60 protein-coding genes and 4 tRNA genes (2 of these 64 only partly in view) are annotated in these 54,436 nt (G+C 67.5%); 21 read left to right on the top strand and 43 right to left on the bottom strand.

Annotated elements, in window-relative coordinates; genetic code table 11:
- The 9 genes from AC0L6G_RS03670 to AC0L6G_RS03630 all read left to right on the top strand — a co-directional run.
- Positions 1-43 carry the 3' end of a sugar transferase gene (locus AC0L6G_RS03670; protein WP_293825008.1) on the top strand. Its footprint begins 632 nt before the window's first position, so only the last 43 of its 675 coding nucleotides appear in the window; its start codon lies beyond the left edge, outside the window; the stop codon is at positions 41-43.
- Positions 40-990, top strand: a complete 951-nt coding sequence (locus AC0L6G_RS03665; protein WP_293825006.1) for a glycosyltransferase family 2 protein — start codon at positions 40-42, stop codon at positions 988-990. The genes AC0L6G_RS03670 and AC0L6G_RS03665 overlap by 4 nt, the downstream gene beginning before the upstream one ends.
- A complete protein-coding gene (locus AC0L6G_RS03660) occupies positions 987-1,949 on the top strand; it encodes a glycosyltransferase family 2 protein (RefSeq protein ID WP_293825004.1) in 963 nt (320 codons plus the stop codon). The genes AC0L6G_RS03665 and AC0L6G_RS03660 overlap by 4 nt, the downstream gene beginning before the upstream one ends.
- A 123-nt stretch (positions 1,950-2,072) precedes the next feature.
- Positions 2,073-2,828 (top strand): transaldolase, encoded by a 756-nt coding sequence (locus tag AC0L6G_RS03655; protein WP_293825002.1) that lies wholly within the window; start codon positions 2,073-2,075, stop codon positions 2,826-2,828.
- 2 nt (positions 2,829-2,830) lie between these two features.
- A complete protein-coding gene (locus AC0L6G_RS03650; RefSeq protein WP_293825000.1) occupies positions 2,831-3,388 on the top strand; it encodes a D-glycero-alpha-D-manno-heptose-1,7-bisphosphate 7-phosphatase in 558 nt (185 codons plus the stop codon).
- 4 nt (positions 3,389-3,392) lie between these two features.
- On the top strand, positions 3,393-4,007 hold the full coding sequence (locus AC0L6G_RS03645; protein WP_293824998.1) for an SIS domain-containing protein: 615 nt from the start codon (positions 3,393-3,395) through the stop codon (positions 4,005-4,007).
- Between the two features lie 10 nt (positions 4,008-4,017).
- Positions 4,018-5,025 (top strand): GHMP family kinase ATP-binding protein, encoded by a 1,008-nt coding sequence (locus tag AC0L6G_RS03640; RefSeq protein WP_293824996.1) that lies wholly within the window; start codon positions 4,018-4,020, stop codon positions 5,023-5,025.
- Positions 5,025-6,083, top strand: a complete 1,059-nt coding sequence (locus AC0L6G_RS03635) for a GHMP family kinase ATP-binding protein (RefSeq protein ID WP_293824994.1) — start codon at positions 5,025-5,027, stop codon at positions 6,081-6,083. Before AC0L6G_RS03640 ends, AC0L6G_RS03635 begins: the two co-directional genes overlap by 1 nt.
- Entirely contained in the window at positions 6,080-6,781 is a 702-nt protein-coding gene (locus tag AC0L6G_RS03630; RefSeq protein ID WP_293824993.1) for a sugar phosphate nucleotidyltransferase, read from the top strand. Before AC0L6G_RS03635 ends, AC0L6G_RS03630 begins: the two co-directional genes overlap by 4 nt.
- Here AC0L6G_RS03630 and AC0L6G_RS03625 read toward each other — a convergent pair.
- The 12 genes from AC0L6G_RS03625 to AC0L6G_RS03570 all read right to left on the bottom strand — a co-directional run bounded on the left by AC0L6G_RS03625 (position 6,778) and on the right by AC0L6G_RS03570 (position 17,873).
- Entirely contained in the window at positions 6,778-10,179 is a 3,402-nt protein-coding gene (locus AC0L6G_RS03625; RefSeq protein ID WP_473252881.1) for an error-prone DNA polymerase, read from the bottom strand. The genes AC0L6G_RS03630 and AC0L6G_RS03625 overlap by 4 nt on opposite strands.
- The gene (locus AC0L6G_RS03620; RefSeq protein ID WP_473253209.1) at positions 10,176-11,624 is read right to left on the bottom strand and encodes a Y-family DNA polymerase; all 1,449 of its coding nucleotides are present in this window, start codon (positions 11,622-11,624) and stop codon (positions 10,176-10,178) included. The genes AC0L6G_RS03625 and AC0L6G_RS03620 overlap by 4 nt, the downstream gene beginning before the upstream one ends.
- A gap of 49 nt (positions 11,625-11,673) precedes the next feature.
- Positions 11,674-12,381, bottom strand: a complete 708-nt coding sequence (locus AC0L6G_RS03615) for an ImuA family protein (RefSeq protein ID WP_473252880.1) — start codon at positions 12,379-12,381, stop codon at positions 11,674-11,676.
- A 174-nt stretch (positions 12,382-12,555) separates the two neighbouring features.
- Positions 12,556-13,512, bottom strand: coding sequence for an oxygen-dependent tRNA uridine(34) hydroxylase TrhO (gene trhO, locus AC0L6G_RS03610; RefSeq protein WP_293824989.1), 957 nt, complete (start codon positions 13,510-13,512; stop codon positions 12,556-12,558).
- A gap of 30 nt (positions 13,513-13,542) precedes the next feature.
- A tRNA-Arg gene (locus tag AC0L6G_RS03605) sits at positions 13,543-13,619 on the bottom strand.
- 19 nt (positions 13,620-13,638) lie between these two features.
- Positions 13,639-13,944 (bottom strand): ETC complex I subunit, encoded by a 306-nt coding sequence (locus AC0L6G_RS03600; protein WP_291537433.1) that lies wholly within the window; start codon positions 13,942-13,944, stop codon positions 13,639-13,641.
- A 76-nt stretch (positions 13,945-14,020) separates the two neighbouring features.
- Positions 14,021-14,097 (bottom strand) — tRNA-Pro (locus AC0L6G_RS03595).
- 45 nt (positions 14,098-14,142) lie between these two features.
- Positions 14,143-14,622, bottom strand: a complete 480-nt coding sequence (locus AC0L6G_RS03590; protein ID WP_293824988.1) for a DUF192 domain-containing protein — start codon at positions 14,620-14,622, stop codon at positions 14,143-14,145.
- 24 nt (positions 14,623-14,646) lie between these two features.
- The gene (locus AC0L6G_RS03585) at positions 14,647-15,162 is read right to left on the bottom strand and encodes a cold-shock protein (protein WP_291537499.1); all 516 of its coding nucleotides are present in this window, start codon (positions 15,160-15,162) and stop codon (positions 14,647-14,649) included.
- A gap of 248 nt (positions 15,163-15,410) precedes the next feature.
- Positions 15,411-15,485 (bottom strand) — tRNA-Glu (locus tag AC0L6G_RS03580).
- A gap of 76 nt (positions 15,486-15,561) precedes the next feature.
- Positions 15,562-17,373 carry a single-stranded-DNA-specific exonuclease RecJ gene (gene recJ, locus AC0L6G_RS03575; protein WP_473252879.1) on the bottom strand — a complete coding sequence of 604 codons (1,812 nt, stop codon included), beginning with the start codon at positions 17,371-17,373 and terminating at the stop codon, positions 15,562-15,564.
- Between the two features lie 50 nt (positions 17,374-17,423).
- Positions 17,424-17,873, bottom strand: coding sequence for a hypothetical protein (locus AC0L6G_RS03570; protein WP_291537437.1), 450 nt, complete (start codon positions 17,871-17,873; stop codon positions 17,424-17,426).
- 84 nt (positions 17,874-17,957) lie between these two features.
- Here AC0L6G_RS03570 and phaC point away from each other — a divergent pair, with 84 nt between their 5' ends.
- Positions 17,958-19,889: a class I poly(R)-hydroxyalkanoic acid synthase gene (gene phaC / locus AC0L6G_RS03565; protein ID WP_293824984.1), complete on the top strand. Its 1,932-nt coding sequence runs from the start codon at positions 17,958-17,960 to the stop codon at positions 19,887-19,889.
- Positions 19,886-20,263, top strand: a complete 378-nt coding sequence (locus tag AC0L6G_RS03560) for a hypothetical protein (RefSeq protein WP_473252878.1) — start codon at positions 19,886-19,888, stop codon at positions 20,261-20,263. The genes phaC and AC0L6G_RS03560 overlap by 4 nt, the downstream gene beginning before the upstream one ends.
- Positions 20,264-20,297: 34 nt before the next feature.
- Here the strand turns inward: AC0L6G_RS03560 and argC are convergent, their stop codons facing one another.
- From argC to rplM, 3 genes are all read right to left on the bottom strand, one after another.
- The gene (gene argC / locus AC0L6G_RS03555) at positions 20,298-21,233 is read right to left on the bottom strand and encodes an N-acetyl-gamma-glutamyl-phosphate reductase (RefSeq protein ID WP_293824982.1); all 936 of its coding nucleotides are present in this window, start codon (positions 21,231-21,233) and stop codon (positions 20,298-20,300) included.
- A gap of 76 nt (positions 21,234-21,309) precedes the next feature.
- A complete protein-coding gene (rpsI, locus tag AC0L6G_RS03550; RefSeq protein ID WP_293824980.1) occupies positions 21,310-21,804 on the bottom strand; it encodes a 30S ribosomal protein S9 in 495 nt (164 codons plus the stop codon).
- Positions 21,805-21,806: 2 nt separating this feature from the next.
- Positions 21,807-22,283 (bottom strand): 50S ribosomal protein L13, encoded by a 477-nt coding sequence (gene rplM, locus AC0L6G_RS03545; RefSeq protein WP_054765955.1) that lies wholly within the window; start codon positions 22,281-22,283, stop codon positions 21,807-21,809.
- 262 nt (positions 22,284-22,545) lie between these two features.
- Between rplM and AC0L6G_RS03540 the strand changes: the two genes are divergently transcribed.
- The gene (locus AC0L6G_RS03540) at positions 22,546-23,943 is read left to right on the top strand and encodes an alkaline phosphatase PhoX (protein ID WP_293824976.1); all 1,398 of its coding nucleotides are present in this window, start codon (positions 22,546-22,548) and stop codon (positions 23,941-23,943) included.
- On the opposite strand, the gene AC0L6G_RS03535 is transcribed toward AC0L6G_RS03540, so the two are convergent.
- On the bottom strand, positions 23,912-25,012 hold the full coding sequence (locus AC0L6G_RS03535) for a COX15/CtaA family protein (RefSeq protein WP_293824973.1): 1,101 nt from the start codon (positions 25,010-25,012) through the stop codon (positions 23,912-23,914). The two genes, AC0L6G_RS03540 and AC0L6G_RS03535, sit on opposite strands and share 32 nt — an antisense overlap.
- Before the next feature lie 135 nt (positions 25,013-25,147).
- Between AC0L6G_RS03535 and AC0L6G_RS03530 the strand changes: the two genes are divergently transcribed.
- From AC0L6G_RS03530 to AC0L6G_RS03520, 3 genes are all read left to right on the top strand, one after another.
- The gene (locus AC0L6G_RS03530) at positions 25,148-25,399 is read left to right on the top strand and encodes a transglycosylase (RefSeq protein ID WP_293824971.1); all 252 of its coding nucleotides are present in this window, start codon (positions 25,148-25,150) and stop codon (positions 25,397-25,399) included.
- Positions 25,399-25,611, top strand: a complete 213-nt coding sequence (locus tag AC0L6G_RS03525; protein WP_293824968.1) for a DUF2842 domain-containing protein — start codon at positions 25,399-25,401, stop codon at positions 25,609-25,611. The genes AC0L6G_RS03530 and AC0L6G_RS03525 overlap by 1 nt, the downstream gene beginning before the upstream one ends.
- Positions 25,612-25,768: 157 nt before the next feature.
- Positions 25,769-26,317, top strand: coding sequence for a hypothetical protein (locus AC0L6G_RS03520; RefSeq protein WP_293824966.1), 549 nt, complete (start codon positions 25,769-25,771; stop codon positions 26,315-26,317).
- 349 nt (positions 26,318-26,666) lie between these two features.
- Here AC0L6G_RS03520 and AC0L6G_RS03515 read toward each other — a convergent pair.
- The 7 genes from AC0L6G_RS03515 to AC0L6G_RS03485 form a co-directional block, all read right to left on the bottom strand.
- Positions 26,667-26,743, bottom strand: a tRNA-Pro gene (locus tag AC0L6G_RS03515).
- Positions 26,744-26,802: 59 nt separating this feature from the next.
- Positions 26,803-27,207, bottom strand: coding sequence for a MerR family transcriptional regulator (locus tag AC0L6G_RS03510; protein WP_293824964.1), 405 nt, complete (start codon positions 27,205-27,207; stop codon positions 26,803-26,805).
- A 5-nt stretch (positions 27,208-27,212) separates the two neighbouring features.
- Positions 27,213-27,521, bottom strand: a complete 309-nt coding sequence (locus tag AC0L6G_RS03505; protein ID WP_087119525.1) for an integration host factor subunit alpha — start codon at positions 27,519-27,521, stop codon at positions 27,213-27,215.
- Positions 27,522-27,597: 76 nt separating this feature from the next.
- The gene (locus tag AC0L6G_RS03500; protein ID WP_293824962.1) at positions 27,598-28,575 is read right to left on the bottom strand and encodes a beta-ketoacyl-ACP synthase III; all 978 of its coding nucleotides are present in this window, start codon (positions 28,573-28,575) and stop codon (positions 27,598-27,600) included.
- On the bottom strand, positions 28,572-29,645 hold the full coding sequence (gene plsX, locus AC0L6G_RS03495; protein ID WP_293824960.1) for a phosphate acyltransferase PlsX: 1,074 nt from the start codon (positions 29,643-29,645) through the stop codon (positions 28,572-28,574). Before plsX ends, AC0L6G_RS03500 begins: the two co-directional genes overlap by 4 nt.
- A 116-nt stretch (positions 29,646-29,761) precedes the next feature.
- Positions 29,762-30,274: a YceD family protein gene (locus AC0L6G_RS03490; RefSeq protein WP_293824959.1), complete on the bottom strand. Its 513-nt coding sequence runs from the start codon at positions 30,272-30,274 to the stop codon at positions 29,762-29,764.
- An 11-nt stretch (positions 30,275-30,285) separates the two neighbouring features.
- The gene (locus AC0L6G_RS03485; RefSeq protein WP_293824957.1) at positions 30,286-30,810 is read right to left on the bottom strand and encodes a ubiquinol-cytochrome C chaperone family protein; all 525 of its coding nucleotides are present in this window, start codon (positions 30,808-30,810) and stop codon (positions 30,286-30,288) included.
- Between the two features lie 91 nt (positions 30,811-30,901).
- Between AC0L6G_RS03485 and AC0L6G_RS03480 the strand changes: the two genes are divergently transcribed.
- Entirely contained in the window at positions 30,902-31,381 is a 480-nt protein-coding gene (locus AC0L6G_RS03480) for an outer membrane protein assembly factor BamE (RefSeq protein ID WP_291537458.1), read from the top strand.
- 75 nt (positions 31,382-31,456) lie between these two features.
- Here the strand turns inward: AC0L6G_RS03480 and AC0L6G_RS03475 are convergent, their stop codons facing one another.
- The 14 genes from AC0L6G_RS03475 to AC0L6G_RS03410 all read right to left on the bottom strand — a co-directional run bounded on the left by AC0L6G_RS03475 (position 31,457) and on the right by AC0L6G_RS03410 (position 43,270).
- Positions 31,457-33,604: a sodium-translocating pyrophosphatase gene (locus AC0L6G_RS03475; protein ID WP_293824955.1), complete on the bottom strand. Its 2,148-nt coding sequence runs from the start codon at positions 33,602-33,604 to the stop codon at positions 31,457-31,459.
- A gap of 180 nt (positions 33,605-33,784) precedes the next feature.
- Complete coding sequence (locus AC0L6G_RS03470) at positions 33,785-34,213, bottom strand: hypothetical protein (protein ID WP_293824953.1); 429 nt, start codon at positions 34,211-34,213, stop codon at positions 33,785-33,787.
- Positions 34,214-34,255: 42 nt separating this feature from the next.
- Complete coding sequence (thiL, locus tag AC0L6G_RS03465; protein ID WP_293824951.1) at positions 34,256-35,245, bottom strand: thiamine-phosphate kinase; 990 nt, start codon at positions 35,243-35,245, stop codon at positions 34,256-34,258.
- Positions 35,245-35,769: a transcription antitermination factor NusB gene (gene nusB / locus AC0L6G_RS03460; RefSeq protein WP_293824949.1), complete on the bottom strand. Its 525-nt coding sequence runs from the start codon at positions 35,767-35,769 to the stop codon at positions 35,245-35,247. Before nusB ends, thiL begins: the two co-directional genes overlap by 1 nt.
- Complete coding sequence (gene ribH / locus AC0L6G_RS03455; protein ID WP_291537467.1) at positions 35,766-36,227, bottom strand: 6,7-dimethyl-8-ribityllumazine synthase; 462 nt, start codon at positions 36,225-36,227, stop codon at positions 35,766-35,768. Before ribH ends, nusB begins: the two co-directional genes overlap by 4 nt.
- Positions 36,224-37,360, bottom strand: a complete 1,137-nt coding sequence (ribB, locus tag AC0L6G_RS03450; RefSeq protein ID WP_293824946.1) for a 3,4-dihydroxy-2-butanone-4-phosphate synthase — start codon at positions 37,358-37,360, stop codon at positions 36,224-36,226. Before ribB ends, ribH begins: the two co-directional genes overlap by 4 nt.
- Entirely contained in the window at positions 37,357-37,947 is a 591-nt protein-coding gene (locus AC0L6G_RS03445; RefSeq protein WP_293824944.1) for a riboflavin synthase, read from the bottom strand. Before AC0L6G_RS03445 ends, ribB begins: the two co-directional genes overlap by 4 nt.
- Positions 37,948-38,026: 79 nt before the next feature.
- Complete coding sequence (locus AC0L6G_RS03440; RefSeq protein ID WP_293824942.1) at positions 38,027-38,647, bottom strand: RibD family protein; 621 nt, start codon at positions 38,645-38,647, stop codon at positions 38,027-38,029.
- Positions 38,647-39,117, bottom strand: a complete 471-nt coding sequence (gene nrdR, locus AC0L6G_RS03435) for a transcriptional regulator NrdR (RefSeq protein WP_293824940.1) — start codon at positions 39,115-39,117, stop codon at positions 38,647-38,649. The genes AC0L6G_RS03440 and nrdR overlap by 1 nt, the downstream gene beginning before the upstream one ends.
- Before the next feature lie 7 nt (positions 39,118-39,124).
- Positions 39,125-40,408: a serine hydroxymethyltransferase gene (glyA, locus tag AC0L6G_RS03430; protein WP_293824938.1), complete on the bottom strand. Its 1,284-nt coding sequence runs from the start codon at positions 40,406-40,408 to the stop codon at positions 39,125-39,127.
- A 77-nt stretch (positions 40,409-40,485) separates the two neighbouring features.
- Entirely contained in the window at positions 40,486-40,875 is a 390-nt protein-coding gene (locus tag AC0L6G_RS03425) for a hypothetical protein (RefSeq protein ID WP_293824936.1), read from the bottom strand.
- Between the two features lie 49 nt (positions 40,876-40,924).
- Positions 40,925-41,113 carry a DUF6898 family protein gene (locus AC0L6G_RS03420; RefSeq protein ID WP_293824934.1) on the bottom strand — a complete coding sequence of 63 codons (189 nt, stop codon included), beginning with the start codon at positions 41,111-41,113 and terminating at the stop codon, positions 40,925-40,927.
- Positions 41,110-42,336: a 5-aminolevulinate synthase gene (gene hemA / locus AC0L6G_RS03415; protein ID WP_293824932.1), complete on the bottom strand. Its 1,227-nt coding sequence runs from the start codon at positions 42,334-42,336 to the stop codon at positions 41,110-41,112. The genes AC0L6G_RS03420 and hemA overlap by 4 nt, the downstream gene beginning before the upstream one ends.
- 130 nt (positions 42,337-42,466) lie before the next feature.
- Complete coding sequence (locus AC0L6G_RS03410) at positions 42,467-43,270, bottom strand: class I SAM-dependent methyltransferase (protein ID WP_293824930.1); 804 nt, start codon at positions 43,268-43,270, stop codon at positions 42,467-42,469.
- 146 nt (positions 43,271-43,416) lie between these two features.
- Here AC0L6G_RS03410 and hemB point away from each other — a divergent pair, with 146 nt between their 5' ends.
- Together hemB and AC0L6G_RS03400 are read left to right on the top strand one after the other, a co-directional pair.
- Positions 43,417-44,418, top strand: a complete 1,002-nt coding sequence (gene hemB / locus AC0L6G_RS03405; RefSeq protein WP_473252874.1) for a porphobilinogen synthase — start codon at positions 43,417-43,419, stop codon at positions 44,416-44,418.
- Positions 44,415-44,906 (top strand): GNAT family N-acetyltransferase, encoded by a 492-nt coding sequence (locus AC0L6G_RS03400; RefSeq protein WP_293824928.1) that lies wholly within the window; start codon positions 44,415-44,417, stop codon positions 44,904-44,906. Before hemB ends, AC0L6G_RS03400 begins: the two co-directional genes overlap by 4 nt.
- A 4-nt stretch (positions 44,907-44,910) precedes the next feature.
- Here AC0L6G_RS03400 and AC0L6G_RS03395 read toward each other — a convergent pair whose 3' ends face one another.
- Entirely contained in the window at positions 44,911-45,771 is an 861-nt protein-coding gene (locus AC0L6G_RS03395; protein ID WP_473252873.1) for an NAD(P)-dependent oxidoreductase, read from the bottom strand.
- A gap of 118 nt (positions 45,772-45,889) precedes the next feature.
- On the opposite strand from AC0L6G_RS03395, the gene AC0L6G_RS03390 reads away from it, so the two are divergent.
- Together AC0L6G_RS03390 and AC0L6G_RS03385 are read left to right on the top strand one after the other, a co-directional pair.
- Positions 45,890-46,786 (top strand): flagellar motor protein MotB, encoded by an 897-nt coding sequence (locus AC0L6G_RS03390; protein ID WP_473252872.1) that lies wholly within the window; start codon positions 45,890-45,892, stop codon positions 46,784-46,786.
- 109 nt (positions 46,787-46,895) lie between these two features.
- A complete protein-coding gene (locus AC0L6G_RS03385) occupies positions 46,896-47,633 on the top strand; it encodes an arginyltransferase (RefSeq protein ID WP_473252871.1) in 738 nt (245 codons plus the stop codon).
- A gap of 18 nt (positions 47,634-47,651) precedes the next feature.
- Here the strand turns inward: AC0L6G_RS03385 and parC are convergent, their stop codons facing one another.
- From parC to AC0L6G_RS03370, 3 genes are all read right to left on the bottom strand, one after another.
- A complete protein-coding gene (gene parC / locus AC0L6G_RS03380; protein ID WP_473252870.1) occupies positions 47,652-49,865 on the bottom strand; it encodes a DNA topoisomerase IV subunit A in 2,214 nt (737 codons plus the stop codon).
- A 114-nt stretch (positions 49,866-49,979) separates the two neighbouring features.
- Positions 49,980-50,711: a DNA repair protein RecO gene (gene recO, locus AC0L6G_RS03375; protein ID WP_473252869.1), complete on the bottom strand. Its 732-nt coding sequence runs from the start codon at positions 50,709-50,711 to the stop codon at positions 49,980-49,982.
- Positions 50,712-50,794: 83 nt separating this feature from the next.
- Positions 50,795-51,406: a flavodoxin family protein gene (locus AC0L6G_RS03370; RefSeq protein WP_291537494.1), complete on the bottom strand. Its 612-nt coding sequence runs from the start codon at positions 51,404-51,406 to the stop codon at positions 50,795-50,797.
- A 174-nt stretch (positions 51,407-51,580) separates the two neighbouring features.
- Here AC0L6G_RS03370 and AC0L6G_RS03365 point away from each other — a divergent pair, with 174 nt between their 5' ends.
- The gene (locus tag AC0L6G_RS03365; RefSeq protein ID WP_293824919.1) at positions 51,581-53,095 is read left to right on the top strand and encodes an acetyl-CoA hydrolase/transferase family protein; all 1,515 of its coding nucleotides are present in this window, start codon (positions 51,581-51,583) and stop codon (positions 53,093-53,095) included.
- Here the strand turns inward: AC0L6G_RS03365 and AC0L6G_RS03360 are convergent.
- Positions 53,092-54,336, bottom strand: coding sequence for a serine hydrolase domain-containing protein (locus AC0L6G_RS03360; RefSeq protein ID WP_473252868.1), 1,245 nt, complete (start codon positions 54,334-54,336; stop codon positions 53,092-53,094). The genes AC0L6G_RS03365 and AC0L6G_RS03360 overlap by 4 nt on opposite strands.
- Positions 54,337-54,342: 6 nt before the next feature.
- Positions 54,343-54,436 carry the 3' portion of a GTPase Era gene (gene era / locus AC0L6G_RS03355; RefSeq protein WP_293824917.1) on the bottom strand. 854 nt of this gene lie beyond the right edge of the window, so 94 of the gene's 948 nt are visible here — the last part of the coding sequence; its start codon lies off the right edge, out of view; its stop codon occupies positions 54,343-54,345.

The following is a 54,436-nucleotide window of genomic DNA, read 5'->3' as shown; positions in this document are numbered from 1 at the left end:
GGTCCGCACGGCCGGAGTGGTGCTGCGGGGAACCGGCGCATGAGCGCGGACATCAGCGTCGTCATCCTGAGCTATGACCGCGTCCACCTGCTGGAGCGGACGCTGCGCGGCTGCGCGACCCAGGGCGGCGACTGGGGCGCGTTCGAGGTCATCGTGGTGGACAACCATCCCGACCAGCTGGCGCGCGGCCTTGTCGAACGGCTGGCGGCCGAGACCGGCGTCGCCATGACCTATCTGGCCGATCCGCGCCGCAACATCTCCATCGTCAGGAACAAGGGCATCGCCGCCGCCCAAGGCCGCTACGTCGCCTTCATCGACGACGACGAAGAGCCGCAGCCCGGCTGGCTGGCGGCGCTGACCGCCTGCCTGGACCGCACCGGGGCTGACGCCGCCTTCGGGCCCAAGCTGCCGGAGTTCGAGGGCGGCCGCGCCCCAGACTGGGACCCCGACGGCTGGCGTTACACGCTGGACTTCAAGATGCCGGCGGACGAGCCGATCGCCATGTTCGGGCGCCTGCGCAGACGCGGCAAGGGCCTGGGCAGCGGCAACGCCGCCTTTCGCGTCTCGACCTGCCTGGACGGGCCGGAGCCGTTCAGCGTCGCCTTCGGCAACGCCAATGGCGAAGACACGCAACTGCTGTTCCGCCTGGCCATGGCGGGTCGGCGCTTCGTCTGGTGCCCCGAGGCCGTGGTGCGCGAATTCATCGAGACCAGCCGGGCCAGGCCCGATTATATGATCACCCGCATGAAGCGCGGCTCGCAGCACTATGCCGTGTGTCGGATAGACACCAGCGACAACAAGCTCCTGACCACCATCAAAGTCGGGCTGCTGGGCCTGGCGCAGACGGCGGTGCACGCCGGGCTCTATGTCGCGACCGGCGAATTCTTGGACCGGAAACACCGCTACGATCACCGGATCGGCATGGCTAAAGGCTTGGGCAAACTGACCTGGCGCGCGCCCATCGGCTTCATCGAGGAGACGGCGGCGTGAGCGAGGCGGCGCCCGATCTGACGCTGGCCATCCTGACCTATGACCGGCCCCGGGGGCTGGAGGCGACCCTGCGATCCTGCCTGGCGCAGCGGAACACGCTGGGACTGACGATGGAGATCGTCGTGGTCGACAACCATCCGGCCGGGGCGGGCGGCGAGGTGGTCGAGGCTCTGTCCCCGGCGTCGCCCTGGCCCATCCGCTATGTCTCGGACCTGGCGCGCAACATGGCGACGTTGCGCAATCGCGGCTTCATGGAGGCGCGCGGACGTTGGCTGGCGGTGATCGACGACGACGAGACGGCCGATGCCGACTGGACCGACGCCCTGGCCGGCGCCTTGAAGGCCACGGGCGCCGACATTGCCGTAGGGCCGCGTTTCGCCGTGTTCGAGGAGGGCGCCCCGCCCGCCTATGATCCCGAAGGGCGCCAGTTCGTGCGCGATCTGGGCTTGCCCGACCTGTCGGAGATCGCGCTGACCGGGCCGTCGGGTCGCCCGCGTTACGGCCTGGGCACCGGGAACTCCATCTTCGACCTGAAGCGGTGCTTTCCCGACGGGCGGTCCGCCATGCGCGAGGCGTTCGGCGATGCGGGGGGCGAGGACGCCGAGCTGTTCGTGCGCCTGCATCGCCAGGGACGCCGCATCGTCTGGGCGGCCAGGGCGCGCGTCACCGAGACGGTGTTCCGAAATCGGACGGCGATCCCCTATCGGCTGCTTCGCACCCGTCGCGAAACACAACACTATGTCTCGATCTACATCGACGGGGCGCGTCACCCGGCCCTTGCGAGGGTGGAGCTTTTCGTCAAAGGGTTAATCCAGACGGCGCTTGGCGGCGTTCTGTCGTGGCTGACGCTGGAGCATCGCTCGACCTCGCGCCTTAGGTGGAGGCTGTTGATCCAGCACGGTTTAGGCAAGCTGACATGGCGTCGCCCTGTCGGCTTCATCGACGAGGCGTCCGCTTGATGACGACGACCGGCCTTAACCCTTTGCGTTAAGGGGCCGTCGCCCCGCCCCCGCTAGTATCCGCATAACGGCACGCATCTTGGACTATGCGGGGCCGAACCGTCATCGCCGAAGGACTTTCTCATGCTGACCCAGGTCGACCGACCCATCGTCTCGAAGGCGGCGCCGAAGCCGCCGATCGGGGGCCTGAAGCTTTATGGGGACGGCGCCAGCCTGGCCGACTTCTCGCGCCTTCACGCGCAGGGGATGGTGACGGGATTCACCACCAATCCGACGCTGATGTTCAAGGCGGGGATCGCCGACTATGCCGATTTCGCGCGCCAGCTGATCGCCCTGATCCCCGACATGCCGCTGTCGTTCGAGGTCTTCTCGGACGATTTCGCGGAGATGGAGCGTCAGGCGCGCCTGATCGCCGCCTGGGGCGACAATGTCTATGTGAAGATACCGATCACCAACACCCAGGGCCAGTCCAGCCTGCCGATGGCCCGCGCGCTGGCGGCGGACGGGGTGAAGCTGAACATCACCGCCATGCTGACGCTGGAGCAGGTGGCCGAAGCGGTCGACATCCTGGCCGACGACACGCCCGCCATCCTGTCGGTCTTCGCGGGCCGGATCGCGGACACCGGCGTCGACCCCGTGCCGGTCATGCGGGCCGCGGTCGCCATGGCGGCGCGCAAGCCCCAGGCCGAGGTTCTGTGGGCCTCGACGCGCGAGGTGCTGAACGTTTTTCAGGCGGCCGAATGCGGGTGCCACATCATCACCGCCACCCCCGACATCCTGAAGAAGCTGGACATGGCGGGCAAGGATCTGACCGATCTTTCGCTGGAGACCGTGGCCATGTTCCGCGCAGATGCGGTGGCGGCGGGTTTCAAGCTGTAATCATGGCTGGACGGCCCGCCATCTTCCTGGACCGCGACGGCGTGCTGAACGACGTCGTCTGGCGCGACGGCAAGCCGGCCTCGCCGCGAACCGTTGGCGAACTTCGGATCGCGGAAGGGGCCGCGCAGACCGTACAGGCGTTGCGGACGGCCGGCTATCTGACCTTTGTCGTGACCAATCAGCCCGACGTCCGGCGCGGGAAAATGACTGGCGAGGCGCTGGACGCCATTCACGCCGCCCTGGTCCAGGCTGTGCCGGTCGATGCGGTGCAGGCCTGCCTGCACGACGATGCCGACCAGTGTAGTTGCCGCAAGCCAAAGGCCGGGATGCTGCTGGACCTGGCCGCGCGCTGGAATGTCGATCTGTCGCAAAGCTGGATGGTCGGCGACATGGATCGCGACATCGTCTGCGGACGCGCAGCCGGGGTGCGGACCGTGCTTCTGGATCGTCCCTACAACGGCCGGTCCGGCGCCGACGTGATCGCCGCCGACCTGAGTCAGGCGACCGCCCTTATTCTTCAAACCACGCCGGCCGCGCCGGCGCCCGTACTTCAGGACTGAATTCATGTTCGTCGATCATTTCTTCGCCGCCGCCGAAAAGGCCATGGCCGCCATCGACCGCCAGGCCGTCGAAGCCATGGCCCAGCGCCTGGCCGAGGTGCGCGAGCGCGGCGGACGTCTGTTCCTGATCGGCGTCGGGGGCAGCGCGGGCCACGCCAGCCACGCCACCAACGACTTCCGCAAGATCTGCGGTTTCGAGGCCTATTGTCCGACCGACAACGTTTCGGAACTGACCGCCCGCATCAATGACGAGGGCTGGGAAGGCACGCTGTCGACCTGGCTGGAGACCAGCCGGCTGAAGGCCGAGGACGGTCTGTTGGTCTTCTCGGTCGGCGGCGGCAGCGTCGAACCGCCCGTCAGCGTCAACATCGTGCGCGCCATCCAACTGGCCAAGGCGCGCGGCGCCATGGTCACGGGAATCGTCGGTCGCGACGGCGGCTATACGGCCCAGGCCGCCGACGCCTGCGTGATCGTGCCGACCGTCGATCCGCAACTGATCACGCCCCTGGTCGAGGGGCTGGCCGCCGTGGTCTGGCACCTGCTGGTCTCCCACCCTGCTCTGGCGCTGCACAAGGGACACTGGGAACAGATCGCGCCCGTCGCCGCTTCGGCCGCCTGAGCCGCAGCCCATGATCACCACCCGCACCCCGCTGCGCGTCACTCTGGGCGGCGGCGGCACCGACCTGGAAAGCTATTACCGCAACGACGGGGGCTTCATCTTCGCCATGGCGCTGGACAAATACATCCGCGTCGTCGCGCACCGCCCCGCCTTCGACGACCGTGTCGTCGTCTATGGGCCGCAGCCCGAGGTGTCGCCGCGCGCGACCGAGGTTCAGCATGAACTGGTCCGCGCGGCCCTGATGGCCCACGGCTTCGACGACCGGCTGGAGACCGCGTCCCTGGCCGATATCGCGGGCGGGACGGGCCTGGGGTCGTCGTCCAGCTTCCTGGTCGGCTTCCTGAACGCCCTGCATGGAATGAAGGGAGACACGCCATCGCCCCAGGCCCTAGCCGAGGAGGCGTGCGACCTGGAAATCCGCGTCCTGAACAAGGGCATCGGCAAGCAAGACCAATATATGGCGTCCTTCGGCGGCCTGACGACCCTGGACATCGCGCCGGATGGCCGAGTGGCGGTCAATCGGGTCGATCTGGACGCGGAGGTCGAGGCGGCCTTCATCGAACACACCCACATCTACTACACCGGCCTGCGCCGGGACGCCGCCTTGGTTCTGGCGGATCAGAACGCCGCCATGCTGTCCGAGGCCGCCCCGCGCCGCGAGACGGTCAGCGACAGCCTGGGCTTCATCAAGGATCTGGGCTACCGTATCCGCGACGCCTGGGTCTCCGGCGATCTGGACGGCTGGGGCCGGATGCTGGACGAGCACTGGGCCCAGAAAAAGAGGCTGTCGGGCAAGATCAGCTGGTCGGCCGTCGACGATCTCTACGACCATGTGAAGCGCGACCTGGGCGTGACCGGCGGCAAGGTGATCGGCGCCGGGGGCGGGGGGTTCCTGATGCTGTTCCAGCCCGGCGACGGCGTCGCGCTGGAGGCCTATATGGCCAGCCAGAACATGCCGCGCCTGCGATACGGCGTCGATCGCGCCGGCTCCCGTCAAATGGTGGAAACGCCCCGGTGATGGTGCGGGCGGGCCAGGTCCCGAACTGGGGCGTGCGCGCGCGCGCGCCGCTGCGGCTGGGCCTGGCCGGCGGCGGCACGGATCTGTCGCCCTATTGCGATCAGTTCGGCGGGGCCGTGCTGAACGCCACCATCGACCGCTTCGCCTTCGCTCACATCGACGCCCATCCCGAGGGACGGTTGGCCTTTCGCGCGCGCGACATCGGGGTCGAGGAGGTGATGGACCCGGTTCTGCCGCCGACTCATGGGGGCGAACTGGCGCTGCACCGCGCCGTCTACCGCCATGTCGCGGAGCAATGGCTGGACGGGGCGACGCCGGCGCTGACGGTGTCCACCACCTCCGATGCGCCGGCCGGCTCCGGTCTGGGATCGTCTTCGGCCCTGGTGGTGGCCCTGGTCGAGGCGTTCCGGGTGGCGCTGGACCTGCCGCTTGGCCCCTATGACGTGGCCCGCCTGGCCTATCGGGTCGAGCGGGTGGAGCTGGGATTGGCCGGCGGGCGTCAAGACCAGTATGCGGCGGCGTTCGGCGGCGTGAACTTTATCGAGTTTCTGGCCGAGGAGCGGGTGGTGGTGAACCCGTTGCGGGTGCGCCGCGCCTATCTGAACGAGTTGGAATCGTCGCTGGTGGTCTGTTTCACCGGCCAGTCGCGGCGCTCCGAAACCATCATCAATGCGCAGGTGAGGGGGCTGACCGAACTGGACGCCTCGGTGCTGGACGGCATGCACCGGCTGAAGCAGGACGCCATGGCGATGAAGGAGGCCGTTCTGGAAGGCGACATCCGCCGCGTGGCGCGGGTGCTGATGCGTTCGTGGGAGGCCAAGAAGATGACGGCGGCCGGCATCGCCACGCCAAAGGTCGATGCGCTGTTCGACCTGGCCCTGGGCGAGGGAGCCTGGGGCGGCAAGGTGTCAGGCGCGGGCGGCGGCGGCTTTCTGATGTTCTGCACCGATCCAGAGAACCGCTATCGCCTGACCGCCGCCTTGAACGAGGCGGGCGGGGCCGCCAGCGCGGTGAAATTCACTTTGGACGGGGCCGAAGCCTGGAGCGTGCCGCGATGAGCGCCGGCCAAGCGGTGTTTCTGGTCGGCGGCCGCGGCTCGCGCCTCGGCGAACTGACGGCCGAGACGCCCAAGCCTCTGCTGCCCGTGGCGGGGCGGCCCTTCATCGAGCATCTGCTGGACAAGGCGGTGCGCGAGGGTTTCGACGACCTGATTCTGTCGGCCGGTTATCGCCACGAGGCGTTGGAGGGCTATGTCGGCCGTTGGCGCGGCGCGGCGCTGCGGCTGTCCGTCGAGCCGGAACCCCTGGATACGGCCGGCGCCGTGGCCCACGCGCTGCCCCTGCTGGACGATCAGTTTCTTCTGGTTAACGGCGACACCTGGTTCGATTTCGACTGGCGCGGTCTGGGTCTGTCCGAAGGACTTTCCGGCATGGTCGCGGCGCGCGAGGTTTCGCCTGCCGATCGCTACGAAACGCTCGACGTCGAAGGCGGCCGCGTCGTCGCCATCCGGCCGCGCGCCGCGCTGGTCTCGGGCGTCATCAACGGGGGCGTCTATCGGTTCAGGCGCGATGTCTTCGCCGGCGTCCACGGCCGCGTCTCGCTGGAAAAGGACACCCTGCCGCGCCTGTGCGCCAGGGGCGTGCTCGGCGCCGAAATCAAGGACGGCGACTTCGTCGACATCGGTTTGCCGCACAGCCTGGCGGCGGCCGAGCAGGTGGCGGGCTTGGCCAGGCCATCTCAGCCATGGGTTCGCTAATGGAAGTCGCGCGATCCGGGCAGGATGCGCGCATCGCGCGGATGGCGATGGGGCGGCAGACGCGGAAGCTGCGGATTCGCCACGACGTCGGCGCGGGCCAACTGCACCTGGGTTTCATGCTCCTCTGACAGACGCGACAGTTCGTCCGAGCGGTCGATGACGTGGCGGACGACGAGATGGACCACGTTCTCGGGACTTTTCTCGACCACGCCTTCGACCTGCATCAGGCGGGCGGCCATGACCTCTCGACGGAACTGCTCGAACAGGCGCGCCCACAGGACGACATTGACGACGCCGGTCTCGTCTTCCAGCGTGACGAAGATGGCGTTGCCCTTGCCTGGCCGCTGGCGGACCAGGACGACGCCCGCGACCCGCACCAGGGAGCCGCCGCCACGGGCCTCGGCCTCGGCGCAGCTCAGCACGTTTTCGGCGGCGAAGACCGGGCGCAGCAACTGCATCGGATGGGCCTTCAGCGACAGGCGCGTGGTCTGGTAGTCGGCGGCGACGTGTTCGCCCAGCGGCATCGGCGGCAGGCGGGCGTCCGGCTCGGCGCCCAGTTCGCGGGCCCCGTGCTGAAGCGCCTCGGCGGCGGCGAACAGGGGCAGGGGATCGTCATCGGGCAGGCGACGGACCGCCCACAACGCCTCGCGCCGGTCCAGGCCCAGGGACCGGAAGGCGTCGGCGTCGGCCAGCTTCCGCATCGCCGCGCCGGGCAGGGCGGCTCGCCGGGCCAGGGTCTCGGGATCGGTGAAGGGACCCTCGGCGCGGGCGGCCGACAAGGCGCGGCTCCAGTCTTCCTTGAACCCGTCGATCTGACGCAGGCCCAGCCGCAGGATCGGCGTCTCCTCGGGCCCCTCCAGGGTGTTGTCCCAGTCGCTGTGCGAGACGTCGATGGGGCAGACCTCGACCCCGCCGATCTCCTGCACTTCCCGCACGATCTGGGCCGGGGCGTAAAAGCCCATCGGCTGGCTGTTCAGCAGGGCGCAGGCGAAGGCGGCCGGATGGCGCTTCTTCAGATAGGCGGAGATGTAGACCAGCTTGGCGAAGGACACGGCGTGGCTCTCGGGAAAGCCGTAGGAGCCGAAACCCTTTATCTGTTCGAAGCAGCGCCGCGCGAAGTCGGGATCATAGCCGCGCGCGATCATGTTGGAGACCATCAGCCCCTCGTATTTCATCAGATCGCCGTCGCCCTTGAAGGTGCCCATGGCCCTGCGAAGGCCGTTGGCCTGTTCGGGGGTGAAGCGCGCGGCGACCATGGCGATCTTCATCGCCTGCTCCTGAAACAGGGGCACGCCCAGGGTCTTACTGACGATGGCCTCCAATTCGTCCTGGGGATGGTCGGAACCGGGGCGGGGATAGTTCACCTCTTCCGCGCCGCTGCGCCGCCGCAGATAGGGATGCACCATGTCGCCCTGGATCGGGCCGGGACGGACGATCGCGACCTGGATGGCCAGGTCGTAGAAATTCCTGGGCTTCAGGCGCGGCAGCATGTTGATCTGGGCGCGGCTCTCGACCTGGAAGACGCCGATGGAGTGACCCTTCTGGAGCATGGCGTAGACATCGGGCTGCGCGTCCGGGACGGTGTGAAGCAGATAGGTCCGCTTCTGGTGCGCCTGGATCAGGTCGAAGGCCTTCCTGATGCAGGTCAGCATGCCCAAGGCTAGAATATCGACCTTCATCAGCCGAAGCGCGTCGATGTCGTCCTTGTCCCATTCGATGAAGGTGCGGTCCGGCATGGCGGCGTTGCCGATGGGGACCAGCTCGTCCAGCCGGTCCTGGGTCAGGACGAAGCCGCCGACGTGCTGGGACAGGTGCCGGGGAAAGCCCAGCAGGCGCGAGGCCATGGCGACGGCGCGGCCGACCATCGGATTGGCGGCGTCTAACCCGGCCTGCTCGACGTGCCGATCGCCGATCTCGGTCCCCCAACTGCCCCAGTGGCTGGAGGCCAGACGGGCGGTGATGTCCTCGGTCAGGCCCAGCGCCTTGCCCACGTCGCGGATGGCGCTGCGTGGGCGATAGCGGATGACGGTGGCGGCGATGCCGGCGCGATGACGGCCGTATTTCTCGTAGAGATACTGGATGATCTCCTCGCGCCGCTCGTGCTCGAAATCGACGTCGATGTCGGGCGGCTCGCCCCGACTCGCGGACAGGAACCGCTCGAACAGCAGGTCGTGCTTGGCCGGATCGACCGAGGTGACGCCGAGCACATAGCAGACGGCGGAATTGGCCGCCGAGCCGCGGCCCTGGCACAGGATGCCGCGGGTGTTGGCCTCCTGGACGATGTCATGGATGGTCAGGAAATAGGGGGCGTAATCGACGTGCCTGATGAAATCCAACTCCTTGCGAAGGGTCGCTCGGACGCTGTCGGGAACGCCTTCGGGATAGTAGACGTCGGCGTTGCGCCACGTCAGGTGCTCCAGCCATTCTTGAGAGGTCTTGCCGGGCGGCGTCGGCTCCTGCGGATAGTTGTAGGTCAGGTCCTCGAGGTCGAACATCACCCGCGACAGGAAGGCGGTCGTCTCCGTCACGGCCTCGGGCGCGTCCTTGAACAGGCGCGTCATTTCGCCGGCGGGCTTCAGCCAGCGTTCGCCGTTGGCCTCCAGCCGGCGCCCGGCCGCCTCGATGGTCACGCCTTCGCGGATGCAGGTCAGGACATCCTGCAGATCGCGCTCGCCCGACAGGTGGTAGAGGACGTCGTTGACGGCCAGCAGGGGGACGCGGACCCGCGCCGCCAGGGTCTTCAGCCGCGCCAGCCGTCGCCGGTCGTCGCCGCGCCTGAGCATGGAGGCCGCCAGCCACACCGCCCCCGGCGCCGCCTCGGCCACGCGCGCCAGTCTGTCGTCCAGCCCCGCCAGCCGATCCGGCGGCATGACGATCAGCAGCAGGTCCGTCGGATCGGCCAACAGGTCGGCAAGGCCGATCTCGCATTCGCCCTTCTTGGCCCGGCGATTGCCCAGGGTCAGCAGGCGCGTCAGCCGGCCCCAGCCGGCCCGCGTCTCGGGATAGGCCAGGATGTCCGGCGTCCCGTCGTTGAAGGCCAGGCGCGCGCCGACGATCAGGCGGAAATCGGCCGCCCGGCGCCGGATCGCCTCGGCGACGGCTAGATCGTTCAGCGGATCGTCGACGAAGGCGACCTCGCCCGGACTGCCGCCGTCGCGCAGCTTTTCCGGCGGGGCCAAGCCGTCGCGGCGCAGGTCGTTCAGTGCGCTCCAGGCCCGCACCACCCCGGCGACGGTGTTGCGGTCGGCCAGCCCCATTCCGGCATGGCCGCGCAGCAGGGCGGTCAGGACCAGCGCCTTGGGATGCGACGCGCCGCGCAGGAAGGAGAAGTTGCTGGTCACGGCCAGTTCGGCGTAGTCCCCCTGAGGGTTTAGAAGCCGTGGGTCCAGCGGGCTCATGCGAACAGGCCGTGGATGAACCAGCGCGGCTCGTCCGTCTCGCCGTACAGACCCTGGCGGAACAGCCAGAAGCGGCGGCCCGTGCGATCCTCGACGCGATAATAGTCGCGGGTGCGCTGGTCAGGCGCGCGCCACCATTCGCCGCCGATCCGTTCGGGGCCTTCGGAACGGACCACCTCGTGCAGCACCCGGCGCCAGCGAAAGCGCATCGGCGAGCCGTCGGGAACCTCGGCCATCGTCTCGACCGGCTGGGGTGGATGGAACATCTGCAATGGGCGCAGGGGAGGGGCGTCGGGATCGGGCGCGGGCCAGTCTTCGGGCCTGTCTTCGGCCCAGTCTTCGGCCCTGTCGCTTTCAGGCTTGGCGGCCCCGGCGGGAACCAGCCGCTGGGCGCGTTCGGGGATGTGGGACTCCTGGGGGGCGAACCTCAGCACCGCTTCCGGCCCCAGCCGCGCGGTCAGCCGGTCGATCAGGCGGCCGAAATCCTCCTCGTTCGGCCGGTCGCCGTGCGGGCCGCCCACCAGGCCACCTTGGACGGGCGCCAGGGCCTCGGCCGCCGTCACCGCCATCCGCATCTGGTCGAAGCCGAAACCGGGATCCAAAGGATGAGCCAGGGCCGCCAACCGTTCGCGGAACAGGCGCAGGACGACGCCTGCGTCGCGTGTCGGCCGCCCCGCGCGCACGACGATCCGCCGCACCTTCCCATCCACGCGATAGAAGCCGGCCTCGAAGGCGCGGGCGCCCTGGCCGACCTGGTCCAGCCGGTCGGCGGTCTCGGCTAGCAGGTCCGACAGGACGCGCTCGACATCCTCGGGTGCAGACAGAGGCTCCAAGAAGACGCGATCGACGACGATGAGCGGCGGCGGCCGGTGCGGGGTGATGCGCACGTCCTCGTCGCCCAGCACCCGCGCCAAGCGCGCGGAAAAGTCGGCGCCGAAACGGGCGGCCAGGGGTGCGCGGGGCCGGTCGTCCAGATCGGCCAGCCGTTTCAGTCCCGCACGGCGCAGGGCCTGTTCGGCCTTTAGCGGCAGTTCCAGCGCGGCGACCGGAAGGCGGCGCGCGGCGGCGCGGTCCTGTCCTGGCGCGAACCGGCCGCCAGGGCCGAAACGGGCCAGGGCGCGGGCGCATTGCGGCGTCCCGGCCAAGGCGAGGCGGATTTGCAGCCCCGCGTCCGCAGCCCGCGCCTGAACCCGGCGCATCAGCCCCGTCTCGCCGCCGAACAGATGGGCGCAGCCGGTCACGTCCAGCATCAGGCCGTGCGGCGGATCCGGCGCGATCATGGGGGTGAAACGGCCGAAATCCTCCAGCGCGGCCGTCAGCAGGGCGTCGTCGCGTATCGGCCTGTGGACGACGGTGCGCAGGGTCGGCGTCCGGGCCTGGGCGTCGGCCAGGGTCATGCCAGGCGTCAGCCCCAGCCGCCGCGCCGCCGGATCGACAGCCGCCAGCCGCAGCGCCCCGCCGATCTTCTCGACCAGGGCGACGGGCGGCCCGTCTTCAGGCGCGGCGTCTGAAAGCGTCGTCCGACGCCCCAGCGCCTCTCGCGCCAGCCGGTCGCTGGGCAGCCAGGGAAACCACGCCGCCAGATAGCGGCGCGGCCTCTGCGTTCCGATCGACGAACATGCGTCGCTCACAATCCCACTCCATGATCCAGGTTCGGGGCGCGACCCCGCCGCGATGACGCAGCAGGGTCGTGGAAAAGGCGGGCCGGCCGGGCGCGTCGCCCTCCAGCGGGGTCGAGGCGACAGCCTGCACGGACCAGCGGGTCTCGGCCGCGCTGGGCGCCGGTTCAGCCCCGGCCCGCGCCAGGAAAACGGCCCCTCCGCCCGCCTGGGCGGCCAGCAGCAGTCGGCGGCTGGCGGTCAGGCTCATGGCCTTGGCCTCGCCCCAGGCGCTCAACACCACGGCCCCCACGGACGGGCTTCGCAAGGCGTCTTCGCCTGCCGCCAGCAGCGCTCGGACATCGCGCGCGCGCACCAGCAACAGATTCAAAGGCCGCAATCCCATCTCGCTCAAGCCCGGCGCATAGGGCCGTCCCGCTTCCTGCGACATCGCCTCATGCACCGCCCAGACAACAGGCCGCCCCCGCGCCGCTTCCACAGCCAGCCCCAGGCCGAAGGCATTGACCGCCACCGCGTCGCCAGGGGCGGCGGCGTAGAGATCGTGCAAGCCCTGCGCGGCGAACAATGCTCTAATGTTCTCCATTTGTTCTATATGCCGCCAGGCGCCCCCGTAGAGTCAAGCCAGGGGCGATGCGAACTGCGAATTGAATCGTTACCAAAGGGGATGCGGCCGAGCAGGCGTCGCCCGGGAGCGTACTATTGTTTATAGCCTAAGATATATTATGCGAAATCTAGACATATGATTTTCAGCAGCCCGCTAGGTCTTGGCTGCAATCCCGATGTGGATCTTTCCGCGCCGACGGGCGATCTCCATCTGGCGATGGCGCTCGGTATAGCGGGCGCGTTGTTCTTCGTCGCGGGCGTCGTGGCAGCGCGCGCAACAGACGCCTTCGACATAATGCGGCGAGGCTCGGCCGGCCTCGTCAACCGGCAGGCGGCAGCCGCGGCACAGGGTGTGCGACCCTGGGCGCAGGCCGTGGCCGACCGACACTCGTTCGTCGAAAACGAAGCATTCTCCGCGCCAAAGGCTGTCTTTTTCATCCACTGTTTCAAGATATCGAAGGATGCCGCCTTCCAGATGGTGAACGTTTTCGATCCCTTCGGCCTTGAGGAAGGCGGTGGATTTCTCGCAGCGGATTCCGCCGGTGCAATACATGGCGACCCGGCGCGCGCCCGTTTCGGCCAGCAGGGCGCGGCCTTCGCTGCGGAACCAGTCGGGGAAGTCGCGGAAGCTTTCGGTGTTGGGCTGTACCGCCCGCTCGAAGGCGCCGATCTCGCCCTCATAGGCGTTGCGCGTGTCGATCACCAAGGTCTCGGGGTCGGCGATCAGGGCGTTCCAGTCAACGGGCGAGACATAGAGGCCGGCGTCGTGCGCGGCGTCCAGGCCCGGCTGGCCCATTGTGACGATCTCGGCCTTCACCCGCACCTTCATGCGGTGAAATGGCGGGGCGTCGGTCCAGGCGTATTTCAACTCCAGGGTCTGGAAACCCGGCATGGCGCAGATGACGCTCAGCACCGCCTCGATGCTGTCGGCCGAACCGGCGATCGTGCCGTTGATTCCCTCCGGCGCGACAAGCAAGGTGCCCCTCACCTGCCCGGCGTCGCAGGCGTCTTGCAGCGTCTGGCGCACCGCCGGAGGATCGGCCACTGGGGCGAACCGATACAGCGCCGCCACGCGGACAGGTGGATCGGCCGGGATGTGAAGGTCGGTCATTGAGCGGACCCTTGCGCGCCGCGCCGGGATTGGCGCGCCCTGCAGGACTCGAACCTGCAACATCCCGCTTAGAAGGCGGGTGCTCTATCCGGTTGAGCTAAGGGCGCTTCTGGCCGGACGCGGGCGTCAGTGCGTCCAGGGTTGCTTGCGATTGGTGGCGAAGTTGTCGGCATAGGCCTTGATGATCATCGGCGGATCGTTCGGCTCATGCAGGCGGAAGGCGATGCCGTGCCGTTCGGCGTATTCGACGGCCTCTTCCTTCGAATCGAAGTTCAGGCGGACCTGGCCGTTCATGTCGGTCGAGCTGGTCCAGCCCATCAGCGGGTCGATGGTGCGCGCCGAGGCCGGTTCGAACTCCAGCCGCCAGTCGCGGCTCTTGGCCTTGCCCGACTGCATCGCGGTCTTGGCCGGGCGGTAGATGCGAGCGAGCATGGGCGGGTCCTCAACAAAGGCGGGCTTTCGCCCCTGCCATAACGCGCGCCGGATGCGGAATCCAGCGGCCTTCCGTTGGTCGGGGCGAGAGGATTCGAACCTCCGACCCTCTGGTCCCAAACCAGATGCGCTACCAGGCTGCGCTACACCCCGGACCGAACGGAGCGCCCTATTGGCACTTCGCGCGGCAAACCGCAATCAAGGCTTGAAATAAGGATGCAAAACCTTGTCGCCAGGCCGGGCGTTGATCTCGGCCGCGCGACCCGCGCGCAGTTCCAGCACGCCGTTGGCCGCGCCGTTCGAGGGGATCGGCGCCTCGGAAAAAGGCGTCGCGTGCGAGGTGATGGAGACGATGCGCCCATGCGGGTCGATATAGAGGATGTCCAGCGAACTGGGCGTGTTGCGCATCCAGAAGCTCTGTTCGCGCGGCGCTTCGCCGGGCCATTGGAAGAGCATGCCGCGATCCGCCTCCAGCGGCGGGCGGAACATCAGGCCGCGCTGGCGCTCATGGTCGTCGTCGGCGATTTCGACCCAGAACGGATGCTCGCCCGTGGTCGTGACGATCGCCAGCCGTTGCAGCGGCTCGCCGTTCGGCCCGACCGGCGCCTTGGCCGCGCAGCCGGCGGCGGCCAGCATCAGCATGGCCGCAAGAAACAGTCGTCTGGTCGCGTCGATCATGCGCCTCTCCTGGGCGCCTCGGTGTCAGCCGCCCGTCCTGATGTCCGCGACCACCAGTCCCTTAGGACCATTGGCGAATCGCACCCGCACCATGTCGCCGGGAACCAGATCATCCAGGCCGCAGCGACGCAGCGTCTCGATATGGACGAAGATATCGCCTGGCTCGCGATCGCGCACGACGAATCCGTAGCCCTTGGTGCGATTGAACCATTTGACCAGGGCGGTCTCCAGTTCGTCGTCCGACGCGCTGGGAGGGGTCGGCGGCGGGGACGCGCGGCGAACCGCAGGCGTCGCCTCGCCCTCGCCCAGCGCATGGATCGCGACCGTCTGCCAGCCCTTGGGACGTTTGACGCAATCGCAGGTGATCGGCGCGCCTTCGTCCGCCGCGTCTCGACCCAGATCGCGGAGGCTGCTGATATGGAGCAGCACGTCGCGCATCTCCGTCAACGTCGGATCGTCGGGAACGATGAACCCATAGCCCTTCACCGCATCGAACCATTTTACGCGGCCGATGACGCGAACGGTCTGCGCCGTCTCCATCTCGCTGTAGTCAGACAACTTAAGACCCCCGTCCGCGCCTCCAGCGGACCAGGCCTATATTTAACACTGTTCCGCGAAAGTTTGGAAAGCGGAAAGTGCACGCGAGAAGCGAAGATTACCGTTTTGGGACAATGACCCCGACTGCATAAGCCATGACCGAAGGCGTCAAGAACGCCCAGTCACCAAATATCGAAAACGGAAATCAAACGCGGATCAGAGTTGCTAACTCGATGATCGGCCTGCCCGCGTGGCAGTCCCTAGGGGAGTCGAACCCCTCTTTTCAGGTTGAAAACCTGACGTCCTAACCGATAGACGAAGGGACCGCTGCGCGGGAGAGCCGGCGATATAGCCGCGCCCTCGGAACGGCGCAAGCTTGGATTTTCAGTTTTTTGGACGGCCTCAGACCATCCGGGGATCGGACACGTCCTCGATCTCGAATTGCACGCCCTTGCGTCCATTCCAGTCGTCGGCCTTCAGCCGCCCGACCACGCTCAAGCCCCCCTGCCCCGACAGCAGCGCCTGTCCCGCAGGCAGGTCGGCGCAGCGCCAGGCGATGGCCCGCACCGCCGCGCCGTCCGGCCCGACCAGACGGCAGCGGACATGGCCGCCGTTCATCGCCACGGGTTCGCGCGCCTGAACGCCGCTGAGAGCGAAAGCGGGTTCGGGGTTGGCGGGGCCGAAGGGCGCCAGTCGTTCGAACGATTCGAGCAGAGCCCGCGTCGCCGCAGCGGGGTCGATCAGGGCGTCGATCTCCAGCGCATCCAGGGCGATGGCCTGGATGCGTTCGCCGGCCAACCAGTCGTTGAGGAAGGCGCTCAGTTCGGCCAGCCTAGAGCCGTCCATCGTCAAGCCGGCGGCCATGGCGTGGCCGCCGCCGGCGATCAGCACGCCCGCCTCCCACGCCGCCTGGATCGCGCGCCCCAGGTTCATGCCCGGCTGGGACCGGCCCGAACCCTTGCCGACACCCGTGACCGGGTCCAGGCCGATAACGACGACCGGTTTGCGCCACCGCTCCCTCAGACGGCCGGCGACAATGCCCACGACGCCGGGGTGCCAGTCGTCGCCCGCCACCACGATCACGGCGCTGTCGTCAACGTGGGCGCCGGCCGCCTCGACCCGACGCACGGCCGCCTCTGTCACCGCCCGCTCCACCTCGCGCCGCGACAGGTTCAGGGCGTCCAACTCCATGGCCAGGGCCTGCGCGTCCGCCGGGTCGTCGGTCGACAACAGGCGTGCGCCGAGGTCCGAGCGGCCGATCCGGCCGCCTGCATTGATTCGCGGCCCCAGTATGAAGCCGGCGTGATTGCTCTTGGCCGGTCCGGGCTCGGCGCCGGCGGCCGCCAGAAGCGCGCGAAGTCCCGGATTGCACCAGTCGCTCATGACCTTCAGCCCCAGCGCCGTCAGCGCCCGGTTGAAGCCGGTCAGCCCCGTGACGTCGCAGATGGCCCCCAAGGCAGCCAGGTCCAGCCATTGGCGGATGTCGGGTTCGGGCCGTTCGGCGAACAGGCCGCGCCGCCGCGCCTCCCGGTTCAGCGCGGCCAGCAGAACGAAGACGACGCCGGCCGCCGCCAGATTGCCTTGGCCCGAGTTGCATCCCGGCCGGTTGGGGTTGACGACCGCAAGCGCCTTGGGCGGCTCGCTGCGCATCATATGGTGGTCGATCACCACGACGTTCAGGGCGATCGCGGCGGCGTGGGCCAGGGCCTCGTTCGCCGCGGCGCCGCAATCGACCGTGATCACCAGATCCGCGCCCGCGGCCTTCAGGGTGTCGAAGGCCTTGGCGCTGGGGCCGTATCCCTCGTTCAAGCGGTCGGGCACATAGAGAGGCAGGTCATGGCCCATGGCGCGGAACCAGCGCACCAGCAAGGCTGCGCTGGCCGCGCCGTCCACATCATAGTCGGCGAAGACATGGATGCGGGCCTTGGCCTGCAAAGCGTCCAGGATCGCCTCGGCCGCGGCGTCCATGTCCATGAAACTGGACGGATCGGGAAACAGGGCGCGCAGGGTGGGCGTCAGGAAGTCCGCGCCCTGATCCGCCGGCACCCCGCGCGCGGCCAGGGCGCGCGCCAGCACCTCGTCCAGGCCCAGGGCCTGCATGTGGGCGCGCACCACGGCCGCGTCGGCCGGCCGCTGTCGCCAGGCGCGGCCCGACAGGGATCGGGAGACGCCGAGAAAGGCGGTCAGGGTCTTTGCGGCGCTGTCGTCTGCCATCGGGGCATCATCGGCAGATTCCGCCGTCAAGGCGACCGCCTGAGCGACCTTCATCGCGCCGGGCGGCGATCAATCGGCGGGGGCGCCTTGGCCCGGTCGCGCAGGCTCTGGGCGAAGGCCTCGATCTCGGCCTGGGTGCGGGCGGCGGCGGGCGAAACCGGCGCAGCCTCGACCTTGGCGGCGATCTGCGCGGCCAGGGTCTCGGCGTCGTCCAGGGTCCACGCGATCCCGGCGATCTCGCCGTTCAAGGCGGCGCGGTCGGTCTGAAGCCGCTGGGCGTTACCAGCCACCTGACGCACGTCCGGCAGGCCGGTCGGCGCGGCGGGGAAATCCTCCCAGCGCGGATAGCGGCGGTTGGCCTCGACCAGTTCCTGCACCCGCGGCGCCAGCGGGGACGCAACGTCGGTCTTGGCGGCCAGGCCGCTGGAGCAAGCGCCGAGCGCCGCCGTGGCCGCGACCGCGGCGACCAGGATCATCTTTTTCGAGAGCGGCGCGTTCATTTCCCGGTCGGTCTTATGCCATCATGGCCCAGCGCGGAAGGGCGGATGAACCGGCCTCTGGCGCAGGAAGCGCGAAGGACGATCATGGCCGAGCCTCCCCCGCCCCCGAAAGCCCCCGCGCGCGGAGCGCGAAAGGCCGGCCGGCCGACCTCCGTCAAGCCGCGCCAGACCAAGACCAAGCCCCGGATCGCCGCCGAGTCCTCCCCGCCGCCGCCCGCCGAGGCGCCCCAGTCCGGCCGCCCCGGCGCGGATCAGGCCGCCTTGATCGAGACCCTGTCGATCAACCTGGCCAAGGCGGCGATGACGGCCCAGGGGGCGATGGCCGAGGCCGCGCTGAGCCAGGCGACGCGAAGCGCGGATGGCGCGGCGGCGTCTCCCGACCCGTTCAATGTCGCGCCAGCCCTGGCCTCGGTCATGACCAGCCTGGCGTCCCGGCCCGAAAAGCTGTTTCAGGCCCAGGCCGATCTGTTCGGCCGCTATATGGACCTGTGGAGCAGCACGGCCCGTCAGGCGGCGGGCGAGACGCCCGATCCGCCGCCGGTCGACAAGCGGTTCAAGGATCCGGCCTGGGCCGAAAACCCGATGTTCGACCTGATGCGACGGTCCTATCTGCTGACCTCGGACTGGATGAACGGGCTGATCGCGGGGGTCGAGGACGTCGATCCTGCGGTGAAACGCAGGGCCCAGTTCTTCACTCGCCTGCTGACCGACGCTTTTTCACCCGCCAACTTCCTGGCGTCCAATCCGGTGGCCCTGAAGGCTCTGGCCGAAACCAGCGGGGAATCGCTGGTCAAGGGGATGCGGAATTTCGCCGCCGATCTGGAACGCGGCGGCGGATCGCTGCGCATCAGCCAGGCCGATTACGGCAAATTCGTCGTTGGCGAGAACGTGGCGACCGCGCCGGGCCAGGTGATCTGGCGCGACGAACTGTTCGAACTGATCCAATACGCCCCGGCTGGCGAAACGCAGCACGAGATTCCGCTGCTGATCTTCCCGCCGTGGATCAACAAATTCTACATCATGGACCTTCAGCCGGGGAACTCGCTGATCCGCTGGCTGTCGGCGCAGGGGTTCACCGTCTTCGTCTGCTCGTGGATCAACCCGGATCGCGACAAGGCCGGCTTCGGCTTCGACGACTATCTGGAGAAGGGCGTCTATCGCGCTGTCGAGAAGACGCTGGAACAGGCCGGGACGGAACGCCTGAACGCCGTTGGCTATTGCATCGGCGGCACCTTGCTGGGGGCCGCCCTGGCCCATATGGCGGCGAAGGGGGACACGCGGATCGCCGCCGCGACCTTCTTCGCCGCCCAGCACGATTTCGCGGAAGCCGGCGACCTGCTGCTGTTCACCGACGAACACTGGATCGCGGAGATCGAGCGCCAGATGGACGCGGCGGGCGGCGTCCTGCCCGGCGCGGCGATGGCCGAGACCTTCAACGCCCTGCGCTCGAACGACCTGATCTGGTCCTTCTTCGTCAGCAACTATCTGTTGGGCAAGGCCCCGCCGGCCTTCGACCTGCTGTTCTGGAACGCCGACCAGACGCGGATGCCCAAGGCTCTGCACCTGGCCTATCTGCGCCGGATGTATGGCGAAAACGCCCTGGCCAAGGGGACGTTCGAGATCGGAGGCGTGACGGCCGACCTGTCGAAGGTGACGATCCCGCTCTATTTCCAGGCCAGCCGAGAGGATCATATCGCGCCGATGAACTCGGTCTATCGCTCGGCGCGTCTGTTCGGCGGGGACGTGACCTACACCCTGGCCGGTTCGGGCCATATCGCCGGAGTGATCAACCCGCCGGCGGCCGGGAAGTACCAACACTGGACCAACCCCGCCCTGCCCGCTGCCCTGGCCGAATGGCAGGCTGGCGCGACCGAGCACCCGGGCAGTTGGTGGGACCACTGGGCGGCGTGGCTGAATGACCGGTCAGGCGGACAAGTCCCCGCTCGCGATCCGGCCAAGGGACCGCTAAAGCCCATCGAGCCGGCCCCCGGCAGCTATGTGAAAGTGAAGTCTTGAACCGTCTCGAACCGAACGCCCTTCTGGCCCTCAGCACCGGGGTCGCCCTGGCCCTCCTGGTCATGACCGCCAGCGTCTTCGGCGAGCCGGGCAATACGGTGAAATACGTCGTCTCGGCGGTGATCTGCGCCGGCGCCTTCGTGCTGCTGAACGGGCGCATGGCGCGTATGATGAAGAGGCCGGCGGTCCAGCCCATGATCCACGCCGACGCGCCAGGCACGGCCGTATGGGCGGGGCTTTTTCCGCTTATGGTGATCGCCATGGCCTGTGCGCCGGTTTTCTTCGCCGGCCATGACTATGGGCTGCTGGTGATCGTCGCCGCCGTCATTTTCGGCCTGACCATCGATTCGGCCACCCGGGCGCGCCGCGCCTAGCGGCGACGCAATCCCGTCGGGCGCGGTCGTCGCCTCAGATCAGGCCGGTGGCCTCGTCCAGACCCAGCATGATGTTCAGGTTCTGCACCGCCGCGCCCGACGCCCCCTTGCCCAGGTTGTCCAGCAGGGCGACCAACCGGGCCTGTTCGCCGTTCCGATCGCCAAAGACGTGCAGGCGCAGGCGGTTGGTGCCGTTCAACCCCTCGGGTTCGACGCCGGTCATGGCCTCGGTCTCCTCCAGGTCCGCGACCTCGACGAAACGTTGGCCGTCATAGGCCTCGACCAGGGCGCCGTGCAGCCGTTCGACCGAAGGCGTCTCCGGCAGGGCCGCCAGATGCAGAGGAACCTCGACCAGCATTCCTTGGCGATAGTTCCCGACCGCTGGGGCGAACAGGACGTCGCGGCCCAGCCCGGAGTGTTTGGTCATCTCCGGCACATGCTTGTGCTTCAGCGACAGGCCATAGGCGCGATAGGCGGTCGCGGCGCCTGGCGCCTCGAATTCGGCGATCATGGCCTTGCCGCCGCCGGAATAGCCCGACACTGCATTGACAGCGACTGGATAGCTGGCGGGAACCAGCCCCGCCTTCACCAGTGGGCGCATCAGGCCGATGAAGCCGGTCGGATAGCAGCCGGGGTTGGAGACGAATTGCGACCGCGCGATCAGCTCGCGCTGGGCCGCGTCCATTTCGGGAAAGCCGTAAGCCCAGCCCGGCGCGACGCGATAGGCGGTCGAGGCGTCGATCACCTTCACGGCGGGGTTTTCGATCATGGCCACGGCTTCGCGCGCCGCATCGTCGGGCAGGCACAGGATGACCGCGTCGGCGCCATTCAGGGCCTCACGCCGCGCATCCACATCGCGACGACGCTCACCCAGCAAGACCAGTTCCATATCCGGGCGCGCCTCCAGACGCTCGCGGATCTCCAGCCCCGTGGTGCCGGCCTCGCCGTCGATGAAGATGGTGTGGGTCATCGCCCGCCTCGTTAAAAAGAAAAAGGGCGCTCCGGGTCTCCCCGAAGCGCCCAAGATCCAAACCGCGTGAACGCGATCAGCGCTTCGAGAACTGGAAGCTGCGGCGAGCCTTGGCGCGGCCGTACTTCTTGCGCTCGACGACGCGGCTGTCGCGGGTCAGGAAGCCGTGCGGCTTCAGGACCTTGCGCAGTTCCGGCTCGAAGTGCGTCAGGGCGTGCGACAGGCCGTGGCGGATGGCGCCGGCCTGGCCCGACAGGCCCGAACCTTCGACGGTGCAGATCACGTCATACTGGGTGGCGCGGTCGGCGACGTTCAGCGGCTGGGCCACCATCATCTGCAGCACCGGACGGGCGAAATAGGCGGCCACGTCCTTGCCGTTCACGGTGATCTTGCCGGCGCCGGGCTTCACCCACACGCGGGCGATGGCGTTCTTGCGCTTGCCGGTCGAATAGGCGCGGCCCTGGGCGTCCAGCTTCTGGACATAGACGGGCGCGTCGTTCTCGGCCGAGGCCGACATGCCCTTCAGGGCGTCAAAGCCGGTCGCGGTTTCGGTGTTGGTCACGTCGGTCATGCTCAGACGCTCCGGGTGTTCTTGGGCGACGCCGACTTGAAGTCGATCGTTTCCGGTTGCTGGGCTTCGTGGTCGTGCTGGCTGCCGGCGAACAGGCGCAGGTGCGTCATCTGCTTGCGGGCCAGGGGGCTTTCCTTGGGCAGCATGCGCTCGACAGCCTTTTCAAGGACGCGCTCGGGGAAGCGGCCGCCCAGGACCTTTTCCGGGGTCGTCGACTTGACGCCGCCGGGGTGGCCGGTGTGGCGATAGTAGATCTTGTCGGTGTTCTTCTTGCCGGTGAACACCACCTTGTCGACGTTGGTGACGACGACATAGTCGCCGCAATCGACGTGCGGGGTGTAGTCGCCGCGGTGCTTGCCGCGCAGACGGTTGGCGATGAAGGTCGCGAGACGGCCCACCACGACGCCTTCGGCGTCGATGTGAATCCACTTCTTCTCGACCTCGGCCGGCTTCAACGAAGCCGTAGTGCTCTTCAGCATGAGGGGGTTCCTGGAGACGAAAATCGGGTTCGGCCCCTGCAGGAACCGAATGAAGGCGCGCTGATACCGGAGACAATCGGTCGCGTCAACGGGGGAAAATTGCGATGAACGACATCAAATCACTGATTATACGGGATATTCTGGATACGGTATTAAAATACCTTGTCATGCGGCGATTGCGGGCGTTACGAAATAACAGATTTCGTCATCAAACCATGACGTTTCCCCGCCATCCGAAGCGGAAAGCCTTTCGGAGAATCCCATGCATCTTCATCGTCGCGGCCTGATCGCCTCCAGCGCCGCCCTCGCCTTCTCCGGCCTCGCCCGCAGCGTCCAGGCGGCCGACGAGACCTATCTCAACGAGGTCGAGGGCTATGGCCCGCTAAAACGCGACGCCAACGGCCTGTTGGACCTGCCGGACGGCTTTTCCTACCGCATCGTGTCTCAGGGCGGCGAGACCATGGCCGACGGCCTGCTGGTTCCCGGTCAGTTCGACGGCATGGGCTGTTTCGGCCTGGGCGGAACTCGCATCGCCCTGGTGCGCAACCATGAACTGAAGGGCTCGTCTGCCGCGCACCGGAATTGGGGACCGGGCGGTTATAACCAGCAGCGGATAGGACTGGTGGATGCCGCGCGCGCCTATGACACCTATAAGGACGGCCGGCCTCTGCCCGGCGGCACGACGACGGTCGTCTATGATCTGTCGACCGGCAGGACAGAGCGCCAGCACCTCAGCCTGGCGGGCACCAGCACCAACTGCTGCGGCGGCCCTACGCCATGGGGATCGTGGCTGAGCTGCGAGGAGACGGAGGAAACGCCGGCCGACGCCGATGTGACCAAGCCGCATGGCTATGTCTTCGAAGTGCCTGCGCGCGCCCAAGGTCTGGTCGATCCCGTTCCTCTGACCGCCATGGGCCGCTTCGACCATGAGGCTGTGTGCGTCGATCCGCGCACCGGCGTCATCTATCTGACCGAGGATCGACAAGACGGCCTGTTCTATCGCTTCATTCCCGAAGCGCCGGGCGAACTGGCCAAGGGCGGACGGCTCCAGGCCATGGTCGTCCGGGACCGCAAGAGTGCGAACACCTCCAATCACGATGCGCGGCTTTGGTCGGTCGGCGACTGGCTGGATGTCGACTGGATCGACTTGGCCGAGGTCGAAAGCCCCAAGGCCGACCTGCGCCAGCGCGGTCATGCGGACGGCGCCGCCCTGGTGGCGCGGGGCGAAGGCGTCTGGTGGGGGGACGGCGAGCTCTATCTAACCGCCACCTCGGGCGGCCCGATCCAGCGGGGTCAGATACTGCGCTATGTCCCCTCTCCCGACGAAGGCCGGCCGGGCGAGACGCGCCGTCCCGGCCGCGTTCAACTGTTCGTCGAAAGCACCAATGAAAAGACGCTGAACATGGGCGACAACATCACCGTCGCGCCCTGGGGGCATCTGATCGTGTGCGAGGACAACTATTCCGCCGAGGTCAGGAATCACCTGAAGGGCGTGACGCCCGAGGGCAAGATCTACACCTTGGGCCGCAACGTCTTTCAGGGAAACTCGGAATTCGCCGGCGCCGTCTTCTCGCCCGACGGCTCGACCCTGTTCGTCAACATCCAGTATCCGGGAATGACCCTGGCCGTCACCGGCCCATGGCGCGCGGGCCTGACATGAAGATGCGAGGCTGGGCGCGCAGAACGACCCACAGGTTCGCCGTCGCCACGGCCAGGACGACGGCGGCCCCGCCCTGGTGCAGCACGCCCAGCCAGACCGGCACGGCGTGCATCAGGGTGACGATCCCCAGAACAGCCTGGGCCCAGATCACGCCAGCCAGGGCGAAGGCGCCCAGGCCCATGCCCTCGGCCGCGCGCCAGCGCCAGGCCTGGAAGGCGTAGATGCTGACCGCGATCAGCAGGCCGTAGGCGACCAGCCTGTGATTGAACTGGGTCAGGGCCTGGTCGTGCAAAAAGGCCCCCGCTCCCAGGCTCCAGTCGGCCGGCGGCAGGACTTGGCCGTTCATCAGCGGCCAGTCGGTATAGACCAGACCCGCATGGCCGCCCGCGACCAGGGCGCCCAGCAGGCATTGAACGAACACCATGCCCAGCAACAGGCCCGCGCCCCGCGCCCAGCCGGCGGGCGGGCGGCCGTGATCCTCGCCGTTCCACGCCTCCAGCCCCGTCCAGATCAGGGCGGCGAACAGCACGAAGGCAAGGCCCAGGTGCGTGGCCAGCCGTTCGGGCGCGACGCTGACCCGCTCCGACAGGCCGCTGGACACCATCCACCAGCCGACCAGACCCTGAAGCCCGCCCAGCGCCAGCAGCACCACGCAACGCCAGATCAGGCGATCCGGCATGGCCCATTGGCGGAAGATCGAGCGCGGCGGCGCGACGCGGCAGAGCAGGAAGAAGGCCAGCGGCAGGGCGAAGATCGCCCCGACCAGCCGCCCGACCAGGCGGTGCAGCCATTCCCACCAGAAGATGCCCTGGAACTCGCCCAGGCTCATGCTGGCGTTGACCTGAGCGTATTGAGGGATCTGTTTGTATTTCTCGAACGCCTCGTTCCACTGGGCGTCGTTCAGCGGGGGTATCGCGCCCATGATGGGCTTCCACTCCGTGATCGACAGGCCCGATCCGGTCAGGCGCGTGACGCCGCCGATCACGACCATCAGAAAGACGATGGCCGCCGTGGCGAACAGCCACACGGCGACCATGCGATTGCGATCTGGATTTCCGAAACGGTTCATTCGACGCCCGACGCTGACCCGGATATGCTGTCGCGCTCGACCATGACCAAATCGCGACCGTGGCGGTATGCCCCGCTCTCGACGGAAGATCGAGTCGGATTGAGTTAACGGCGCTGACGCCGCAGGAGATCAGGGTTGCAATACGCCGATATCGCCGCCGCCATCGCGGGCGGACTGCTTCTGGCCTGGATCGCGGACTTGGTGACGGGACGTCGCGGCTTCGGCGGGACCTCGTTGGTGTCGGGCGTCGGCCTGGCTTGCGGCTGGTTCCTGGCGGTGCGGATCTTCGCGGTCGGCGCCATGGACAGCTGGGTCTGGGTTCCCTGGGCCTTGGCGGGATCGGCCCTGTGCCTGGGCGCCTTCTTCCTGTTCAGGAACAAGCGCTGATGCCGCCCCGCGGGCGTCGATTCGTCGCCGCGATCGGCGTTCTGGCCTTCCTGGCCTTCTGGGTCTGGGGACTGATCGCGTTGCGGGCGATGTTGCCCCCTTCCGCCTGGATCGACTTCGCCTTTTTTGGCCTCGGCGGCGCCGCCTGGGGCCTGCCTCTTATTCCGCTGCTGAAATGGGCCGAGGGGGGCCGAGACCGAAAAAGGCGATGAGGTCGCCCGTCAGGACCACCCCGCCACGATAGTTCTGTGGACCGACCGTTTATTGATTCAGGGCAGCTGCGATAGCTTCGTGGCGTTGTTCTTCGGCGGCGTTGGAATTAAAACGCGTTCCGCGCACCTTGGCGTATAGTCACGCTTGTCAACAACCATGAAGTCCGCTCGTTCGTCCGTCTTCCTGCCCGTTCTCGCGCTGGCGCTGTCCGGCGTCGGAGCCTGCGCCTCCATCCCCGGGATGTCGGGCGTTCAGGTCAACCGCGAGGAGGCGGCGCGCGGCGGCAAGACCTTCGGCGAAGGCGTGGCGGACGCGGCCACCGCTCCGCTGGACGACCTTAACCTGCGTCGGGAGGCGGTTCCCGAAGTCCTGATCTCGGCCCGTCGAGCGCCCTATGCGACCGAGGGGCTGCGCCGCTGCTCGGCTGTCATCGCCCAGATCGACCACCTGGACGAGGCCTTGGGTCCAGATGTCGACCAGCCCCAGCCCGCCGCCGGCACGGGCGAGACCGCGGCCAACGCCGCCCTCGACGTGGTCCGCGACACAGCGACGGACTTCATTCCGCTCAGAAGCTGGGTGCGCCGCCTGTCCGGCGCAGCGGCCCATGACCGGGAGGTTCAGGCGGCGATCCGCGCCGGCTTGGTCCGCCGCGGCTTCCTGAAGGGCGTCGCCCACCAGCGCCGCTGCACGCGGGCCGAGGGCTGATCGATCGTCGAGGGACGCCGACGCCGCCTCTCGAGCGTTTGCTTTCCAGACCCGGCCATCTTGGGTGCGGTTTAGAGCTTCGATGAAAGGCGTCGCCGGATGGTGCGACGCAGAACCTGGATCGCGGCCATGAGGGTGAAGGCGTCGTTCTCGGGCGGTTCCGAGACTGGCCGACCCTGGCGCGCGTAAGATCTCCAGTCCGCGTCGCGTCCGCATCGTTCGGCTTGCGATCCAGCCCGCGACCCCCGAAAGGAATCACGGATTGCGCCCCATATGCGCCCCAAAGCGGATTTGCGAAGGGGCCGCCGAACGGCGGCCCCTTCAGAACCATTCAAATCAGCGATTCAGATGGTCGGAGCGACAGGATTCGAACCTGCGACCCCTTGACCCCCAGTCAAGTGCGCTACCAGGCTGCGCCACGCTCCGAAGGCGCTCCCTATAGACGGGGGGATCGGTGATCGCAAACGCTAAAACGACTTATCCACCTACGGCGATAGAACGGCGTCCAGACGCGCCTTCGCCTGCTCCAGATCGTGTAGAAGCCGCTGCAAAGCCGAGGTTTCCAGCGCCCCGTCATCCACCGGCGGCGACGAATCCAGCGCGGCGTCCTCGATCAGAGCGGCGGCCTCGGCCCCGACCAGTTTCTTCAGTCCCTGCTCTCTGTGCAGACGCTGCACGCCCCGGATCGTCAGCCCGTCGTCGTGCAACAGCCGCTTGACGGCCTTCAGCACCAGCACATCCTGCGGGCGGTAAAACCGCCGCCCGCCGGCGCGTTTCACCGGCGTCACGAAGTCGAACTTGGTTTCCCAGAAACGCAGCACGTGCTGAGGAGCCCCGACCTCCTCGGAGGCTTCGGAAATGGTGCGAAAGGCGCCGGCGCTCTTGGCCACCGGAATCAGGCCTCGACGACGGCGTCGTGAACCCGGCTTTTCATGATCTGGGAGGCGCGGAAGCTGATGACCCGGCGCGGGTTGATGGCCGCCGGCTCGCCCGTCTTGGGATTGCGCCCCATGCGGGCGCGCTTCTCGCGGACCTGGAAGACGCCGAAGCCCGACAGCTTCACCGTCTCGCCGCGTTCCAGCGATTCGACGATCAGCTCCAGCGTCCGTTCGACCAGGGCCGAACACTCCTGGCGGGACAGGCCGACCTCGTCATGCACCGCCTCGCAAAGGTCGGCGCGGGTCACAGTCTGCTGGCCTGCCATCGTATCCCCCGCTCGTGCGATCCAATCGCCGTCATAGGGACGCAAAGTCCCCAAAAAATCAATGCCGCTAGCCGATTTAGAGCCTCAGGGCGCAGGCGCCCCAGGTCAGGCCGCCGCCCATGGCCTCCAACAACACCATGTCGCCCTTCTTGATCCGTCCATCCTGGATCGCGGCGTCCAGCGCCAGCGGAATGGACGCGGCCGAGGTGTTGGCGTGCATGGCCACGGTCGAGATCACCTTGTTCTCGTCCAGGCCCAGCCGGTCTCCGACGCCCTTGATGATCCTCTGGTTGGCTTGGTGGGGCACGAACCAGTCCACGTCCGAAATCTGAATGTCCGCGGCGGCGCAGGCGGCGGTGATGCCTTCGGCGATATTGACGACGGCGTGGCGGAAGACCTGGTTGCCGGCCATGCGCAGATGCCCGACCGTGCCCGTCGTCGCCGGCCCGCCATCGACATAAAGGAGATCGGCCTTGGAGCCGTCGGCGCGCAAGGCGAAGCCCAGCAGCCCCTGGTCGTCCGACGTCCCCTGCCCTTCGCGCGGCTCCAGCACCACGGCCCCCGCGCCGTCGCCGAACAGGACGCAGGTGGTCCGGTCGGTCCAGTCCATCAGCCGGGTCATTTCCTCGGCCCCGATCACCAGGGCGCATTTCGACAGACCACGCGCCACGAAACCGTCGGCGACGCCGAGCGCATAAACGAAGCCCGAGCAGACCGCCTGGACGTCGAAGGCCACGCCCACGCCCGCGCCCAGCTTGCTCTGAACGATGGAGGCCACCGCGGGAAAGGTCATGTCCGGCGTCGTCGTCGCCACGACGATCAGGTCGACGTCCGTCGACGCCTTGCCGGCGTCGGCCAGGGCCTTCCTGGCGGCCTCGACCGCCAGGTCGCTGGTCGGCTGATCGTCGCGCGCCTTGTGGCGCTGCCTGATGCCGGTGCGTTCCTGGATCCATTCGTCGGAGGTGTCGACGATCTTGGCCAGGTCGGCGTTGGTGATGACCTGCTCCGGCAGGTACGAGCCGACGCCGGTGACGACGCTGCGAGTGACGCTCACTGAACGGTTTCTCCGGCGGGGACGGTCGGTTTGGCGTGGTCGAAGACGGCGTCGAGCTTGCCCAGATTGTCGCCCACCTTGCTCATATAATCGCTGCGGGCCAGATCGACGGCGATGCGGATGGCGGCGCCGAACCCCTTGGCGTCGGCCCCGCCATGGCTTTTCACGACGATGCCGTTCAGGCCCAGCAAGGGGCCGCCGTTGATGGCGCTGGGGTCGATCTTCTGGCGCATCTTCTTCAGGGCGGGCATGGCGATGGCCGCCCCCAGCTTGGACTGGAGGTTGGAGGTCAAAGCCTCTCTCAGCAGGGCCGATATGTAGCGAGCCGTGCCTTCGGCCGTCTTGAGGGCGATGTTGCCGGTGAAGCCGTCGGTGACGACCACGTCCACCGTGCCCTTGGCGATGTCGTCGCCCTCGACGAACCCGTGATAATTCAGGTCGAACGGCCCGTCGCGCAGGATGGCGTGCGCCTCCTTGACCTGTTCGTTGCCCTTCATGTCTTCCGAACCGACGTTCAGCAGGCCGATGGAGGGCCGCGCCACGCCGCGAACCGCTGTCTGAAAGGCTTCGCCCATGATGGCGAACTCGACCAGTTGCTCGGCGTCGCTGCCGATGTTGGCGCCCACGTCCAGGACCGCCGTATGGCCCTTGAAGGTCGGCCAGCTGGCGACGATGGCGGGCCGTTCCAGCCCCGGCGCGGACATCCGCAGGATCAGCTTGGCGATAGCCATCAGGGCGCCGGTGTTGCCGGCCGAGACGACGCCGCCCGCTTCGCCGGTCTTCACGGCTTCGATGGCGTTCCACAGGCTGGAGCCCTTGCCGCGCCGCATGGCCTGGGCGGGCTTTTCATCCATCGCCACCACCTTGTCCGTATGGCGAATCTCCACCATGTCGGCCGGCAAGTTGCAGCGCGCCAGATGCGCCCGGATCTGGCCCTCGTCCCCATGCAGCAGGAAACGGACTCCGTCGCCGCCGTGGACGGAGAGATAGCTGCGGATGCCGGGAACGACGACGGACGGCCCGTGATCGCCGCCCATGGCGTCAAGCGAGATCGTAACTGGGGTGAGCAAAGGGACCTCTTATGGCCGCGTCGACCTTGTCGCGCGACGCTTGGTTGGGCGCTGGACGATAGCGCCGACGCCGGGGGATGCAACCACCCGGCCCCTGCGTCAACCTTGACCAAGCCTCAGTCCTGCGCGTCGCGATCCTTCAACGCCTTCAAGGCGGCGAAAGGCGAAATCTCGTTGGGCTCCTGCGGTTGCACGAACGCCGCACCCGGCTTGCGGGGGAAAGGGTCCAGGGACAGCACCAACTGCTCCACCGCATATTGGCCCAGGTCGATCTTCCCGTCCTCGATCAGGTCGGCGCCGTCCTCGTCCAGGGTGATCTCGATCTCGTCGGTTTGCTCCGGCGCCGCCTCGGCCAGCTGGATGGAGAAATGTCGATCCACATCCACCGGCAGCGGCTCCAGCGTCAGACCGCAGGTCTGGACGGCGTGGGCGACGACGCGGCCCTTCATCGTCCATTCGCTGCTGGACGGGGTGGGCTTGATCTCGAGATCGACCGCTAACCCCTCCAGATCCTGCAAGTCCAGGGCGCGGGCGATTCGCTGTCGGGCCTCCGCGTCCGGCTCCAGCCGTCGGATCAGGCCCGCGCCGATCTGATTGATGCGAACCACGTCGCTGAAAGGAGGCGTCATGCTCATCTCGTTCAAACCTCGGCCCAGGCCGGCGTCGCCAGCACGGCCTTGAAATCCTGCTCCGCCAGGCGCGCACGGCTGGACAGGGCATATTCCGCCAGGGCGGCGGCGTGTTCAGCCTGCGGCTCGGCATAGACGTTACGGGCCATCGCGCGCTGCAGGACAGGGGCGTCCCCGCTCCGCAGCGGCCCTTCGTAGGCGTTCATCCGACCATAGACGGCCTCGCCCAGCTTGCGCATCTTCTTGGCGACCGACACGTCGCCCACGCCCTCTTCGCGCAATGCATGATCCAGCGCCGAGACATAGACGTCGAACACATCCTGGGCGGCGTCGCGTCCCTGGGCCGTGGCCTCGTCGCGCAACCGCAACACAAGCAGCAGCACGTGCAGCGTATAAAGCTCGAATCGGGCGTCTATGCGGTCGGCCACGCCCAGCCGCGTATAGAAGGCCGGATTGCGCGCCTGCGCCACCGCCGTGGCGTACAGATCGTCGCCGATGCGCGGCCCGGATCGCGGTTTGAACAGGTTTTTCAGCATGGGTTCCAACGGCCCCTTTTCCGCCGCGCCGTTGAACTAGGACGCAGGTCCGTCTAGGTCAAAGACCTTGTTCTCTCGCAGGCGCCCGACCATGTCCCGTTTCGTCCCGCTTTTCGCCGCCGTTTCGCTGGCTGGTCTCAGCGCCGCCTGCGCGCCCGTCATCGGCTCGAATGGCTTCCAGGCCATCGACGCCAAGCCTCAGGACGTAGTCGCCGGGACCGACACCAAGGAGACGGTGCTGGCCAAGCTGGGTTCGCCATCGACCACCTCGACCTTCGAACCGAACCAGGTCTGGTACTACATCAGCCAGACGACCGAGAAATACACCTACAACCTGCCCAAGGTCTCCAGCCGCACCGTGACCGAAATCACCTTCGCGCCCGGCGGGGACCAGGTGGCGTCGGTGCGGACCCTGGGTCTGAACGACGGCGAGGACATCGCCATGAACCGCAACGAGACCCCGACGCGCGGCCGCGAATTGACGGTGCTTGAACAACTGCTGGGCAATGTGGGTCGCGGTCAGTTGCCCCGCACGGACGAGGACGCCCCCGGTCAACGCCGCCCCGACTGATATCGGGCGACAGACCGGATATGCAAACGGCCCGGAGATCGCTCTCCGGGCCGTCGTCGTTTTCAGGGCGTGGTCCTAGCCGACCGATCCGCTGGCCAGAACCGCCAGCAGCAGCAGGGCCACGATGTTGGTGATCTTGATCATCGGGTTCACCGCCGGGCCGGAGGTGTCCTTGTAGGGGTCGCCGACCGTGTCGCCGGTCACGGCCGCCTTGTGGGCTTCCGAACCCTTGCCGTGGACGACGCCGTTCTTGTCGGTGAAGCCTTCCTCGATCAGCTTCTTGGCGTTGTCCCAGGCGCCGCCGCCCGAGGTCATCGAAATGGCCACGAACAGGCCGGTGACGATCACCCCCATCAACATGGCGCCCAGGGCCGCGAAGGCGTTGGCCTTGTCCGAGATCGCCAGCACCGCCACGAACAGGACGATGGGCGACAGGACCGGCAGCAGCGACGGCGCGATCATCTCGCGGATCGCCGCCTTGGTCAGGATGTCGACCGCCCGGCCGTACTCCGGCTTGACCTGATAGGTCATGATGCCGGGATTCTCGCGGAATTGGCGGCGCACTTCGGCGACGACCGATTCGGCCGCCCGCCCCACGGCCATCATCGACATCCCCCCGAACAGAAAGGGCAGCAGCCCCCCGAACAGCAGGCCGACGACGACATAAGGGTTGGTCAGGTCGAAGGCGATCGGCCCCATATTGGCGAAGAACGGATAGTCCGCCGGGTTGGCCGAGAAATACTGCAGGTCCGACGTGTAGGCCGCGAACAGCACCAGCGCCCCCAGGCCCGCCGAGCCGATGGCGTAGCCCTTGGTCACGGCCTTGGTCGTGTTGCCCACGGCATCCAGCGCATCCGTCGAATGCCGCACCTCGGCCGGCAGGCCCGCCATTTCGGCGATGCCGCCGGCGTTGTCGGTCACGGGTCCGAAGGCGTCCAGCGCCACGATCATGCCCGCCACGCCCAGCATGGTGGTGGTGGCGATGGCGATGCCGAACAGGCCCGCCAATTGGAAGCTGACGACGATGCCGGCGATTATCGTCAGGGCCGGAAGGGCCGTGGCCTCCAGCGACACCGCCAGACCCTGGATGACATTGGTGCCGTGGCCGGAGACAGAGGCGTTGGCCACCGACCGCACGGGCCGGAAGCCCGAGCCGGTGTAGTATTCCGTCACCACGACGATGGCCGCCGTCACGCCCAGCCCGACCAGGCCGGACCAGAACAGGGCCATCGGCTGGATCTCCAGCCCGCCGGCCGTCACGACCGGCCCCGTCACCATCCGGTCGATCACCCACCAGACCGCGCCGATGGACAGGACGCCGGTCACGATCAGTCCCTGATAGAGGGCGCCCATGATGTTTCGGCTCTTGCCCAGTCGCACGAAGAAGCTGCCGACGATGGAGGTGACGACGCAGACCGCGCATATGGCCAGCGGCAAGGCCATCATCACGTCCACATAGGGCTGGTCCCGGAAGAAGATGGCGGCCAGCACCATGGTCGCCACCGTCGTCACCGCATAGGTTTCGAACAGATCGGCGGCCATGCCGGCGCAGTCGCCGACATTGTCGCCGACATTGTCGGCGATGGTCGCCGCATTGCGCGGGTCGTCCTCTGGGATTCCCGCCTCGACCTTGCCCACCATGTCGCCGCCCACGTCCGCGCCTTTGGTGAAGATGCCGCCGCCGAGCCGCGCGAAGATGGAGATCAGCGAGGCGCCGAAGCCCAGCGCCACCAGGCCGTCGATCACTTCGCGCCCGGTCGACGCCAGCCCCAGATGCTGGATCAGCACGATATAATAGCCCGACACGCCGATCAGGGCGCCGCCGGCCACGAACATGCCCGTAACGGCGCCGGAGCGGAACGCCAGGTCCAGCCCCTTGGCCAACCCTTCGGACGCGGCCTGGGCCGTACGGACGTTGGCGCGCACCGAGATCAGCATCCCCGCATAGCCCGCCGCGCCGGACAGGACCGCCCCGATCAGGAAGCCGACGGCGGCGTAGACGCCGATCAGGAAATAGGCGGCGATCAGGATCAAGATTCCCACCATGCCGATGGTCAGATATTGCCGCTTCAGATAGGCGGAAGCGCCTTCCTGGATCGCGGCTGCGATCTCTCGCATCTTGTCGTTGCCTGTGCTCGCCTTCATCAGCACGGCCGTCTGGACGGCGCCGTAAAGCACCGCCAGGACACCGGCCGCGAAGACCAGCGTGAGATAAGTCGTCATTGGCGTTTCCATGCCCCTTGCAAACAGGCGCGCGGGCCTGGAGCGGCGGGCGGGCGTTATCGCCTCTGTCCGCCTTCCGGTCCCCCCGCGCGCGGCGAACGCATCATCGCGTCCCTTGGGATTTGCAGGCCGAGCGTGTCATGCGTTCGGAACTGGCGCAACAGGGGTCGCCTAATCCCTTCAGCGAGGCGTCGGCAATCCGGTCCGGCGGCGCGGGGTCTGGCTGACCACGACGACGCGGCGGATCGAGCCGCGCCCCGAGATTCCGGCCGATGCCGAAACCAGGGCGGCGGACAGGGCGCGCTCGTCCAGCCGGGTCCAGTCGCCCGGCACGGTGAAGGGGGTGCGGTGCGCGGCCTTCACCAGGGCGTCGCGGAAGAAGGCTTCCTTGGGCTTGATCTGCTCCAGCGTCTTGCCGGCGCCCAGTTCCAGCCGCAGGGCCACGAACACATAGTTTCTCAGCCGGCCGCCCTCGATGACCGGCAGGCCCAGCCCCGCGATACCGAGCGAGGCCGGCGCGGCGGGCGAGTCGCTGGACGCGGCGGCGCCGCGCGGCAGGGCGCTCGCGACAGCAGCGGTTCCGGCGACGATCAGGCTTCTTCGATCCATATCCGGCGGATAGCCGAAGGACGTTAGGATTCCCTTGCCGCCTCAGCGGTGCGTCCAGCCGGGACGCGCCATCTGGACCGGCCGACCATCATAGGTCGCAGTCAGGCCGACCCCGGCCGCGACCTCCCCTACTCGCGTCAGCCTGACCAGACGACGCTCGGCTTCGCGACGCAGGGACTCCTCATGGCGCGGGTGGGCGGTGAAGGCGATCTGATAGTCGTCGCCGCCGCCCGCCAGGTCTTCCAGCGACAGCTGCGCGTCGACGCGGTCGTCGAACCAGGCCTGGGCCGCCGCCGACAAGGGCAGGACGTTCAGGTTCAGCATGATCGCCGCGCCGCTGGCGCGCGCGACGTGGGCCAGGTCCGCCGCCAGGCCGTCCGACACATCCACCGATGCGGTTGCGAACTCGCGCACCACGGGGGCGAAGTCCAGACGCGGCGTCGGCGTGCGGTAATGGTCGATCAGGGCGGCGATCCGCTCTTCATCCAGCGCCAGCTCGCCCCGCGCGGCCCGGAGGCCCAACAGCCCGTCGCCGATGGAGCCGGTGACGAAGACCAGGTCCCCGACCTGCGCGCCTGCACGACTCACCGCCGCGCCTGCCGGAACCCAGCCCAGCGCCGTCAAGGAAAAGCTGGCCGGGCCCGGCGTTCTGACCGTATCGCCGCCCAGCAGCCCCACGCCGAACCGCGCTTGGTCCTCGGCCAGTCCCGCCGCGAACGCCTCGCGCTCGGGCCAGCCGCACCGTTCGGACCAGAAGCAGGACAGCAGATAGCCGAACGGCTCGGCGCCCTTGGCCGCCAGGTCGGACAGGTTCACCCGCAACAGCTTCCTGGCCACCGTATCCAGGGGGTCGCCGGGCAGGAAATGCACGCCCTCGACCATCGCGTCCTTGGTCAGGACCAGGTCTTGACCGGGCCGCGACGGCAGAATGGCCACATCGTCCGTCAGACCCCGCGCCCATTCGGGATGGGCCAGGGGCTTCAGCAGCCGCTCGATCGTCTCGAATTCGCCCGCGACATCGAGCGCGAGCATTATTTGCGCGTGTCTCTGGCCACGCCGTCCAGGGCGGCGTTGACGAAACGCGCCTCGGCGTCGTCGAAGAAGGCCTTGGCCAGTTCGACATATTCGTCGATCACGACCTCGCGCGGGGTCTCGGGCTGTTTCATCAGCTCCCAGGCACCCGAGCGCAACAGGGCGCGCAGGGTGGCGTCGATCCGCTCCAGCTTCCAGTTGGCGGCCAGGCGCGCCTTGATGGCGGCGTCGATCTCGCGCTGGCTTTCGATCACGCCGCGCACGATCTCTGCGAAATAGGCTTCGTCGGCCTCGGCCAGGGCCTGGCCTTCGAGATCGGCGTCGAAACGGAAGTTCGCGAACTCGGCGATCACCGTCTCCACCCCCTCGCCCGCCAACTCCATCTGATAAAGGGCCTGGACGGCGGCCAGGCGCGACACGGTGCGGGCGCGGCGTTGCTTGGAGCTCAGATTCGGCTCGGCGCGCTGCTTCTCGATCTCGGCCAGCTGTTCGAGGACGGATTTGACGCTGTTCGGTTCGGTCATGCGCCGACGCCTACGCGCAATCGCTTCTTCAAGGCAATGAGATCGAGGCAGGCTTTCGCCGCGCCGCCGCCCTTATCCCCTTCCGATAGCCGCGCCCGATACCAGGCCTGGTCTTCGTCCTCGGTCGTCAGGACGCCGTTGCCGATGGCCAGCCCCTTGACGCCCAGGGCCATGATGCCGGCGGCCGACTGGTCCGAGACGATCTCGAAATGATAGGTCTCTCCGCGGATCACCGCGCCGAGGGCGACATAGCCGTCATAGCGCGGGGCGGTCGGGAAACGCCCCGCCTCCTCGGCCATGGCGATGGCGGGCGGGATTTCCAGGGCGCCCGGCACGGTCACGACGTCGAAATCCGCGCCGCGCGCCTTCAGCGTCTCCTTGGCGCCTTCCAGCAGAGCGTCGGCGAGGGCGTCGTAGAAACGGGCCTCAACGATCAGAATACGGGGTGCGTCGCTCACGCCTTGGTTTCTCCGTCCATGTCGCGCCAGCCGACGATGCGCAGGCCATAACCTTCCAACGCCGTAGGCTCGGGCCGCGTCGAACTCATCACGATCATGTCCTTGACGCCCAGGTCCAGCAGAATTTGGGCCCCCACGCCATAGGCGCGCAGCGACCGATCCATTGCCGCCGGCCGATCCACGCCCGCCAGCCGTTCCGCCAGAGAATTGAGCGACGGATCACGGAGGAAGACGACGACGCCGGCGCCGTCGTGGTCGGTGATCTGTTTCAGCGCGCTGGGCACATAGTCCTGGCGCGCCTCGACATGGCCCAGCAGGTCGCAGGCGAAGTCCACCTGGTGCATCCGCACCAGGGTCGGCTTGCCAGGGTCGATCCGGCCCTTGACCAGGGCGACGTGCTCGGTCCCCTCGATGGCGTTCCTGTAAAGCATCAGCCGGAAGGGGCCGCCATGGACGCTTTCGAACGGCGTGTCCATGATCCGTTCGACGAACCGTTCGGTGCGGCGGCGATAGGCGATCAGGTCGGCGATAGTGCCGATCTTGAGCCCGTGCAACTGGGCGAAGGCGACCAGGTCGGGCATCCGCGCCATCTCGCCGTCGTCCTTGATGATCTCGCAGATCACGCCCGCCGGCGTCAGGCCCGCCATACGGCTGATGTCGACCGCAGCCTCGGTATGGCCGGCCCGGACCAGGACGCCGCCGTCGCGCGCCACCAGCGGGAAGATGTGGCCGGGCGAGACGATGTCGTCCATCCCCTTGGTCGCGTCGGTCGCCACATGGATGGTGCGCGAACGGTCGGCCGCGGAAATGCCGGTCGTGACGCCCTCTTTGGCCTCGATCGAAACGGTGAAGGCGGTCTTCATGCTCTCGCGGTTGTCGGCGGCCATCGGCGGCAGGCGCAGCTGCTGCGCCCGCTCGGCCGTCAGGGCCAGACAGACCAGGCCGCGCGCCTGGCGGATCATGAAGTTGATCTGGTCCGGGGTGGCGAACTGGGCGGGGATGATGATGTCCCCCTCGTTCTCGCGATCCTCGGCGTCGACCAGGATGAAGGGACGGCCGTTGCGCGCGTCCTCCAGTATGTCCTCGATCGAACTGATCGGGCTGTCATAAGATTTCGGGACGAGTTGCATCATGCGGTCTCCTGCCACCGCGCGAGATATCGCGCCAGCATGTCGATCTCCAGATTCACCGGATCGCCGGCCTTCAGACGGCCCAGGGTCGTCACATTCCAGGTGTGGGGAATGATGTTCAGCGAGAAGACCCGCCCCTCGACGCGGTTCACCGTCAGGGACACGCCGTCCACGGTGATCGAGCCCTTGGCGGCGATATAGCGGTGCAGGGGCGCCGGCGCCTCGACCTCGACCCGATGCGATCCGCCTTCGGGCGTGATCGACACGATCCGGCCCAGACCGTCGACATGGCCCGAGACGACATGGCCGCCCATTTCATCGCCCAGTTTCGCCGCCCGCTCCAGATTGACGCCGTCGCCGGCCTTCCAGGCGCCGAGCGTGGTTCTGGACAGGGTCTCGTTCGACACTTCGACCGCGAACCACCCTGCGCCCTTTTCCGTGACGGTCAAGCAGCAGCCCGCGTGGCTGATGGACGCCCCCAGGTCGATGTCGGACGTGTCCCAGGCGGTCTCGATCTCATAGCGGCGGTCGCGGTCGGTCTCGCGGACCTCGCGGACGCGGCCGATGTCGGTGACGATGCCGGTGAACATTTAAACCCTGGCCCCTTTCGGACCCGAAAAACACAGTCTGAATAGTCTGAATCGTCTGAAATCGACGCAGACGGCGGGGTCAGGATCGCGCGTAGCGTTCCCACAGGTCGTCTCCGACGGGCTCGACGCCCAGGCGTCGGAACTTGGGGGCGTCGGCCAGCTTTGCAAGCGCCAGGGACGCGACGCAGGGCCTGCCCTCCCCGCCCAACAGGATCGGGGCGCGGAACCACTCCAGCGCATCGACCGCGCCGGCGCGCAGGAAGGCGGCCGCGACCTGGCCCCCGCCCTCGATCAGCAGCGAGGCGGCGCCGGCGTCCTTCAGCGCGTTCAAAACCGCAGGGATCGCTGGGCGGCCGTTCTCGGTCTCGACCTGTTTCACCTCGGCCGCGCCGACCGGACAGGGTTCGGCGGCGGTTAGGATCAGGGTGTTGTTCCCCGCCGCCTTGGCCGTCTGCGGGGTCCGCAACCGGCTGTCCAGGATGACGCGCAACGGCTGATCGACGCTGCGGCCCGGCAGGCGCGCGGTCAATTCGGGGTCGTCGTGCAACACGGTCTCGACCCCGACCAGAATGGCGTCATGGGCGGCGCGCAGCCGGTGTCCTTCCAGCCGCGCCGCCTCGCCCGTGATCCAGCGGCTTTCGCCCAAGGCCGTGGCGATCCGCCCGTCGAGCGAGGTCGCCAGTTTCAGCGTGACCCGCATCAGACCTTGCCGGACGGCTCGTCGAAGCCTTCGTCGCCCAGGAATTTGGCGAAGTCGCCGGTGTGGCGGAAGTCCTTGTAGACCGAGGCGTAGCGGACATAGGCGACCTCGTCGACGCCCTTCAGCGCCTTCATGATGAAGTCGCCGACCGTGCTGGACGGGATCTCGGTCTCGCCCAGACTTTCCAGCTGACGCACGATCCGGTTGACCATCTGCTCGACCTGGTCGGGCTGGACCGGGCGTTTTCGCAGCGCGACGCCCAGCGAGCGTTCCAGCTTGTCGCGCTCGAACGGCGTGCGGCGGCCGTTCCGCTTCAGGATCACCAGTTCGCGCAACTGCACCCGCTCGAAGGTGGTGAAACGCCCGTTGCAGTTGGGGCAGGATCGGCGGCGACGAATGGCCGAACCGTCGTCCGACGGCCGACTGTCCTTCACCTGAGTATCCTGATGACTGCAAAAAGGGCACTTCATCAGCGGCTTACCTGTAGATCGGGAAGCGGTGCGTCAACTCGCGCACCTGGGCTGCGACCCCTGCGACCACGGCCGGATCGGCCTCGTCGCCGCCATTCATCGACGAGACGACGTCGGCGATCCAGTGACCGATCTGCTTGAACTCTTCCTCGCCGAAGCCGCGCGTGGTGCCGGCCGGGGTGCCCAGGCGGACGCCCGAGGTGACGGTGAAGGGGGCGGTGTCGAACGGCACGCCGTTCTTGTTGCAGGTCATCAGCGCCTTCTCGAGCTCGTGCTCGGTCGCCTTGCCGGTGACGCCCTTGGGCCGCAGGTCGACCAGCATCAGGTGGCTGTCGGTGCCGCCCGAAACGATGGCCAGGCCGCGCTCGACCAGGACGGCGGCCAGGGCCTGGGCGTTCCTGACCACCTGTTGGGCGTAGAGCTTGAACTCGGGCTTCAGCGCCTCGCCGAAGGCGACGGCCTTGCCGGCGATGACGTGCTCCAGCGGGCCGCCCTGCAGGCCGGGGAAGACGGCCGAGTTGATCTTCTTGCCCAGGTCCGCGTCGTTGGACAGGATCATGCCGCCGCGCGGGCCGCGCAGGGTCTTGTGCGTGGTGGTGGTGACGACATGGGCGTGCGGGATCGGGTCGGGATAGACGCCGCCCGCCACCAGACCGGCGTAGTGGGCCATGTCGACCATCAGATAGGCGCCGACGCTGTCGGCGATCTCGCGGAAGCGCTTGAAGTCGATGTGACGGCTGTAGGCGGAGGCTCCCGCCAGGATCAGCTTGGGCTTTTCACGCTCGGCCATTTCGGCGACGTGATCGTAATCAATGAGATGCGTGTCTTCCGTCACCTTGTAGGTCACGGGCCGGAACCATTTGCCCGACTGGTTGGCGGGCGAGCCGTGGGTCAGGTGGCCGCCGCAGGCCAGGTCCATGCCCAGGAAGGTGTCGCCGGGCTGCAGCAGGGTGAAGAAGACCGCCTGGTTCGCCTGGGCGCCCGAGTGCGGCTGGACGTTGGCGAAGGCCGCGCCGAACAGCGTCTTGGCGCGCTCGCGGGCCAGATCCTCGGTCACGTCGACGAACTCGCAGCCGCCGTAATAGCGACGACCGGGATAGCCTTCCGCGTATTTGTTCGTCAGGACCGACCCTTGCGCATCCAGCACCGCCTGGGAAACGATATTCTCGGAAGCGATCAGCTCGATCTGCTCGCGCTGACGGCCCAGCTCGCCCTGAATGCCCTTGAAGACGTCCGGGTCGGCGTCGGCGAGAGTCTTGGTGAAATAGGCGTCGTGGGTGAAGGCGGTCACGCTGGAATCCCCGCAAATCGGAAGGCCGCCTATCTAGTCCCCAAGCCGACGAACCACAATATCTTGTGGCGCAACCGCTAAACGCCACTGGCGGGAATACGGCGAGCACTCACTTCCTTCACGCCTCCGGTCGAGTAGCGAACCGAGACGCCGCAAGCACGGCAACTTTTCTTATCAATCAGGACGGCAGGCCCTTCGAAGAGTGCGGAAGAGCCTTGGGGCAGAACCTGCTGCACGCGAACTGACGAGCCTGCATCAACAATCTCAAACCCGAGATCGGGCTGGAAGTGGCTGCGGTCGCCCAGCGCCGCCTTCGCTGTTTCGACGTAGTCACATCGCTGCACTTCGGGCCCAGTACAACCCGCCGCCGCATGGTCAGCCCCGGTCAACAGAACCAGACCGGCCAGCACAGCGAAGATCGAAAACGCGCCCCACCCAAGAATTGCCGGGCTACCTGGTTGCAGCATGGCGTCCTCCCCTGCGCGAAGAGAACCATCGTTCAACGCCAGAGTCGATTCAATCGCGCCGTGTCAAAGCTCGCCTCAGCTTGGCGATAGCAACCCGCTCCACGGCCTTGGGTTCGTTGGCCGACCCCATGGCGCTGACCTCGCGGCCGGTGGCCACGTGGATGGCCGAGCATTTGAGGTAGGGACCGTTGCGGACGAACTCGACGATGACCTCTCCGAGGTCGTCGCCCGTCGTCATGCGGCGACGGGACGGCGCGCCACGTTGCAGTGGGCGAACAACGTATCCATCGCCTGGACCAGATGATCCATCATCGCGTCCGTGTGGTTCGGCGACGGGGTGAAACGCAGACGCTCGGTCCCCTTGGGCACGGTCGGATAGTTGATCGGCTGAACATAGACGCCGTACTGGTCCAGCAGCATGTCCGAGATCATCTTGCAGTGGACCGGATCGCCGACGTGCACCGGCACGATGTGGCTCTCGCTCTCCATCACCGGGATGCCGGCGGCGGCGAAGCGGGCCTTGAGCGTGGCGGCGCGTTCCTGATGCTTTTCACGCAGTTCCGGGTGGCTCTTGAGATGCTGCACGGAAGCCAGCGCCCCGGCGGTCAGGGCCGGCGGCAGGCTGGTGGTGAAGATGAAGCCCGAGGCCCAGCTGCGCACCGCATCCACGATCACGGCGTCGGCGGCGATGTAGCCGCCCATCACGCCGATGGCCTTGCCCAGGGTGCATTCGATGATGTCGATCTGGTTCAGGACGCCGTCGCGCTCGGCCACGCCCGCGCCGGTCCGGCCGTACAGGCCCACGGCGTGCACCTCGTCCAGATAGGTCATGGCGCCGTATTTCCTGGCCAGGGCGATGGTGCCCGCCAGGTCGGCGATGTCGCCGTCCATCGAATAGACGCTTTCGAAGGCGATCAGCTTGGGCGCCTCGGCGGGCGCGGCGGCCAGCAGGCTTTCCAGATGCGCCAGATCGTTGTGCTTGAAGACGTGACGCTGGCCCCCGCCGTGGCGGATGCCGGCGATCATCGAGGCGTGGTTCAGCGAATCGGAGAAGACGATCAGGCCGGGCAGGATCTTCTGAAGCGTAGACAGGGTCGCCTCGTTGCCGACATAGCCCGAGGTGAACAGCAGCGCCGCTTCCTTCTGGTGCCAGGCGGCGAGTTCGGCCTCCAGGTCCACGGCCGAGCGGGTCGTTCCCGAAATATTGCGCGTGCCGCCGGCCCCGGCGCCCACGGCGTCGATCTCGTCGTGCATGGCCGCCAGCACATCGGGATGCTGGCCCATGCCGAGATAGTCGTTGGAACACCAGATGACGACATCCTGCTGGGATCCGTCCTCGCGTCGGCGCACCGCCAGCGGAAACTGGCCGCGCACGCGCTTGAGATCGGCGAAGACGCGGTAGCGTCCTTCGCTGCGGACCTGCTCTACGGAGCGGTCGAAGGCGGCCTTGTAATCGAACAAACGCGCGGTCTTTCGCTTATGGCGACGGCTTTCGCGTTATTTGCGCCCCCGGCCCCGCCTTGTCCATGTTTGCAACGTGGACAAAACGACCCAAGCCCTTAATTGATAACGCTTCTCACTATGCCGCTGGTCAGCCGGGCTTGCGGAAGCGATAGACGAACTGGTCCGTGCGGCCCCTGATCTTGTCGTCGAAGACGTTCAGGCTGTGATCGTCGGCGGGGTTGGCGACCACGGCGCTTTCGCCCTCGTAGACGAAGCCGGCCGCCTCGACCTCGCGCTTCAGATAGTCGCCTTCGATCCGGTGCAGGGTCTGCACGACCGATATGCCGGCGCCCGGCGCCGCCTGATGATCGATCACGACATAACGGCCGCCCGGCTTCAGGGCGGCGAAAACCGCCGCGTTCATCCTGGCCACGTCGGTGTCGAAACCGGGGATATGGAAGTCGTGGTATTCCTGGCTCATGAAGATCATGTCCAGCGGTTCGGCGTAGGTCATGGAGTCCAGCAGGCCGTTGACCCGCGTGACGTTCGGATAGGCCGCGACCAGCAGGTCCGCCGTCGGATTCTCCCGCGCCATCGTCCGCTCGGGCACGAAGGCGTAGACCCGGCCGGTCGGCCCGACCACATCGGAGAACAGGCGGGTGAAATAACCGGCGCCGGGACGGATGTCGGCGACCTTGTCGCCCGGCGCGAGCTGGGCGAAGGCCAGTATCTCGGCCGGATGACGCAAGGGATCGCGCGCGACCTCCTCGGCCGGGCGCTTCGGATCGGCGACGGCGTCGCTGTAAAGGGAGGCGTAGGACGGCGTCGTCGCCCCGCTGTCGCCGCTGGAGACCACAGTCCGCGATCCGCCCTCCGACGACACGATGATGCAGGCCGAAAGCCCCGCAGAGAGCGCCAGAACCGCCGCGCTGGCCGCCAAACGTCCGATCATCGTCATCTCCCTTTTGCCGCCGATAGGCTCGCATTTCGGCGATCCGCGCAAGCGTCGATCACGACCGAAACGATCCGACGCATCTCGCGATTTGCGCCGTCCGCCCGCCGAGGCTAGTCCCACGCTAGGTTTTCCAAGGTCTCGTCATGCTTCCCTATCAGCCCGCCCCCTTCCCGCTCGCCCGCCCGCGCCGACTTCGCGCCAGCCCCTGGGTGCGTCGTCTGGTGGCGGAGACCACCCTGACGCCTGCCGACCTGATCTGGCCGCTGATCGTCCACGACGGGGCCGAGGACCGCGCGCCGGTCGCCTCCATGCCCGGCGTGTTCCGCCTGTCGCCCAAGGCCGCCGCCGCCGCCGCGATCGAGGCCCGCGACCTGGGCATTCCGATGCTGGCCTTGTTTCCCAACGTCGACGGCGCGATCAAGGACGCCGTGGGGACCGGGGCTACCGATCCCGACGGACTGATCCCCGACTGCATTCGCGCCATCAAGGACGCCGCGCCCGAGATCGGCGTCATGACCGATGTGGCGCTGGACTGCTACACCGACCACGGCCACGACGGGGTGATGGAGGGCGACCGCATCGCCAACGACGCCTCGCTGGAGCGGCTGGCCGAACAGGCCTTCATCCACGCCCACGCCGGCGCGGATGTGGTGGCCCCATCCGACATGATGGACGGCCGCGTTCAGGCGGTGCGCGAGGCGCTGGAGGCCAACGGTTTCCAGGACACGCTGATCTTGTCCTATGCGGCCAAATTCGCCTCGGCCTTCTATGGCCCCTATCGCGACGCCGTCGGCTCCTCGACCATGCTGAGGGGCGACAAGAAGACCTATCAGATGGATTACGCCAATTCGGACGAGGCGCTGAAGGAGGTGGCCACGGACCTGTCGGAAGGCGCCGACGCGGTGATGGTCAAGCCGGGAATGCCTTATCTCGACATCGTGCGGCGGGTGTCGGAGACCTTTCGCGTGCCCACCTTCGCCTATCAGGTGTCGGGCGAATATGCGATGATGCAGGCCTCTATCGCCAACGGCTGGCTGGACCAGGACCGCGCCATCCTGGAGACGCTGCACGGGTTCAAGCGCGCCGGCTGCGCGGGCGTGCTGACCTATTTCGCGCCGCAGGCCGCGCGGCTGCTAGACAGATGACCGTGGACATCCGGCCGGTCACGGACGCCGATTGGCCGGGGCTGTGGCCCATCATCGAGACCGTCACCCGGGCGGGCGAAACCTATGCCTATCCGCTGGACATGACGGAGGCCCAGGCGCGCGTCCTGTGGACGCCGCCGGCGCCCGGCGCAACCCTGGTCGCGGTCGAGGAGGGCCGGGTTCTGGGAGCGGCCAAGATCATTCCGAACCAGCAGGGCAACGGCGCCCACGTCGCCAACGCCAGTTTCATGGTCGCGTCCGAGGCGCGCGGACGCGGCGTGGCCCGCGCGCTGGGCGAGGCGGCGCTGGCGTTCGCCCGGAATGCCGGTTTCAAGGCGATGCAGTTCAACGCCGTGGTCGAAACCAACGCCGTCGCCGTCGCCTTATGGAAGAAGCTGGGCTTCGCCATCGTCGGCACGGTCCCTGAGGCCTTCGATCATCCAAGGGACGGATTGGTCGGCCTGCACGTCATGCATCGCAAGCTCTGAACCTTCAGTCGCGCCGTTGCAGCCGCGCCGCCAGGCTGGAAGTGTCCCATCGGTTTCCGCCCATGTCCTGCACCTCGGCGTAGAACTGATCGACCAGGGCGGTCAGGGCCAGTTTCGCGCCGTTGGACCGGCCCTCGTCCAGCACCAGCCCCAGGTCCTTGCGCATCCAGTCGACGGCGAAGCCGAAGTCGAACTCGCCCCTGGCCGCCGTCTTCCACCGGTTGTCCATCTGCCAGCTCTGCGCCGCGCCCTTCGACACCGCCTCGTAGACGGCGTCGGTGTCCAGCCCGGCGATCTGGGCGAAATGCACCGCCTCGGCCAGGCCCTGGACCACGCCGGCGATGGCGATCTGGTTGACCATCTTGGTCAACTGGCCCGATCCGGCCGGCCCCATGTGCTTGATCGCCTTGGAATAGGCCTTCAGCGCCGGCTCCGCTCTGGCCAGGGCGTCGGCGTCCCCGCCCGCCATGACGCTGAGCTGGCCGCTTTCGGCGCCCGCTTGGCCGCCCGAGACCGGCGCATCCACGAAGCGGCGCCCCCGCCCCTTCGCCAGTTCCGCCATCTCGCGCGCCAGCTTGGCCGAGGTGGTCGTGTGATCCACGATCACCGCCCCTGCGGCCAGATGCGGCAAGGCCTCGGTGACGACCGCACGCACATCGTCGTCATCGCCGACGCAGAGCAGCAACAGTTCTGCACCTTGCGCCGCCTCCCTGATCGTCGCGGCCGCTTCGCCGCCCGTCGCCGCCGCCCAGGCTTCGGCCTTCGCGATCGTGCGGTTGAAGCCGGCCACGTGATGGCCCGCAGCCGCCAGGTGACGCGCCATCGGGGCGCCCATGACGCCCAGGCCGGCGAATGCGATCTTCATGTCAGGCTCCTAGCTGCGGTCTGCGCCGGACTAGGCCGCGCCGCGACCGGGTTCAAGGTCACGGCCGGTTAACCTTGGCCAGTCCAGAATGGGACACCACTCCTCGGGATGCGCATCCATGTCCGTGAGCGATCGTCCGATCCTCATCAAGAAGGTCAAGAAGGTCTCCGGCGGGGGCCACCACGGCGGCGCCTGGAAGGTGGCCTATGCGGATTTCGTGACCGCCATGATGGCCTTCTTCCTGCTGATGTGGCTGATCAACACGACGGACCCGGAGCAGAAGCGCGGCATCGCCGAATATTTCGCGCCCGCCAGCGTTTCGGAAACGACCTCCGGCTCGGGCGGCATTCTGGGCGGCACAGCGCTGGGCGACGACGGTCCCAAGAGCTCGGGCTCGCAGTCGGTGATCCAGGAACTGGCGCCCGAAGCGCCCGACACGGACCGACCCGGCCCCAGTTCGAACCTGTCCTCCGCCAGCGACGCGGCGCTGCAGGCCGAAGTCCAGAAACGCGAGGCCGCCGAGTTCGCCAGCGCGGCGGAATCGCTGCGTCAGGCCATGCAGTCGATGCCGGAATTGGCGGAACTGTCCAAACAGCTGATCGTGGACCAGACGCCGGAGGGCCTGCGCATCCAGCTGGTCGATCAGGAAGGCCGGTCGATGTTCGACAACAACTCGGCCCGGCCCAATGCGCGGGCCCAGGTGCTGCTGCGCGCCGTATCCAAGGTGATCAACCGCCTGCCCAACCGGATTTCCATCACCGGACACACCAGCGCGACGCCGGGCTCCAGCCGCGCCAGCGGCCCGGCTGACTGGAGCCTGTCGTCCGAGCGCGCCAATGCTTCGCGCCTGGTGCTGCAATCGGCGGGCGTCGATCCAGACCGCGTCTATTCGGTGGCGGGCAAGGCGGGGTCCGATCCGCTTTATCCCGACGATCCCAGCCTGGCCGGGAACCGCCGGATCGCCATCGTCCTGCTGCGCGAGGCGCCGGTTCTGCCCACGGACACCTCGCTGTGATCGGTCCGGCTGCAACGCCGACGCTTGCAGCCCGTGCGCGAATGAAGGCAAATCGCGCTCATGAGCGTTTCGCCGCAAAATCGGCAAGATCGGAAGCGGACCTGAGGCCGTGACCCAGCACGTTCCGACACGCCAGCTTCGGTTCTTCATGACATCCGTGGCGCCATGCCCCTATCTGCCCGGCAAGACCGAGCGGAAGGTGTTCGCCAACCTGCCCTTTTCCGACGGCGCCCACGTCAACGACGAACTGACCGTCGCCGGGTTCCGCCGAAGCCAGAACATCGCCTATCGCCCGGCGTGCGAGGCCTGCGACGCCTGCGTGTCCGTGCGCCTGCCTGTGCCGGATTTCGCCTTCAGCCGTTCGCAACGCAAGCTGCTGAGCCGCAACGACGACCTGTCGCGCAGCCTGGTCGAGGCCGAGGCCACCACCGAACAGTTCCAGCTTCTGCGCCGCTATCTGACCACGCGCCATCCCACCGGCGGCATGAGCGACATGGGCTGGCTGGATTATGTCGCCATGGTCGAGGACACGGCCGTCCGAACCCATCTGATCGAATATCGCCTGTCGTCGACCGACGGCGGACCCGGCGATCTGGTCGCCGTCACCCTGACCGACCTGCTGAAGGACGGGCTGTCGATGGTCTACAGCTTCTACGACCCGACGATGGAGCGTCGCAGCCTGGGCCGGTTCGCCATCCTGGACCATGTGCGCCAGGCGGCCATCGTCGGCCTGCCCTATGTCTATCTGGGCTATTGGGTCAGGGGTTCGGCCAAGATGGACTACAAGGCCGGCTTCCGCCCGATGGAGGCGCTGGGCAAGCTGGGCTGGAGTCGCCTGGAGGAATAGGCGACCCGGCGCGGCCGCCTATCTGAACTTCCTCAAGCCCCGCGGCCCCTGACGGCCGGCGCCGGCGCGCTTGCCCAGCCAGTCCTTCCAGTCGGGCCAGTTGCGGCGGCGGCCGCCGCCATCGACCCATTCCGGCCCCGCCTCGGCGTTGAACACCGCCACATCGGCCAAGCCGCCCTGTTTGAAGGTCTGCAGCTTCACCCCCTTGCCGCGGCCCATCTCGGGCAGTTCCGCCAGCGGGAAGATCAAGGTCTTGATGTTGTCGCCGATGGTGGCGACGTGATCGCCCCCAGGACTTGTCGGTACGCGAAGCATGGCCAGCATCTCGCCGTTCAACACCTGTTTGCCGCCCCGCTTCTGGGCCAGCGCATCATCCTCAGGCGTCACGAAACCATAGCCGGCCTTGGACGCGATCAGCAGCTTCGCCCCCGGCTGGTGCGCCAGGAGGGCGATGATCTCGGCCTTCTCGTCCAGGTCGATCATTAGACGCAAGGGTTCGCCGTGCCCGCGACCGGACGCCAGCTTGTCGGCCCCGATGGTGAAGATGCGCCCGTCCGACGCCCCGACCAGCAGCTTGTCGGTCGTATAGGCCGGGACCAGATAGGCCAGCTGGTCGCCTTCCTTGAACTTCAGCTCCGACGGGTCTTCGACCTTGCCCTTGGCGGCGCGGATCCAGCCGCGTTCAGATAGGATGACCGTGATCGCTTCGCGCGGGATGAAGGCCTCGGGCGCGACGAAGGTCGACGTATCCACGGCCTCGGCGATGGTCGTGCGGCGCGGCGAGATCAGGGCCTTTCGCACCGCCTCCAACTCCTTGGAGATGGCCTTCCACTGCTTGCCTTCCGACGACGTCAGCGCCTTCAGATTGGCAAGTTCTTCCGACAGTTCGTTGAATTCCTTCTCGATCGTCATCTCTTCCAGCCGCGCCAACTGACGCAGTCGGGTGTCGAGGACGAAGTCGGCCTGGACCTCGGTCAGGCCGAACCGCGCGATCAGGACGGCCTTGGGCTGTTCCTCCTCGCGGACGATGCGGATCACTTCGTCCAGGTTCAGGAAGACGATCCGCAGACCTTCCAGCAGGTGCAGCCGCTTCTCGACCCGCGCGATCCGCCATTGCGAGCGACGGTTCAGCACCTCGCGCCGGTGATCCAGGAAGGCTTTCAAACAGTCCTTCAGCCCCATGACGCGCGGCGTGCCGCTGGCGTCCAGCACGTTCATGTTGATCGGGAAACGCACCTCCAGATCGGACAGTTTGAACAGGCTCTCCATCAGCATCTCGGGCTCGATGGTGCGGTTCTTGGGCTCCAGGATCAGGCGAATGTCCTCGGCCGACTCGTCGCGCACGTCGCCCAGCAGCGGCGCCTTCTTGTGCTCGATCAGGTCGGCCAGGGCCTCGATCAGGCGCGACTTCTGCACCTGATAGGGCATTTCGGTGACGACGATCCGCCACGCGCCGCGCCCCAGGTCCTCGGTCTCCCAGCGCGCGCGCAGCCGCACCCCGCCCCGGCCCGTCTCATAGGCGTCCAGCATGGCGGCCTGGCTTTCCACGGCCACGCCGCCGGTGGGGAAGTCCGGGCCGGGCACGTGCTCAACCAGGTTCTGGGTCGTGGCGTCGGGCCGCTCCAGCAACAGTTGGCAGGCGTCGATCAACTCGCCGACATTGTGCGGCGGGATGGAGGTGGCCATGCCGACGGCGATGCCGGAAGAACCGTTGGCCAGCAGGTTCGGGAACCCGGCCGGCAGGACGACCGGCTCCTCGTCCTGGTCGTCGTAGGTCGGGCGGAAATCGACCGCGTCCTGGTCGATGCCGTCCAGCAGAAGGACGGCGGCGGGCGTCAGCTTGCACTCGGTATAGCGCATGGCCGCCGCGCTATCGCCGTCGATGTTGCCGAAGTTCCCCTGGCCGTCCACCAGCGGATAGCGCTGGGCGAAATCCTGGGCCAGACGCACGAGGGCCTCGTAGATCGAGGCGTCGCCGTGCGGGTGGTATCCGCCCATGACCTCGCCGACGACCTTGGCGCATTTGCGCGCCGCCGCCTGCGGGTTCAGCCGCATCTGATGCATGGCGTACAGGATGCGCCGGTGCACGGGCTTAAATCCGTCACGGACGTCCGGCAGCGCGCGGTTCGTAATGGTCGACAGGGCGTAGGCCAGATAGCGGCGGCTGAGCGCCGTCTCCATCGGCTCGTCGATGATGCGGCCGCCTTCCGGCGGCGGGGCGTGGATCGTCATGGCTCTGCGAATCGGGGATCGGAAGCGGGAAGTCTAGCCCGCCCGGCCGAAGATTGGGGGATAAGCGCGCGGTGAACGAACGCGCCCTGGGGTTCACGGTCGTCAGGCCTTTGCCTACAGCCGTCCCGCCTCGGCCAGCTTGTCCAGCATCCAGACGCGCGCCGGCGGCAAGGGGCGGTTCTGGGGATGAAAGACGAACTGCTCCAGGAAATGGCCGGTCAGGTCGAACCCGTCCTTCACATCGCCGTGGACCAGGCCCGCCTGGGCGCCCAGCATGAAGGGCGGCAGGGCCAGCATCTTGTCGGCATAGGGGGCGCCGGCCTCGCGGCTGACGGCGCGCCCCGTGCGGGGGCTGACGTAGATCAGGTCGTCGGCAGCGCCCGTCGCCGCGCATTTCGACAGGTCCAGCCCAAAGCCCAGATCTTCCAGCAGGCCGGCCTCGAACCGCACGAAAATCGCCGGCCAGACCTCCGGCAGGGCGAAGGCCGCCATCAAGGCCTCGAAGGCCAGGAAGACGCCGGGATGCGGCTCACGCTCCGGCAACGCGCCCTGGGCGACGCCGGCGGCGGCGGCCAGGCCGGTCAGGGCCAGGGCGTCGTCGAACAGGGCGCTCGGCCCCTCGCCCACCGGCTCCAGCCGCGCCGCGCCCAGGTGGTCGGCGGTGCGCGCCCGGTAATCCGCCACCACGCGCGCCCCGGCCTGAAGAAACGGCCGCATCTTGCGCGACGCCCCGCCCGCCACATAGGCCGAACGGCGTCCGTGGCCTTCGGTCAACAGATCGACGACCGCTCCCGTATCGCCGTGCGCCCGCGCCGACAGGACAAAGGCCTCTTCGTGGAAATCCATGGAGACGGCTTAGCGCGCCGCCTCCAGGTTGGCCATACGTTCCACTGCGACGCGCCGAATCCCGCCAGGGTCTTCGGCGGCTTCTATTCCCCGCTTTCCGGCACGGGATAGGTGTCTGGCTTCAACACCCTGGCGAGGGCCAGCAGGTTGCGCGCGGCGTTTCGGCCCACGCGGTCGGCATAGTCGTGGCCCTGATCCGTCTCGACATAGTCGGGCCCCGGTCCCGGCCCCAAATGCCAGTAGGTCCAGCTTTGAGCCGGGATGGTGAAGCCCATGTCGATCAGGGCCTGGGACACGGTGGCGACGATGTGATGGGCGCCGTCCTCGTTGCCGGTGATGACGATGCCCGCCACCTTGCCGAACGCGACGGGCCGTCCGCTGTCGTCCGTTTCCTCGAACAGGGCGTCCATCCGCTCCAGGGCCCGCATGCAGACGCTGGACATCTGTCCCACCCAGGTCGGGGTGGCGAAAACGACGATGTTCGCCGCCATGATCTTTTCGTGGACCCGGGGCCAATCGTCGCCTTCGCCCTGATCGGTCTTCACGCCGGGCTTGATGTTCAGATCGACCAGGCGGACCAGTTCGGTCTCGACCCCGCCCGCCCTCAGTTCGTCGATCACCACCTGGGCCAGAGCCTGGGTGCTGGAGGTCTCGGGCGACGGCTTCAAGGTGCAGTTCAGGATCAGGGCTTTCATCGACGGGTCCTTTCGATCGTCCGTCGCTAACCGCTGGCCTCGACCGACGTTCCCGGTTTACGAAGATCATGGACGGGCGGCTTTGGCTCGACCAAGGTCGAATGGATCGCAATCGTCGCCCCGCCTAGCACCGGGTCGCACCAGGCCCTCCCCGGCCGCAGCCCACAGCCTTGAATGTCATCGCGTATCCGCAGCCAGGCCCTGAAATCCAAAGTCATGTCGGCCCACGACGCCGCCGCCCTAATTCCCCCTGGCTCGACCGTCGGCATGAGCGGTTTCACCGGCTCGGGCTATCCCAAGGCCGTGCCGCCGCAGTTGGCCCAACGCATCGAGGACGCTCACGCCGCCGGCGACGCCTTTCGCCTGAACCTGTGGACCGGAGCGTCGACCGGGCCTGAGCTGGACGGCGCCCTGGCCAAGGCCGACGGGATCGAACGGCGCCTGCCCTACAACTCCGACCCCATCGCGCGCGAGAAGATCAACTCGGGCCAGATGGACTATCTGGACATGCACCTCAGCCAGCTGGCGCCGGCCGTGTGGCAGGGCGTGCTGGGGCCGCTGGATACGGCGGTGATCGAGGTCTCGGCCATCAATGACGACGGCTCTCTGGTGCCGTCGTCCTCGATCGGCAACAACAAGACCTGGCTGGACCGGGCCGAGCGCGTGATCCTGGAGGTCAACGGCTGGCAGAACGCGGCGCTCGAGGGGATGCACGACGTCTATTACGGCACCGCCCTTCCGCCGAATCGGGTGCCCATTCCCCTGACCCGGCCCGACCAACTGATCGGCCAGCCCACCCTTCGCTGCGATCCCGACAAGATCGTCGCCGTCGTCGAGACCGAGGCGCCGGATCGCAACCTGCCCTTCGCCGCGCCCGACGCCACGGCCCGCGCCATCGCCGGCCACCTGATCGAGTTCCTGAAGCACGAGGTGAAGGTCGGACGCCTGCCGGCCGGCCTCCTGCCGCTTCAATCCGGCGTCGGCAATGTCGCCAACGCCGTGCTGGCGGGGCTGATGGACAGCCCGTTCGAACGGATGGCGGCCTATACCGAGGTGATCCAGGACGGGATGCTGGACCTGCTGGACGCCGGCAAGCTGACCGTCGCCTCGGCCACGGCCTTTTCGTTGAGCCCCGAAGCCGCGGCCGATCTGAACAGCCGGATGTCCCAGTTCCAGGGCAAGATCATCCTGCGGCCCCAGGAAATCTCGAACCACCCCGAACTGATCCGCCGCCTGGGCTGCATCGCCATGAACGGCCTGATCGAGGCCGATATATACGGCGCCGTCAACTCGACCCAGGTCATGGGATCGCGCATCCAGAACGGCATCGGCGGGTCGGGCGACTTCGCGCGGAACGCCTTCATCTCCTGCTTCGTCACGCCCTCCACCGCCAAGAACGGCAGGATTTCAGCCATTGTGCCGATGGCCAGCCACGTCGATCACATCACCCAGGACGTCCAGGTCATCGTCACCGAACAGGGTCTGGCCGACCTGCGCGGCCTGTCCCCGAGACAGAGGGCGCGGGTCATCATCGCAAACTGCGCCCACCCCCACTACCGCGACGCCCTGGCCGACTACTACGCCCGGGCGCTGAAGGGGTCCTATGGTCTGCAATCGCCGCATCTGCTGGACGAGGCCCTGTCCTGGCACCAGCGCTACATCGAGACCGGCTCGATGAAGCCCGCCTAGCGCGCCAGCGCCGTCGGGAACTCGCGGCCCAGCGCCTCGGCCATGCCCTGCTGGGCGATCAGGAACACCTGGTCGCGCAGGTGATAGTTGTTGGACAGGACAATCACCGTCACATCCTGATCCGGCTGATAGAGCATCAGGTTGCGGAACCCGCCCCAGCTGCCCGTGTGATAAATCTGACGGTCCTGGAAGCTGGGCCGCACCTGGTCGCCCAGGCGGTTCGAGAAGATGCCATAGCCCCAGTCGCGGCGCGGATGGCCTCGCTCGTTCGGCGTATCGGCGGGCGCGTGATCGGCCAGCATCTGCTGATAGCTGGCGGGTTTCAGCAGAGCGCCCCTATGCAGGGCGCGCTGCCAGACCAACAGGTCGTCCAACGTCGAATAGACGGCGCCCGCCCCCGCCACGATGGACGTATTGGCGTTCGGTTGAGCCGCCAGGCCGCCGGGGAAGTTGGCGTAGCCCATGATCACGCCATGATCGCCCCCGTCCAGGTCCAGCCCTGTCGCCTTCATGCCCAACGGCCTGAAGAAGGCGTCGCGCATATAGGTCTGGAACGGCTTGCCGCTGGCCTTCTCCACGATGGCGGCGGCCAGGTTGAAGCCGGCGTTGTCGTAACGCACCTTGGTTCCCGGGGCGAACTGAAGGCCGAACCGCTTTGAATCCTCGGTCAATTCGGTCAGCGTCGCAGGAGTCGTCCGACGCATCCCCCAGCCGGGGCGCGCCATCAGGTCGGGAATGCCCGAGGTGTGCGACAGCAGATGGCCGATGCGGATGTCCCGCCACGCCGCCGGACAGGGTTCGATCCATTCGCACACCGGATCGGATACGCTCAGCCGGCCTTCGTCCTGAAGCTTCAGGATCGCCACAGCGGTGAATTGCTTCGAGATCGAGGCCAGTCGGAAGCGCGAATCCAGCCTCAGCGGCCGATCCTGCTCGTAGTTCGCCTCGCCATAGACCTGGCGGAAAAGGACCCTGTCGCCCTTGGCCACCAGGACGGCGCCCATGAACCGCCCCGCCGCCGCCTCCCGATCCAGGCGCGCGGCCAGTTTCGGCAGGTCTTCGACGACCACGACGGGGGGCCTCGGCGGGGCGTCCGACCGTTCCGCGACCAAGGCCGCGTCGCTTTTCGGCGCGACGCTCGTGGCCACGCCTGCCCAGACGGCGCCGCCCAGGACCAGCGCCCCCAGGACGCCCAGAACAAGCCGGGGATGGCCTCCGGCGGTACGCGGCACTTCGAACACGGGAGCTCAGACGTCGAAATCGAGGCCGAACTGGGCGTAGAGGGCGCGGCTGTCCTGCCATTTCGGATCGACCTTGACGGTCAGGAACAGATGCACCGGA

Source organism: Brevundimonas sp. D3-1P (assembly GCF_055809335.1).
This window is presented reverse-complemented; position numbering and strand designations above follow the sequence as displayed.

Bases quoted from the DNA above. Each gene is read 5' to 3' on its own strand.
- AC0L6G_RS03400 (WP_293824928.1), top strand. From the start codon at position 44,415: ATGACCGTGGACATCCGGCCGGTCACGGACGCCGATTGGCCGGGGCTG.
- AC0L6G_RS03665 (WP_293825006.1), top strand. From the start codon at position 40: ATGAGCGCGGACATCAGCGTCGTCATCCTGAGCTATGACCGCGTCCAC.
- trhO (WP_293824989.1), bottom strand. From the start codon at position 13,512: ATGACCGACCTTCACATCCCGGCCGATCCACCTGTCCGCGTGGCGGCG.
- AC0L6G_RS03645 (WP_293824998.1), top strand. From the start codon at position 3,393: ATGTTCGTCGATCATTTCTTCGCCGCCGCCGAAAAGGCCATGGCCGCC.
- AC0L6G_RS03590 (WP_293824988.1), bottom strand. From the start codon at position 14,622: ATGATCGACGCGACCAGACGACTGTTTCTTGCGGCCATGCTGATGCTG.
- AC0L6G_RS03485 (WP_293824957.1), bottom strand. From the start codon at position 30,810: ATGCTGAAAAACCTGTTCAAACCGCGATCCGGGCCGCGCATCGGCGAC.
- AC0L6G_RS03365 (WP_293824919.1), top strand. From the start codon at position 51,581: ATGTCATCGCGTATCCGCAGCCAGGCCCTGAAATCCAAAGTCATGTCG.
- AC0L6G_RS03390 (WP_473252872.1), top strand. From the start codon at position 45,890: ATGTCCGTGAGCGATCGTCCGATCCTCATCAAGAAGGTCAAGAAGGTC.
- AC0L6G_RS03470 (WP_293824953.1), bottom strand. From the start codon at position 34,213: ATGGATCGAAGAAGCCTGATCGTCGCCGGAACCGCTGCTGTCGCGAGC.
- recJ (WP_473252879.1), bottom strand. From the start codon at position 17,373: ATGGCAGACGACAGCGCCGCAAAGACCCTGACCGCCTTTCTCGGCGTC.
- AC0L6G_RS03525 (WP_293824968.1), top strand. From the start codon at position 25,399: ATGCCGCCCCGCGGGCGTCGATTCGTCGCCGCGATCGGCGTTCTGGCC.
- AC0L6G_RS03585 (WP_291537499.1), bottom strand. From the start codon at position 15,162: ATGGAGACGGCGCAGACCGTTCGCGTCATCGGCCGCGTAAAATGGTTC.
- argC (WP_293824982.1), bottom strand. From the start codon at position 21,233: ATGACCCACACCATCTTCATCGACGGCGAGGCCGGCACCACGGGGCTG.
- nrdR (WP_293824940.1), bottom strand. From the start codon at position 39,117: ATGAAGTGCCCTTTTTGCAGTCATCAGGATACTCAGGTGAAGGACAGT.
- nusB (WP_293824949.1), bottom strand. From the start codon at position 35,769: ATGACCGAACCGAACAGCGTCAAATCCGTCCTCGAACAGCTGGCCGAG.
- AC0L6G_RS03625 (WP_473252881.1), bottom strand. From the start codon at position 10,179: ATGAGCCCGCTGGACCCACGGCTTCTAAACCCTCAGGGGGACTACGCC.
- AC0L6G_RS03655 (WP_293825002.1), top strand. From the start codon at position 2,073: ATGCTGACCCAGGTCGACCGACCCATCGTCTCGAAGGCGGCGCCGAAG.
- AC0L6G_RS03505 (WP_087119525.1), bottom strand. From the start codon at position 27,521: ATGGCAGGCCAGCAGACTGTGACCCGCGCCGACCTTTGCGAGGCGGTG.
- thiL (WP_293824951.1), bottom strand. From the start codon at position 35,245: ATGCTCGCGCTCGATGTCGCGGGCGAATTCGAGACGATCGAGCGGCTG.
- AC0L6G_RS03420 (WP_293824934.1), bottom strand. From the start codon at position 41,113: ATGACGACGGGCGACGACCTCGGAGAGGTCATCGTCGAGTTCGTCCGC.
- AC0L6G_RS03630 (WP_293824993.1), top strand. From the start codon at position 6,080: ATGAGCGCCGGCCAAGCGGTGTTTCTGGTCGGCGGCCGCGGCTCGCGC.
- AC0L6G_RS03570 (WP_291537437.1), bottom strand. From the start codon at position 17,873: ATGAACGCGCCGCTCTCGAAAAAGATGATCCTGGTCGCCGCGGTCGCG.
- rpsI (WP_293824980.1), bottom strand. From the start codon at position 21,804: ATGACCGACGTGACCAACACCGAAACCGCGACCGGCTTTGACGCCCTG.
- ribB (WP_293824946.1), bottom strand. From the start codon at position 37,360: ATGATGCAACTCGTCCCGAAATCTTATGACAGCCCGATCAGTTCGATC.
- AC0L6G_RS03395 (WP_473252873.1), bottom strand. From the start codon at position 45,771: ATGAAGATCGCATTCGCCGGCCTGGGCGTCATGGGCGCCCCGATGGCG.
- AC0L6G_RS03490 (WP_293824959.1), bottom strand. From the start codon at position 30,274: ATGACGCCTCCTTTCAGCGACGTGGTTCGCATCAATCAGATCGGCGCG.
- AC0L6G_RS03640 (WP_293824996.1), top strand. From the start codon at position 4,018: ATGATCACCACCCGCACCCCGCTGCGCGTCACTCTGGGCGGCGGCGGC.
- AC0L6G_RS03445 (WP_293824944.1), bottom strand. From the start codon at position 37,947: ATGTTCACCGGCATCGTCACCGACATCGGCCGCGTCCGCGAGGTCCGC.
- AC0L6G_RS03650 (WP_293825000.1), top strand. From the start codon at position 2,831: ATGGCTGGACGGCCCGCCATCTTCCTGGACCGCGACGGCGTGCTGAAC.
- recO (WP_473252869.1), bottom strand. From the start codon at position 50,711: ATGGATTTCCACGAAGAGGCCTTTGTCCTGTCGGCGCGGGCGCACGGC.
- AC0L6G_RS03615 (WP_473252880.1), bottom strand. From the start codon at position 12,381: ATGGAGAACATTAGAGCATTGTTCGCCGCGCAGGGCTTGCACGATCTC.
- hemB (WP_473252874.1), top strand. From the start codon at position 43,417: ATGCTTCCCTATCAGCCCGCCCCCTTCCCGCTCGCCCGCCCGCGCCGA.
- AC0L6G_RS03440 (WP_293824942.1), bottom strand. From the start codon at position 38,647: ATGCGGGTCACGCTGAAACTGGCGACCTCGCTCGACGGGCGGATCGCC.
- phaC (WP_293824984.1), top strand. From the start codon at position 17,958: ATGGCCGAGCCTCCCCCGCCCCCGAAAGCCCCCGCGCGCGGAGCGCGA.
- AC0L6G_RS03425 (WP_293824936.1), bottom strand. From the start codon at position 40,875: ATGCTGCAACCAGGTAGCCCGGCAATTCTTGGGTGGGGCGCGTTTTCG.
- rplM (WP_054765955.1), bottom strand. From the start codon at position 22,283: ATGCTGAAGAGCACTACGGCTTCGTTGAAGCCGGCCGAGGTCGAGAAG.
- AC0L6G_RS03475 (WP_293824955.1), bottom strand. From the start codon at position 33,604: ATGACGACTTATCTCACGCTGGTCTTCGCGGCCGGTGTCCTGGCGGTG.
- AC0L6G_RS03535 (WP_293824973.1), bottom strand. From the start codon at position 25,012: ATGAACCGTTTCGGAAATCCAGATCGCAATCGCATGGTCGCCGTGTGG.
- AC0L6G_RS03480 (WP_291537458.1), top strand. From the start codon at position 30,902: ATGTCCCGTTTCGTCCCGCTTTTCGCCGCCGTTTCGCTGGCTGGTCTC.
- AC0L6G_RS03410 (WP_293824930.1), bottom strand. From the start codon at position 43,270: ATGATCGGACGTTTGGCGGCCAGCGCGGCGGTTCTGGCGCTCTCTGCG.
- AC0L6G_RS03540 (WP_293824976.1), top strand. From the start codon at position 22,546: ATGCATCTTCATCGTCGCGGCCTGATCGCCTCCAGCGCCGCCCTCGCC.
- AC0L6G_RS03635 (WP_293824994.1), top strand. From the start codon at position 5,025: ATGGTGCGGGCGGGCCAGGTCCCGAACTGGGGCGTGCGCGCGCGCGCG.
- AC0L6G_RS03370 (WP_291537494.1), bottom strand. From the start codon at position 51,406: ATGAAAGCCCTGATCCTGAACTGCACCTTGAAGCCGTCGCCCGAGACC.
- parC (WP_473252870.1), bottom strand. From the start codon at position 49,865: ATGACGATCCACGCCCCGCCGCCGGAAGGCGGCCGCATCATCGACGAG.
- AC0L6G_RS03520 (WP_293824966.1), top strand. From the start codon at position 25,769: ATGAAGTCCGCTCGTTCGTCCGTCTTCCTGCCCGTTCTCGCGCTGGCG.
- AC0L6G_RS03600 (WP_291537433.1), bottom strand. From the start codon at position 13,944: ATGCTCGCTCGCATCTACCGCCCGGCCAAGACCGCGATGCAGTCGGGC.